The sequence below is a fragment of the Deinococcus cellulosilyticus NBRC 106333 = KACC 11606 genome, assembly GCF_007990775.1.
Classification (GTDB): Bacteria; Deinococcota; Deinococci; order Deinococcales; family Deinococcaceae; genus Deinococcus_C; species Deinococcus_C cellulosilyticus.
Genome location: NZ_BJXB01000023.1, coordinates 1 through 55,073 on the forward strand (window position 1 = coordinate 1; position 55,073 = coordinate 55,073).

Sequence of the window (55,073 nt, forward strand, 5' to 3'; positions counted from 1 at the left end):
TGGATGTGATGCTGGAGCAGTTGCAGCTCATGGAGCACCTGCCCATGCTGGTGGCCCTGCGTGCCGGTGGGGATTGCCCTTACCCTTTGATCTGGGACATGTACGGGATCACCCAGAACGGGTCCATCACCCGAAAAGGCTTGAAGGTGCTGGAGTACCTGGAAGCCCTCGCGCAAGTGCTGGACGTGCCGGTATGATTTTGATTGTTGAAGCATATGACCCGGGGCCTGAGAAGACTGCTTTTGCAGTGCTGGCTGCTGGGGCCAGGGATGCCCTGGAGTTGGTGGACACCGGGGTGCTTCCATCCTGGGGCAGTGAACTGCAGGGCCGGATCCTGGGCAAAGAAGGTGGCTTGATTGCCATTGAGGGGGTGGCAAACTACCTGGCTTCCAAAGCCCGGGCCAGCACCCTGTTCAAAACCTGTGAGGTGGTGGGGCGCCTCAAGGCCCTGGCGGAAGTGGCCGGGTTTGAGCCGTATGTGCTGCCTGCAAATGCCCCGTTTGGCAAACCCCATTGGCGCTACAACCTCACTGGGCGGGAGGGTGCGGGTGACGCGGCAGTGAAAACCGCTTTGAAGCTGCTGTTTGGCAAAGCTGCCTTGGTCGGCAGGACCAACCATGAATTGGATGCTTTGGGGCTGGCTGTGGTGGCCGCCCGTGTGAACTGGAGGAAATTCCATGCAATTGAGAAAAGGTGAAGAGTTCGTGTTTTGCCCTCAAGAGAATCAAGAGTATGTGGTGAAGTCAGGGGTGTTGGTGCGTCCTCACCTGGTTTCAGACCGCATGCGAGTACATGTGCAGTATTTGCTTCCTGGGGACGTGTTTGGTCGGGATGTGCTGGCATCAGGCCGCATGGATCAGGTGGTGTATGAGGCTTTGACGCCTGCTGAGGTGCTTTCCAGTGGGCCGGATGGGGAGAGCGTTGCCCGACAGCTGGACCGGTCCATGATGATTGCTGGTTTGCTATCGGTGCCGGTTGCCATCACGCGGGTCGCTGCGTTTTTGCTCTGGGCCTCTGGAACGCCCCTGTTTTCCAAGGTGGATGGGGCATTGGTGTGTAACCTGTCCCATGAAGTGCTCTCAGAGTGCGTGCGCTTGGGCCGTGAGCACACCACCAAGGTGCTCAATGAGGTGCAGGGTTGTGGAGGTGTGAAGCTGGGCTACCGGCGTTTGGAGCTCACTGACTTCCGTGCTTTGGAAGACCTGGTTCACCAGCACAATTGAAGTTGTAAAGTTAACCCTTCTGTCCTATACTACGGACAAAGCAAAAAGGGGTGACTGATAATGGCAATTATCACCGTGACAAAACAGCAAGCAACCACCCCCGCAACCTGCGGCATGTGCGGCGCCCCCCGTCCAGCCTTCACCGGATTCTGGAGTTGCCCCACCTGCAAACAGCAGCACTCCGTTGCGGGGGTTCGTCCAGCCGACCCCACCCCCCATGTGGCACCCAAGGGGCAAGCATGAATGCCGGATACATCAGCGGCCTCCTCAAAGGGGATGTGGACCTGCGGTACACCCCCAATGGGGTAGCCATTGCCTCCCTACAACTGGTGGGGGAGAGGACCAACAACGAAGGCCGCACCGTCTTCAGCAGCATCAAAGTCCAGTTCTTCGACAAGCAAGCAGAACGCTACGCTGAAACCCTCAGGGACGGCGATCCCCTCATGGCCTACGCAGACGTGCGCTACCGGTCCTGGGAGACCAGTGAAGGGGAAAAAGCCCACACCATCAACGTCAACGGCAAAAAAATCCTGCGCGTGCTGGAACCCGAAACCCGAGACACCGAATTCGGGCCGGTGCTGTGCAACTGCATCAACCACTTCACCTTCATCGGCAACACCACCCTGGCCCCTGAACTGAAGTACACCCCTGCAGGGGACGCTTACTGCAGCACCTCAGTTGCTTACAGCATCTGGGACTTCAAGCAGAAAGAAGAAACCTCCCACTACATCAAAGTCAAAGCCTGGCGCGAGCAGGCAAATGCCCTCGTCAAAGCACGCAAAGGACAACCCCTCCTGGTGGAAGGCCCACTGGCCTGGGCATCCTGGACGGCACCCAACGGAGACCCCCGCGGTGAACTGCAACTCGTTGCAGAAGACTTCACCCTGCTCGACTTCATCAGGACAGATGCAGCCAGCACCAGCAGACCCACCCTCAAACCCAAACTGGACATTGATGACAACACAGGCCAGGATGACCTTCTCCCTGAAGAAGACTTGCCCTTTTGAAACGAGGACCCCATGACTCACATCACACAGCTCGACCCCAACACGTCAGAGCCTAAGGACTTCCTGCACACCTACCAGGTCCTCAAGCAATTGAGCGCCACGCCCACCACAGTGGGACAACTCATGTTCAGACGAGGCATCAAGAAATCCTACGAAGGCAGTGCCACAGTGCGCCACATCCTGCACTGGGCTGCACAGCACGGCTTGGTTACTCAAGCCCTCGGCATCATCAAAGGCAAGGAATACGAAGTGTTCAGTCTCACCATCCGGGGAGAGACATGGCTCGACAACAACTGGGTCCGTTACAACAGCCAGCTCAACCCTACCGTGTACGCCCGCTGGCAGGCCCTCAACAGCTTTCGTACCTGCAAAGAGGCAATGGACATGAAGTTCCTCCGGCGCTTGGTAAAGCTCGGTTTTGTTTGGGAAAACCCAGATCTTCGAGGCCAGTTCCACATCACCCATGCAGGTTTGGACTGGCTTAGAGCTCATGACCATCTATTTGCTCTATCTGAAGAAGCAGCATGAAGCAGACCCAAAGAGGCAACTTCAGTCCTACTAAGGAGCCTGCTTACTGTGAAATTTCTCTTATGTAAAGCATTATTGCCAAGACAATTAGTAATGAGGATACATCTTATTTTAATAACTAAAAGAAAATTTGAGCTTTTAGATTAAGAAATACTCCTTAAAGCATTTCCTAATCTTCCAAGTCAAAAAGACTATTTTGCCGAGTTCCCAGTGCACGCTCAAGTTTCATATTTTCAAGCATGCGAATAGCTTCAGCTTCATTCGCCGCTGATGGTATTGCAGGCCTTAAAGAAGCAGAGGTCTTTTTAGCAGGTCGTCCACGGCGTTTGATGGGTAATGCAGAAAGACTTTCCAAATGCAAGGATTCAAATTCAGACTGAGGTAATGCGCTTCCTTCTAACGAATCATGTGCTTTTGGTAATTTTGCTGATCTTATTGGTGCTCGTTGTAACGAAGGAACGCTAGATGGAATCAGGGTTGACATAAGGGCATTCAAAATCTCAGACTGCTTACTGGTCTGAGCTTTCAAAACCTTATCAAGTTTATTGCATAGAGATATAAGATGGTTAAGCCTGGAGATGATACGGTGCTGTTCAAGCAAAGGTGGTAATGCAATGGGACAGTTTTGAAGTTGAGTCATATTTATTGAGGCCAAGTTAGTGGTCTGCTTTGAGGCTCCAGCAAAATAAATACGACAAAATTGCGAATTTAGAAATTTTTCAAGCCATAATTCATTCTGAGTAGCTAAAATTTTTCTAGCTTTGAAAACATGATTTTGATGCACGCAGGTATCAATTTCGCCCTGCCAAATCGCAGTTCTTCCTACTTTATCCCAATCGCCACCTTCAGTAATTAAAAGATCACCTTTTCGTAAAATATATTTTTCAATCTCATCAACGGGTAATTCAATATTTTTCATTTCACTTAGCACTAAATAGCCGCGTTGAACATTAGCAACTCTCAAGTAGGGAAGTTCTACTATTTTTCTGTTTGTAAGATTTCTCCCCTTTGTTATACCACCACTTATTGCAGTAATAGTATTGAGCCGCACCCACTCCCAGCCCTGAGGAATCTGGAAAGGCATTTCTTCAACAGAAACGTTAGGTAGTGGTTTATATGATTTGATTTTACCTAAGGATATAAGTCGCTGTCTTTCGTTATTTATATCATCTATTAGAATTCTTGCAGGTGGATCACTGGGATCTTGAGGGACCAGTTTTCCCATTACGGCAAGCTGTATTACAGCTTGCCGTAATTCCTCTATATCTTTGGGTGTTTGATGAAGATCACCAAAGTGAGCACGCAGAAACCCCCAAGCTTGAGCAAACGTCTCTGGTTCGGTGGCACTCAACAGAGCATTCAAAGCAGAACCATGAACGCTCTGACGCTTATGCTCCCGTGAGATACGCAGTGCTTCGATTTCATTACAACGTGCCATGAGTTGATCGATCTTGGTCACGATACGGCGCTGTTCAGGGAGAGGAGGGAGAGGGAAAAGTGTTTGAGTAAAGTACTCAGTGGGCACACGCCTCTGACCTGCCGTTCCTGTCATAAATGGAATAGCATCAGCAATATATTTAGGATTTTTCAGGAAATTAAGTAAATATAACGGCTCTACAGCTCCGAATGAATTTCGAAACACATGAAGCTCTGTTGTCCCGGCCCCAATTCCATTGGGAAGATTTTTAAATACACATGATTTTGCATTTTCAAAGCATGGTGTTATTTTTGCAAGAGCAATATCGCCATTAGCAATGTGAGTGAATCCTGTTTTGATATCTTTCCACTTTCTTGTTTCAAAGCTATGATCTACCCCTATATCGGAAGAAATCATTGACATTGACACAAAACCTACATCTAAATCATCTTCAGCGTTGTTACGAGGATTAATAACACCTAATTCACCTAATCGAATCCACTCCCAGCCAGGAGGCAAATCGAAGGGAACTTCACTAATATCGATAGGAGGCAATTTTCTAGGAAGCTTTATTTTTTTTGATTCTACCAATTTACGCTTCTTAGTCTCTATCTCTTTCAGCAATTCACTTGCTGGTGGATCACTTGGATCTTGCTCTACTAGTTTTCCCTGCATCCCTAGAGTCAGAATTAATTCCCTGAGCTTTCTTATTCCATCAGGTGCATTAAAGGCAGCGTCAAAATGTTCTTCGAGCAGTTGCATCAGCGACCGCCCCCTAGAGCAGCCATTAATTCCTCTTTAAGAGCTTGTTGTGCATCCTGCACCTGACGAGTCAATTCGAGGTATTCTGCCATCAGTTCAGTGGGATCACCATGCGTAACCTCAACTTCATGCGGATTTTTAATGTCAAGGTTATAATTGCGTGCTACAATGTCATCGACACTAACTTTCCATGCGTATTCGTTTTCCTGCCGGTCTACCCGGGCTGCTCCACCCCACCATTCTATTTCCCGATCAAACTCAGCCCTAGTCAGAGGACGTGTGCGGGAGTAAGACTTGTAGCCTTCTGGATATGGGTGCTCGAAGAACCACACATCCTGGGTAGGGGTCCCTTTTTCGAAGAACAAAATGTTGGTTTTAATATTGGTATATGGGCTGAATACCCCTTTGGGCAGACGGATGATGGTATGCAGGTTGAAGGAATGCAGCAACTCTTTCTTGATGTGGGTTTTAACCCCTTCGCCGAACAGGAAGCCATCAGGGAGTACCACACCAGCCCGTCCTCCATCTTTGAGCAGGTGCATAATCAGCGCCATAAAAAGGTCGGCTGTCTCCCTGGTTTGGTAATTGCTGGGGAAGTTGAATTCGATGCCATTTTCCTCAATACCACCAAAAGGAGGGTTAGCCAGCACAACATCCACTCTTTCACTTGCCCTGTAATCCCGCAGGGGCCTGGCCAATGTATTGTCATGCCGGATCTGTGTAGGCACATCAATACCGTGTAGCATCATGTTGGTCATGGCCAACTGGTGTGGCAAAGGCTTTTTCTCAACACCCCGCACATTTTCTTGAATCTTCAAGTTATCGGCTGGGGTTTTGGCTTGCTTTTTGAGGTGGTCCACCACCCCGGTCAGAAAGCCACCTGTACCGCAAGCTGGATCAAGGATGATTTCACCCAGTTTTGGGTCGATGATGTCTACCATGAATTGCGTGACGGCTCGGGGTGTGTAGTACTCCCCTGCATTCCCGGCAGATTGCAGGTCCCCAAGAATCTTTTCGTAAATGTCATTGAAGAGGTGTCGATCTTGCATAGAGTTGAAATCAAGGTCCTCTTCAATGACGTTGATGACTTGCCGCAAGAGCGTGCCAGACTTCATGTAGTTGTAGGCATCTTCAAAAATCAGCCCGACCACATGACCTTGCGGTACAGAGTGGCCTTTGAGCTTTTTAAGGGCAGGAAAGAGATCGTTATTGACGAAATCAATCAGTTCTTCCCCTGTGATGCCCTCAGGGTTGCTCGCCCAGGCCGACCAGCGGTGTTGGGGCTGCAAGGGGGAGGTGTAATTTTCGATGGTCAGTTCCCATTCTTGTTCTTTGTCATCAAAGATCTTCAGGAACAAAAGCCATACCAGCTGGCTGATGCGTTGGGCGTCACCGTCCACACCGGTGTCTTTGCGCATGATGTCTTGCACGGATTTTACGAGGGTATTGATGGACATGATGCTTCCTTCTGTGATCTGAGATGGGGGTTCAGCGGGGTTCAGGCGCTATCGGTGTACTTATACAACTGATCTTCCAGTTCACGCAAGGCCTTTTCGTAGGCCTCTTTGTCTCCAAAGGCTTTCACGATCTCCAGCGGGGTTCCAAGATCACGGAATGGGTCGAGCTGGAGCACTTTGACATCTTCAATGGTTGTGATGCCTTGGTCTGCGTATTTCTCCAAGAGGGCTTCAAGCACACGTCTCGCCTTAGCACCATACTTAGTGAATGGATCACGTTTCTTGACCTTGGCTGCCCTTTCCTGCCTTGTCAGAGGGGGTTGATCCCATGCCAGGTGGCAGATCAGGTCGAACGGATCGAGGTTCAGGTGCAGTTCGGCATTCAAGGCTTCAAAGAATACACCCTCACCTTCCAACTCTTCAATGATGGTCTTTTTGCGATCCGCTGCATTCCAACGCCGCAAAAAGTCATCCAGGGAAGCAAATTCCCTGTTGAGGGTTTTCAAGGTGTAATCCTTGAGGGATTCGGTAATGGGCTGGTTGTTGGCGTCATAATACATGACGCGCTCAGCCGCGACCTCTATCGTTACATTCCGAACAACGTACTTTCGGACGGCTTTGGGATCACCTTCAGGTTCTGGTTTGGAGATATCCCCTTCGGGTTCTGGAGGATTGGGCGGATCTCCAACCCCCGGTTCGTAGACCTGTACTGGCTTCCCATCGAATGCTGGGTCCGCGAACAATGCGGTGGCCCGTTTAAAATCCAGAATCGTGAAGTAGAACTTGTTGTGGTCTTCATTGATGCGGGTTCCGCGTCCGATGATCTGCTTGAATTCGGTCATGGACTGGATGCGTTGATCCAGCACGATAACTTTGCAGGTTTGTGCGTCCACCCCTGTGGTCATCAATTTGGAAGTTACGGCAATGACGGGGTACTTGCTCTCTGGAAAAATAAAGTTGTCGAGCTCTGCTTTGCCTTCTTTTGAATCACCTGTGATGCGCATAATGTAGCGGGGGTCTTCGCGCACCAGATCAGCATTTTCATTCACGAGAGCTTGACGCATGCGTTCAGCGTGTTCAATGTCTTCGCAGAAAACGATGGTCTTGTCGTAAGGGTTGGTGGCCCTGAGGTACTCTGTGATTTTCTTGGCCACCAACTGGGTGCGGGGCTCCAACACCAGTGTTTTGTCGTAGTCCTTCTGGTTGTAGTCGCGCTCTTCGATCAAGTTGCCGTACTTGTCGCGCATCCCTGCTTCTGGCCGCCATCCCGTGAGGTCTTTGTCGAAATCGAAACGCACAACCCTGTAAGGGGCCAAGAAACCGTCGTCGATGCCCTGCTTGAGCGAGTACGTGTAAATGGGCTCTCCAAAGTAGTCAATGTTCGACACCTCTTTGGTTTCTTTGGGTGTGGCTGTCAGCCCAATCTGGGTGGCAGAGGAAAAGTACTCAAGAATTTCCCGCCAGTTGGAGTCTTCCGCTGCACTGCCACGGTGACATTCATCAACAACAATCAAGTCAAAAAAGTCGCGGCTGAACTGCTTGTAAATGTCTTTAGACTCATCTTCACCTGTGATGGCCTGATAGAGCGACAGGTAGATTTCATAGGATTTGTCCGTTTGCCTTTTGCTGATCTTGGTCATGGCCGACCCAAAAGGTTTGAAGTCGTTGGTCATGGTCTGGTCGATCAGGATGTTTCGGTCTGCCAGAAACAGGATGCGCTTCTTGGCTTTGGCACGCCAGAGCCTCCAGATGATCTGAAAGGCCGTCATGGTCTTTCCGGTGCCGGTGGCCATGACCAGAAGGATACGGTTTTGCCCGCGGGCAATGGCTTCGGTGGTTTTGTTGATGGCCAGCATCTGGTAGTAGCGTGGCACTTTGCCACTGCCGTCCCGGTAGTAATCTTCAGTCACCAGGTTGTTTTGTGTTGCGGTCAATCCGCGCTCATCGTTCCACCAAGTCCACAACTGCTCGGGCCTGGGAAACTCATCCAAAGACAGTTCCGTTTCCATCTGCGCCGCGGACGCCAAGGTGTTTCGGAAGAGGAACCCATCACCATTTGAGCTGAAGACAAAGGGGACTTCCAGGGCCTCTGCATACCCAACGGCTTGTTGCATGCCGTGCCCCACCGTGTGGGTGTTGTCTTTGGCTTCAATCACAGCAATGGGAATACCTGGCTTGTAGAACAGCACGTAATCGGCGCGTTTGGCAGATCCCCGGGCATGCAGCTGCCCACGCACCGTCACCCGGCCTTTGGTGATCTGGTATTCAGCAAAGATCTGTTCTTGCAGGTCCCATCCAGCCTTCTGCAGGGCTGGGGTGATGAATTTGTTGCAGATGTCCTGCTCAGAAAGGTTTTTCTTATCAATCATGCTGAACGCACTCCTGGGTGAAATTGGATGAGCCTTTCAGGAGCTGCCTAACGCATAGTGACTGCATGTCCGGCAACGCCATGATGTGGTGGCTTGGTACAGGCAATAGTGCGCACACTCTGTTCTCGGAAGTGAGAAAATCCCATCATTGTGCACATCGCTACACATGATCGCATGAAGTGTGCGTATATGCAACGTAAACCGTTCAGGGGCCTGGCCCAGATCTTTTGCGGCAAAAAGCCAGTACCATGAAGAGGACTGCATAGGAGTGTGCCGTTGATATTGCCCCCGAGTGAATTGCTCGGGGGTTTTGCATTCCCCACTTTTACCAATCTCTCCCCTGGGAACCCCCACCTTTCTCCTGGGAGACTCCCACCAGTCCCACCTTTCCCCTCCACAGCCACTGCCTGAGAGAAAGCTGGCAGAAAACGGCACTGAGAGAAAGAAAAAGCCTCATGAGGTCCCACCGTGTTACGGCGTGGGGCAGTACGGTTCTCCCACAATGCCCCACCTGGGAAAAGAAACCCCATGAGCCACAATGACCGCGATAAAACCCACTTTGAAGAGACCATCACCCTGGGGAATGGCAGGACTGCCCGGAGGTGTCAAGCATTCAAGAAGGGCACCGATCAACAGTGCTCACAACCATGCGTTGAGGGCTACAACGTCTGTCGGGTTCACGGGGCTGGCACCAAAAAGCGCCTGGCGCCTGAGACCAGCAAGCCGGTGGATTCCACCCCTGTGGAGTTGCGGGGGGCGGCGGCGGCTGGGCTGGTGCCTGAGCCTTCAAAGCCTGCGCAACCCGAGGGCCAGAAGAGACCTCCAGGCAGGCCTCCCACGCACGGGCTGTACAGCAAGCAGGGGCGGACCAACATCCAGCAGCTCATGCAGCAGATCATGGAGATGGATGCGGACCTGGACAACACAGACCGTGAGCTTGCCACCCTGAAAGCGACCCTTTGGCACCTGCTGGAGCAGCAAGACCAGCAGAGCGAGTATGCAGATCAGTTGTCTGACGCTATGGGGGTGTTGCGGGACGCGATTGGTGAGCAGGAAGACCCCGGCCAGGTCAAAGCCATCATGAGGGCCATCCAGGACGCTTTGAAGCTGCAAGCCCTGCTGTCTTCGTGGCTGGACAATGTGACCAGCACTGCGGCCCTCATCATCAAGGCCAGCAAAGAGAGGGCAGAGACCCGGGCGAAGATGGCCGAGGCCAAAGCTTTAGAGCACTTTGGCAAGCTGGTGTTGTTGGTGCGGCACATCGTCTGGGAGATCCTGCCGGAGGAAGACATCGACGCTTTTGAGGACCGCCTGAGGCGTGAAGTGCTGGGCCCCAACCGCCTGGATGTGCCTGCAGGCCCACGGGGGAAAGCATGAGTTTGTGGCTTCCCCCTGAGTACCAGCAGCAGCTGGAAAGCAAGCTGTTCCGGCCCAGGCCGGTGTTTGATGCACAGCAACTGGAGAGTTTTGCGGACTGGATTCCGATTTCTGGGATTCGCCCTGAGGGGCCTGGTGGGGCCCGGTTTGATTTGAGCACCCGGCCTTACTTGCGGGACCTGTACACCGAACAAAGAAGCAACCCCAGACGGCGCATTGTCATCATGAAAGCGGCACAGACAGGCTTGACGGTGCGCATGCTGTACCGCTCGGCCTGGTGGTGCGCGGACGCCCGGAAACGGGTGAACACCGCCTTGCTCTTTCCCACCAAGGACGCGGTTTCGGACCTGCACAGCTCACGCTTCCGCCCCATGATGCTGGGCTCCAGCAAGATGATGCAGCTGATTGGTGATGGTGGGGTGGACCAGGTGGGCCTGGTGCGCATGGGTGTGTCGAACATGCGCTTTCGCGGCATGCGCTCCGGGGTGGGCCTGGACTCCTTTCCCGCGGACGTGCTGGAGTTCGATGAGGTGCGCCTCATGGATGAGAGGGCCATCCCTCGGGCTTTTGTGCGTGTCTCAGAAAGCAAAATTGTCAGTCCTGAGGGTTTGCGGGGCATCATCGAGCTGAATTCAACTGCAGGGTTCCCCAAGCGCACCATTGACATGTGGTTCCAGCGGTCCACCATGAATTACTGGCGGACCCCCTGCCCTTCCCCACACTGCAAGAACCATGAACTGGGCATCATCATGCCGTTGCGCTGGCCGGACTGTGTGGGGAGGGAAGGCAAACGGGTGTATTACTGCTGCCCGGATTGCGGCACTGAAATCCCGGACAGTTGGCTGCTCATGCAGGGCTGGTATCAGCCAGAAAACCCCGGGGCCTTGTGGGAAGGCTACCAGTTCAGCCAGATCCTCAAGGGGAATGGTTTTCTGCAAGAGCTCTGGGCGGAATACCTGTCCGGCGACAACCTGCAAGAGTTCTACAACAGTCGATTGGGCATCCCCTGGATGGACCCAGACGCGGTGCCCGTCACCAAACAGGTGCTGGAAAGCTGCATTGATGACTCGGGCGGCTATTACTACCCTGAGCCTCAGCAGGTGCAAGGGGAATGGGTCTCGATGGGCATTGACCAGCGTGCAGGCGAAAAGCATGTGTCCATCTGGAAGCTGGGCGAAGGGCGCACCTTCGACCTGGTACACCTGGAAGTGGTGGAGAAGTCCGGGCATGCCGCGGTGATGGCCTGCAAAGAGCTGGCCCTGAGGTTCCACGCCAAAATTGTGGTCACAGACGGTGAGCCGTCTTATGACTTTGCAATTGACCTGTCCAGGGAACTGGAGGGCATCGTGTGGCTGGCAGACTACACCAACGAGCGGCCCCAACGCATCGAGTTCCTGGATGAACGCAAGAAAACCACCACCAAGAAGGTGTCCGGGGAAGTCAAAACCAACCTGCGGGTGCTGCTGGAACGGTACACCTTCACCGACTGGGCCCTGAAGCAATTCCAGGCGAAACGGGTGCGCTTGCCGCTGGACTTCTATGCCCTGCACCAGGAACGCACCCTGGGCGGCGTGCCTCAAAACTGGAATGTGGCAGAAGAGTACCAGCTGCACATGGAGAATTACGCCCGGGCCAGTGAGCCGAAATACATCCGGCTCAAGGATGAAGCCCCGATCTTCTCCGGCCAGTACAGGCGCGTTTACCGCATGGTGGGGCTGGATCCCCACTTTGCCCACAGCACCGTGTTTGCTTTTGCAGGCCTGGTGTATGGCGGTGGTGATCCCACCACCTTCTTCCTGAGTGGAGGTGACACGGGTCCTGGCGTGGACAGCAACGGCATTCCAGATGCCATGAACATTGAGGCCTTGGAGAAGCAGGCTGAATCCCTCTTGGCGAACACATGCGGGATGTGCAAGCACTGGCAGCACCTGCAGGGCACCAAGGGGCGCTGCAACAACAAGCACGGTGAATTCTTCCGGGCCATCACCCAACAGGATGCACCGAAATGCAAATACTGGAGCAAGAAAAGCTGATTTTGGCCCTGGCCCATGCTGCAGATGCTTGATACGTGTCAAGTACTCTTGTTTTGGGGTGCTGGCTGGCCCTTGCTGGGTTTTCTTCCAATATACGCAAGGATGGTGTACCATGCTGGAGTATGGTGGATGCCCGCGTAGGGCATTCTTCAAGAGGGGAATACGGTGAGGGCCCACTGGCCCAAGTCCGTAACTGACGCGCAACGGTGACTGTCCTTAGTAGGCAGAAGTCCGAACACCTCCCATATCACTTCTCTAGCTGCATTGCAGTTTTGAAAGGAGGTGTGATTGGTGCGTCAGAACAAACCCCAGTCACCCCAAAAGAAAAAAGTCGAGAAGCACAGAGACAGCCTGGCCGTGATGGTCCTCAGGGGCGCATTCGCAAGCATCATTGCTGCGCTGATCGCCTCCTGTTTTACGGACCCGGCCACCCGAACGGGCATCATCAACGGGGTGTTTGAGCTTGCCAAAGGCGCCATTTTCGTGGTGCTGGGCTTTTACTTTGCCAGCAAGTCATCCCCGGGCGATCCCGGCGCCTGAGCCCTGCTGCACCTACAGCAACATCCCCATAGGTGTAAGCCTGTGGGGTGTTTTGTTGGAGTGCAAAGAGTCCTGCGCTAAAGGCCCATCAGACACTGGTTTTCAATCGGGCTGCAGAGAGCGTTTCGTTCAGGTCTGCCAGCTTTTTGTTGGGAACAAGCAGCACAAAACCTTGCACGATGTTCCCGGAGAGCTGCAGCATGAACCACTGATGGGAGTCTTGTTCGGCAGCCTTTTGCATGATGCAATCCACCAGTTCTTCATCTTCCTGGGGCTCCTGGCCCTGTGTGATGCAATCAAAAACATCCCGGGCCACCCGAAGCAGTTCAGGGCGAGAAAAGCTTTGAAAACGGGGCCCAAAAGGTTGGTAAAGATCCGCTAGGGCGCAACAGGACCGTGCGATTTCGGGGGGAACGTCATAAACATGGTGGGTGGGTAGACGACTCATGGTGCTCCATTCAGGCACTGTTGTAAGACCTGATTCTATTGTTGCTTATCTGATCTGACAAGACCTGTACAGGATGTGCGAAATACACTTAACCATACCTTTGCCTAACCAGATGCGTTGGATGGGGCTGAATGGAGCTGCCTCACACACGGTGGCGCAGCAAGCAAAATGCCTTACCAGCGGCTTCATGATACCTGGGCGGCAAGTTTGGTCTCAGAAGGGGAAAATTGTCCTCTCACACACAATCCTCCCTTTGACTTCAGGACATGAACCCAAAATAAGGACATGATAAGTGCTTCATGTGGCAAGTCAAGACCAAAAACACGATTGAAATGAACAACCCTCATGTCCTGGATTTGCAGTACCTTCACGCAACATATGGCAGTAAGGTGTTGACTCTGGCAACCCTGCTGGTGGGTGACAAACAGGTCGCAGAAGAACTGATGGTGAACACCTTTGTGGAGGTCCATCAGAAGTGGCACACCTTTGATCCACAGCAACAAGACATTCAGACGTTCATTCTGCAAGTGACACACCGGCTTTGCTTAAAGTACCTGTCCCAGCAACGGGAACGCCCCACCCTGCAGGTGAAATGGGATGCGAAACAAGGGCGGTTTGTTAAGAACCCTTCTTAAGCACCCTCACAATGAATCTTTCAGGGAACAGGGTGAGCCACAAACCCTGTTGGCACAGCTCAACAAGATGCCTCATCATTGCTGTTTTGCTGCCGTGGTCTTTCAAATCTGAGGCAACTGGTGGGGTTTCAGATGGGACCGAAGGCTGTCATAGGCGGCCCATGCTTCTTCTTCAGTGCCGGTGAACAGCACCTCATGCCCTTGGGTGGGACGCTGGGCCCTCACTTCAAAGACGCCGGTGCTTACGGTTTGCTCTTTTGTGGTGGTCCAGGTCCACCACAAAAATCTGTGTGTGGTTTCCACGGTCTTGAGGGCCTGCACTTGGTACACGGCAATTCGGGTGAACTGCTCCAGGTTCAAAAGGACATTATTGTTGCGCTGGACCCACATGTGTCATGACCTCCAGGTGTGTTCGGTGATCCCTGAGCATTCCAGGTCCTCAGGGCGGTATGCTTGCTGACCGGTGATGGGGTTGGTGTGCTGGGTGACCCCATCTCGGGGTTGCAGCTGGCACACCACGTACTTTTCAATGGTGTGTTTGCCCCGGGTCCGCTGGACTTTCAGCAGGATGCCAGCGTTGGACTGCGCAAGGATTTGCATGTCAAAACCTCACGAATCCTTTGCGCTTCCACCTGCGCATGGGCCTGCTGGCCTCCAGTGCTTTGGCGGCCAGGCGCTGGGCCCGGTGGCGGGGTTTGAGGGGGCGGCCCCTGGTTTTGGGTGTCAGTCGGGGGATAGGCTCAAATGTCATCAAGGGAATGGGAGACATGAAGCCACAAATGAACCGTGTCAGACGGCAAAGCAGGCCTTTCATGACTCAGTGTGTCACAGGGACTGCCGTAAGAGACAACTTTATAACTTTATAGTTGTACAACAATATAGGCACACAGCTGTGCTGTTGCAAAAAAACACCCCGACACCTGCAAGGCATTGGGGTTCAGGGCCAGCCTCATCACTTCCAGGCGTCCAGCACATCCTGGTACATGTCCTCGCCGTACTTTGCATAAACCCGGCTGGTCTCAATGTTGCTGTGCCTGAGCACCCGTGCAACCATGTCCAGGTTCTTGGTTTGCCGGTACAGGTAGGTGCCGGCGTAATGCCTGAGGGAATGCACCCCGCGGTACTTCACCTTGGCCCTTTTGCACACCGCTTTGATGTGGTCCCGGATGGTGTTCGGGCGTTCCCATGCCACAACGCGCACACCCTCACCTTGGCCTTTGGGGGCGGCTTCCAGGAGGGCCCGGAGGCCTGCGGGGATGGGGACCCGGGCCACTTTGCCGCCTTTGCCGTCCACCCGGATTTGCTTGCGGTCCAGGTCCACATCTCCCCATGTGAGCTTTGCAATTTCGTGGATCCGCAAGCCTGCATATGCCCCGAGACCAATGATGATCTTTTCCTCTTCGGTGGCAGCGTCCAGCATCTTTTTCACGTCTTCATCCGTGTAAGGCTGTCGTTTTTCGTGCTTGGGGGTGTTGTCCTTGACGGCTGGCACATCCAGGAAGGGGTTTGCTTCGCTGGCCCCGGCCCACTTGAGGGCCCGGTAGAAAGCAGTTGCAGATGCCCGGCGTGCATTCACCGTGCTGGGGCTGCTCCCTGATCGTTCCAGGTGCCTGAGGTATTCCGCTCCCAAGTCCTCACTGGGAGACAACAGCACCTCCAGCAAGTCTTCACCTTCCAGGCCAGTGCGGGTGAGGTAATCCAGGAACATGTTCAGGCCCGTCCTGTACGTTCTGAGGGTGTTGGTGCTGGTGTGGGCACCGGCTTTTCCCCATGTGGTGAGGTGATGCTTCAGCAGGGCCCACAAACCATCGTGGTCTGCGGCCAGTACCATCTCACGCACCTTTTCTTTGCGGCGCTCTGGCTTCACGGCGCCCCAAGGGAAACTTTCTGCTCTGTAACCGCCTCTGCTCATGCCTTCACCGTATCCACTGTATCAGGTAGAAATCCAGAACTCTGGTCTTGTCTTTTGCCCCTTGTCATGTGACTTCCAAAAGTTTGCCCCGAGTGTAGGCCTCGGGGCGGTAGCAAGGGAAAGTGCTGCACCGCTTGTTGTTATGCCTGCTGGCGGTTGTATTCTGCATAGGCCTTCAGCAGCTGGTGGGCTTCTTCCATTGCAGTGCTGGCCGTGCAGGTGCGGCTGGCATAAATGTCCTTGGCGATCAGCAGGGGAATGGGCAGCCCGTTGGCGGTGCTGTTGCAAAGGGTCTGGTAGAGAGCCTGGGCTTCGTCCTGGCGGTCTTCTCCTGTCTCTTCATCGGGGCCTTCCAGGTCGGTGTTTTCCAGCTGGCTGATGAAGATTTTCAGGGTGTCTTCGTGGGCCCGGGTGGTGTAGTAAAACTGGTCATCGTCCCGGGTGTAGGAGATGATGTCTGCAGGGTGAACAATGCGGTCTCCCTTTTCGCCGGCAAGACGGGCCAGGTGCTCCAGGTCGTTGAGCTTCACCACCTGAAAAGGGATGGGGGTGGGCCAGTCTTTGTCGGAGTGGCGGGGATCCAGGTAAACGTACATGCCTTGGATTTCAGGGGGGTGGCGGTTCCAGCTCACCCGGAGTTCGATGGGCACCCCGTCCAGCTGGAACACAATGATTTTGTCCCGGTGCAGATCGGACATCACGTATTGCAGCTGGTAGTCCTGGGGCTGCAGTTGGGGCAGGCCTGGAAGGTGCTGGCCGAAAGGGTTGAAACCTTGTTTCAATTCTTGGATGAGAGACAGGAAGAAGTCTTCGCGGCGCTGCACTTCGGCTTGCTGCTGGGCGGCCTGGGCTTCAGCGTCTTTTTGGGTGATGGCTTGGTGGATGTGCTGCAGGCTGAATTTGGTGGGATTTTTCATGTTTGTGTCCTTTCTGGAAGGGGGAGGGGGCTTTAAGCCCCTCTCCTTGTGTTGCTTCCTGCAGCACCGCGGGGGGTGGGGATCAGGGCAATGCGCATGCCCTGGGGTTCTTTGGGCCGGGGTGGGTTGGTGAGGTGGCGTTCAAGGAAGCCCACTGCATGGGGCCAGTGGGTCCATTTGCGGCCCTCCCATTCCCAGTACCTGCCGTGGCTGTTGTAGGTGAGGGTGGTAGTGGTCTCTCCTACGGTCACGGTGATGTCCTTGTTGGGTTGATGCGTGATGTGAGTCATGCTTCGCTCCTGTTGTACAACTGCATTGTTGTATAGTTGTATTGTAGCACAAAGCCGCAAGATAATAGTATTTATCAACGGTGGTGCGCGGAGACATAGAATGGAACAGCAAAAAACCCTCAAACTCCTGTAAGCCCCCAAAAAGAGGCCGGAACCACAAACAGGTACCATTGCACCCCCCATCACTGACCTGGCCGGGCCAGCCAGATGTTTCTTTTGATAGGATATTACGCTATCAATTGTTAAGGTCTCACTGCATTCCTGACTAAGGTTTGAACATGGATCAACGCCTGTATGTGATCGCCAAACCAGCTGTTTTTGCAAAAGCAAGACGATCCCCCAAACACAACCCCAACACCACCAGGCGCCTGGTGGTGCGCAAAGATGGGGTGACTCAGGCATACTGGGTGGGTGTGGGGGAACATGTGGCCGACAAGTTGAAACGGGGCCTGAGGGTGTGGCAGGTTGCCATTTCTCTGCGGGCCTCCAGGATCATTCCCAGTGAAACACCCCGGCAACCGGTGCCCCTCCAAACAATGGAAGCTGCCCGGGAATATGCTGGGGAGGCCCACCGTGAGCTGGTGCCTTTGACTGAGCGCCTGGCAAAGGCCACTGGAGGCAAAGCGGAGCCGCGGGAGTCCCTGAAAAGCGAAGAACGCATTCAGCGCAAGCTGGACATGGAATACCAAGGGGACTTCACCCGTGTGGTGGACATTTCAGGCAGCAGGATCATCTACAAGACCCTGAACAAGCTCTATAAGGGTTTGGCGTACATGCTTGAAGCCCCTGAACTTCAGGGCCGGATTGTGCGTTTTAAGGACCGCTTTGCGCATCCCGCGCCATCAGGATACCGTGATATATTGATGAATTTGAAAATGAGCAATGGTGCCATTGTTGAAATGCGTCTGGAAATTGAAGCTTTCAACAAAGCTGCTAAAGAAGAACACAATTATTATAAAGAGTCTGAAATGCTTTTATATCAACTTGAAATTGAACATAGAGCACCCACGTTTGATGAAGCAAAGCGCCTGCGGTGGCTTTCTGCCAAAGCCAAGGAGATCTATGCAGAGGCCTGGAAAGATGTTATAATCAGAAATTATAAGGGGGTGCAAGATGCAGACAGCTGAATATTTCATCATCGACAACGAGATTCTATTCAAGCTGCGTCCGACTGCCGATGGAAGCTTCTCTCCCGAAGCCCTCAATCCAGCAACTGGACAGTTTGAACTGGCTCCCCGATTCCTCCCCTGTGTTTTCGGGCGTTCTGACCGAGACACTGTGGAGCTCACTGAGGCTCAATTCAATGCCGAAGTGAAACGCCGAACCCCGGCCCCCATCGCTTCCTGAGCCAAAAAAATCCAGCGGCCCTGAGAGGCCGCTTTCTTTTTGTACATAATTACAACAATACAACCATACAGTTATACAACTGTATCAATTGGGCAAGCTGCCTGAGGATGGGTTCACCACCTGCTCTGCCCTCACCCACCCGTGCAGGCGCATGTATTCGGTGTTCATCTGCCGGATGTCGTACTCCGGTGGAACCCTCACCGCGATCACGTTGCGGTGGGTGCGCTGCAGCCAGTGCCCAAGGCGGTACAGTTCTGCCATCTCCTCCTCGTCCAGTTTGCTGCCCCCCTGGATCAAGATGATGTCGCCGGCCCGGATGTTCAGCACCTGGGTCGCAAGCAGGAAAGCACGATGCCTGAGGTAATCCCGACTGAACATCACTGCTCCCACCAGCAGGCCCAGCACCAGCAAGCCCAACAGGTATTCAGGCCAGGGCACGGGGGGCCTCACCTTCTGCAGCTTCCTGCGCTGGCACCAGCTGGGGCCGGCTGGACATCACCGCAATGTTTTCCTGGAACTTCTCACCCACAGTGGTGCAGGTGTGTTCTGTGACCATCTGCCAGGCGCACAGCCGCCTGGTGGCCTTGTGCTGCAAGGCATAGAATTGCAGCAATTTCCTGCCAAGGGCCATTGGTTGCTCCACCGGTTCACTGGTGATGAGTTCATAATCCTGCAGCACTTCATCGGTGGGCTCCCGGGTTTCTCCAAGCACCCCCATAGCAGTGTAGACGCTCATTTCCAGTTGCACGCTGTATTCCTCGGCAATCTGGCGGGTGCTGTTCAGTAGGGCCTGTTCTGCCTTCGTCGCGTCATCCATCACCCGAACAGTGCCGGGTTGGGCAAGGCTGGGCAGGGTGTGGGCGGCAAACATGGAGGCTTGCATCATCATGGCTTCGCTCATTTTCATCACAGGACCTCAATTCCAAGGGTGTTCAAGATGGCATCTCCCTGGGCTTTCAATTCAGGGACAGTGTTGGCTTCAATCAGGTGATCCGGGATCACGGTGTCCACGCTGGCTTCGCTCTCGTGGGCTTGCTGCTCAGCGGTCAGTTGCTGCTGTTGCTCCAGCGCTGGCCGTTTGACTTTGATGACCAGGCCGGGGCTGGAAGGCAGGGCACCAAAACCGTATTGCTCGTGTTCTTCATCCCATGTGTGGCTCAGCTTCCAGTGGATGGCCTCTTGCAGGGCCTGGGTGTGCTTGCAGAAAGATCCTCCGGTGAACCGCCCGAGTGGGATTCCTTTGACGGCATCGGCTTCATTGGCAAACCGCACATCGGTGAACGCCACAGGATCCCCTTTTTGGACCCTCACCCGGGCTTCTTCCAGGGCCAGGCACACCCAAAAGCCCGGGTGGATCTTCTTGCGGATCAGGTCGGTGCCCAACCCTTGCAGCTCGGTGCGGACATGTTCACTCTTGCTGGACCCGAAGTAACTGTAGAAGTGGGTTTCGATCAGTTCTGCCAGTTGGGGAACCACAGGCCGGGTGAGGTTGAGCCCGTCGTCAAGGATGCTGTTCACCATTGCCAGGCCTTTCACTGGATCGGCCAGCGCAATGCGGTCAAATCCCCGTGGGGCAAGAACTGTCTTGTAGAACGTGTCTTTTCCGTGCCGTGCCTTACCAGAAATACCTATGAGCATGACTGCCTCCTCAAAAGGGCTTTTCGCGTTTTTGCCGGTAATCCAGGGGCAGGGCCCCAAGAAACCTGAGCAGGTGGGCCCAACTGCTGACGTTGATGTGGTGGGCTGGGCTCTCAACGTGCAGGTGAATGCCGTGCAGGTTCTGCAGGTCATCGGTGTGGTGGACCACCCACACCTGGGTGCGTGAAATGCGGCTGAGGTCGCTGGGGTTCTGCATTTCTGGGATGTGCAAGGTGGGAAACCCGTTGAGGTCCAACCAGTCCAGAATGCCGGGGTGCCTGGGCGCCAGCAGGCAGGTGAGCAGTTTGCGCCGGTCCAGCCAGGAAAGCACTTCTGCCGCTCCCATCCTGGGTGGGGTGGCGTTCCTGAGGGCTTTGTTCTGCAAGAAAGCCTGCAGGCCGTCTTCTTCCAGGACGTGGGTGTTCATGATGCTGGCAAGGGTGACTCCGATCATGCGGGTTGGCCCTCCAGCACCGGGGCGGTGAACACGGCCCGTGGGCCTTTTTCCTGGTCCAGCATGAAGGCTTGCATGGCCCTGCGTGCCAGGGTGTACCCTTTTTTGTCATGCCAGCGGTCCACCCCGGACAGGCTGGGGATTTGATACCACAGCACCCCACCAGGGTTGCCGCTCTTTTCTTCGTGCAGGTGCCCGGTGTACCAAACACGGTGAAGGGTGCGGCCCCATGCTTCCCGGGCTTCACCGGCCATGAGTGCTGGCAGTTCTTTGATCTTGGCCCCATCCCCGTGGGTGAACCCCATGAGGTTGAGACCGTACACCGTGTAAACCCGGTCTCGGTGGTGGGTTTGGAAGGTCACGCCTTTGGTGTTCCTGAACCACGCCCGGAGGTAAAGCAGGCCGCTGATGGTGCTGTTGTAATCGTGGTTCCCGCGCACCTCCAGGAATTCCACGTCCTTGCACACCTGCCGCACCAGGTCTGCAGTGTTGGCAAGCAGTTCACAGCCTTCGGTGAGGATGCGCACTGCGGTGCCGTCGTTGTCCTGGGGGGTGCCTTTGGTGGTGCCGCCGAAGTAATTGTCTGAGTTGAAAAAGTCACTTCCCACCGGGAAAATCACTTTGTCGGGGCGCCCGTGAACAGAAGCCAGGTCCAGCAGTTCACTGGTTTTCTCGGTGAGCAGCTTGGCGGCTTCATCCCGGGAGTAGTGGGTGCCGGTCTCATCAATCCAGGCCCCTTTGCCGAAGTGCAGGTCATACGGGGGGATCACCAGGCAGTAAGGTTTTCTGGCCGGCTTGAGGTTCAGGCGGGGCACCTCATACTTGGGCACACTGGAGCTGAGGTGGTCCAGCAGGGGTTGAATCACCATCGTTTCCAGCTGACGGTATTTGTTGGCGTCTTTGCGGTCCTGTTCGATGGATTGGGCCTGGAAGCGCTGGGCTATGGCAAGGCGTTTTTGCAGCAGGGCATCGTCCACCAGTCCATCCACGTCTTTGCTCAGCACCTCCTCGTTGGTGAAAGGGTCGCTGTCGTGGGTCCAGCCGTGCCGGGCTTTGTATTCGATGAACCAACTGCGGGGGATTTGGTAGAGCACACAAATTTGGTTGATGGTTTGCGGGGCCCCATCCCAGTTGCTGTAAGCGGCTTTCATGGCCCGGTGTTTTTCACCTGGGACTTTCAGGGTGCAGTTGGCGGACCTGAGGAAGGTGTAGTAGGTGTCGGTCTGGGCGTCATAGATGTACGGGGCATCGTGAATCCAGGCTTTGCCGTCTGCTTCTTTGACTTCCGAGAACCCTTCAGGGCGTTTCGGGTCGGGGTCTGGGGCTCTCACCGTGTTTCCGGGCTCTGCGGTGATCTGGGCTCCAGCTGGGGCAGCAGCATCGTCGAACTGCACCTGGCCGGACAGCCATTCCAGCACCACCCGGGCCTTGCGGTGGGAGATCCCAAGCCCCACAATCCGGTAACGTCCAAGGTTGGGGTGTTCGGCTTTGAGGGCCAGAATCTGCGCTTCCAGCTCGGGGGTGAGCCATTCGGGACGGGGAATGCGTTTCACAGTTGACCCCGATCAAACAATGCAACTTTATAACTATACTGCTGTACAGTTGTGCTCATGACCTTATTTTCCTTGTGGGTGCCGTAAGAAAAACCTCGCCCGAAAGCGAGGTTTGAGGGATTCCAGAAGTTCAGCAGCTGGCACAAGGAACTTGGGGCGTGCCGCCTCGGGCTTTGAAGACGCCGGCAGAGTTGGCAACATCCACCAGGCCTTCAATCACCAGTCCATAGATGGTGTCCGCATAAGGCCGCAAGACAAGGGGCAGCTTTTCCACCGGGAAAGAAGACTTGAGCAGCTTGAGGGCTTTCTCTTTCTTCTGGAGGCTGGTGCTCCCATCAGACTCCGAGAGCACTTCCACAAAGCTGATGGCGGTGAGGGCGGCGGCAAGAATCAGGCGAATCAGGGTCACGGTCTCTTTGAGTTTCTGAAGCATGGGGTTATTTCACTTCCTGCTGCCGTGACACTCCACAGACCAGTTGCTGTGGTCGAAATTGCCCGAACAAGGCAGCGGCTTGCCACAAGCCACAAGGACCAGAAGGAGACCCATCAACACGGCTTTTATCATTCCTGCGCCCACTTTCTCTGGTGGGAAATTCCGAAGTCTTTTTCCAGGTCAAACCGGTGGCCGTGTACAGCACCAAATTTGTCTGTGCCCCCAAGGGCCAGGGCCAGCTTTCTGGACAGCACATCCTCATACCACCGGGGGTTTGCACACCGGGCAACCGCATGGGCGAAAGCCTTGAGCTTCTGCCACTCCTGCAGCTCCCCTTTGGGCAGGAAACGGCGGTACATGTCCAGGTGGTCCACGCGGGGACCGGTCTTCAAAGCACCGTTTTGCACGGCCACATCAAAAGCCAGGGCGAAACCCCGTTCGGTTTCAAACCCAAGGGCCAGGCAGATGGCCCGGGCGTACACAAAGCGGATCTCCGCAAACTCTGTGAAACCCTGCTGGGCAGCAGCCGTCTTGTAGAGCTGGGCAAACTTGTAAGACCACTCCCGGGTGGGCTTCCCTCCTGGGCACACCACATTCAAAAAGAACCACTCGGGGGTGCCTTTCCTGCAGGCCTCCGCAAACTTCTCCCCAAGGATTTTGCTGGCGGTGGCCGGATCCAGCTGCACGATGCGCTTCAAAAGGGGCTGCAACGTCCGCTGGCCCAAATTCCATTGCAACGGGCCCCAACTGGCCCCCTGCCCATCGAAATCTCCAGCGAGGTATCCTCCTTCAAACAGGCCTGTCACCTGCAGCACTTTGGGCTTAAGCGCCGGGTTGATCTTGTTCATCGGTGTCCTGGGCACCTTTTTTGGTGCCGGTGTCTTTGGTGCCACTGCTGGCCTCCTTCAGTTCATCGAAAGCTTGCTGGGGGTTGGGGAACAAAACGACTTGCATTCCAAGCCTGCGTAGGTTCTCAACGATGGATTTCGCCTCGGTGAAAACCAGGTACAGCAGGAAGATGCCCACGGTGTAATCCGCACCGGCCTGGAAGGGCGTGGCCTTGATGGACACTTCCAGCTGGTAAGCCAGAATCAGGGCCACGGCATAACCACTGAGCTTGGTGATGCTTTTCACCTTCCCGGTGTGGCTGCTGTAAGTTCCTTCCTTTCGGGATGCCGCAATGCCAGTGATGAGGTCCAGGATCAGCAGAATCAGAAAGCTGACATGGATGGGGGTGATGGGACCAAAGACGGCCAGCAGGATGCCAGAAAGCACCGTCTTCCAGGTCCAGCCTTCGGTGACGTTGCCCACAAGGGCCACTGCTGCATCAAAAAAGGTCAGGGGTTTCATGCCCTGACCTTCTGGGTTGCTGCCGTAACAGTGGCTTATTGCAGTTTCACCTTGAAGTCATACACCACAGTTCCTCTGACGCTGCTGCCGCCGTCATCCTGAGGGTTTTTGATGTTGACGTACAGGTTGAAGTAGGCCTCTTCGCTGCCGGAGTTGGTGTAGATGTGCAGGCTGCTGCCGCTGGCCCCAGAAGTTTGCCCTGCCAGGCCGCTGCTGCCCAGCACCGTGGCGCGTCCAGCAATCATGTCGCCGGCATGGTCATAATCCATGTAAGCCACTTCAATGTCTGCTTGCCCAGTGCCGTCATTGTCGGGGGTGTACTTGAAGCTCCAGTCGGTGATGTACAGGGAAGCACCTGGAGGCACAATCAGCTGGCCTGCAACAAGGGCAACGGGCCTGTACCAACCTGGGGCTGCAGCAAGGGTGTTCTTGCTGGTGCCCTGGGCGGGAAGGTGGCCGGCGTCCCCGGGAATGAGCACCAGGTGCTCCCGGATGGGGGAGTGCCCGATGTTGCCGTCTGCGTCCGTGGCTTCCACCCGGAAGCGGTAGCGTCCGCTCTGGCCTGCTGTGATGCTCTTGCTGGTGCTGTAAGAGTGGCTGCCAGGGGATGGGTCGCCTCCCACACCTGTGAATTGCGTCCAGGTGCCGTTGTTGACGCTGTACCAGAAAGAAAGGCTGGTGACGCCCTCATTGTCGGAATACGTGGCCTCCAGGGGAATGCTGCCGTAAGCGGAAGTGCTCTCTGCAAAGTTGTTGTTCACAGCCAGGTCAACGGTGGGCTGGGTGCCAGTGCTGAACATGTTGTAGTTCACCACCACCGCATTGGAGGTGCCAGGGTTGTTGAACGTGTCATAAGCAACGGCGGTCCAGGTGTGGCTGCCGCTGGCAAAGGTACCAGAAACATACTCAAAGTCATACACAAACGGGAAGGTGGTGACGGTCCCTTGCAGCACCCCATCCCTGAGGAATTCCACTTTGGACACCCCATTCACGTCCTCGGCCACTGCAGTGAAACGGATGGTTTGGCTTCCACCCCGGGGGGTGGTGTCATCCACAGACAGGGTGGTGCTGGGCCCGGTGCCGCCGTTGGGGATGTTCACCGCAATCACCACGTTGTTGGATTGGCTGCTGTTGTCCTCGATGTCAAACGCTTTGGCATGGTAGGTGAATGTGCCGTTGTCGGTGGCGTCCTGGTAGGTTTCGGTGTAGGTGAAAGGCGGGGTGAGGTCCGTGGCAACAAGGCTGCCGTTCCGGTAAAACTCCACCTTGCTCACCGTTTCATTGTCTGAAGCGGTTGCCACCAGACTCAGGGTGCTGTTGGGGGTGTTGAAGCTGGATTTCCCGTTGCTTTCGGCCAGGGTCACGGTGGGTGGGGTGTTGTCGTGGGCCATGTTGTAAGTCACCACAATGGTGTTGCTCCAGGCCTCGTTGTTGTTCATGTCGATGGCCTTGGCCCGGTACGATTGGGTGCCTGAACCCACCAGGCCGGTGTAAGACTGCTGGTTGGTGTAAGGTGCCGAGTTGTCCGCCCCCAAATAAACATTGTTGTTGTCTTCGTAAACCCTCCAGAACTGCACTTGCTTGATGCCGCTGGCATCACTGGCGGTGGCCGTCAGCACCAGTTGATCGTTTTGATAGGTGATGTTGGTGGTGTTGGCCGTGAGGGTCACGGTGGGCGGGATGGTTTCGGTGCCGCCTCCTTCTTTCAGCTCATCAATGTCCGCCTGCATGGTTTCCATCTGCTGCTTGATGAGATCAATTTCTTTCTTCAAGTAGGCGTCATTGTCCAGAAAAATCTGCTTGTCGCTGTTCCAGATGGATGCGTGGGCATCGGTGTCACTGGTGAAAGCTGGGCTGCTGGTCTTGAACACCGGTGAGTTGCTGGCGGTAATGTCTGCCATCAGTTGCCTCCTGGGAAGATGGTGTACTTGAACGTGTGGGTCATGGGTGCCTCAATGGTCCTGGGGTGAAAAGACTCCAGGATGACGGCTTGACCGTTCTGCAAAAAAACCCCGGCTTCGGTGATGGTGAGGGGGGTGGATGTGCCTGCAACGGTGGCGTGCAGAACAAAAGAATTCCCGGTGCGGACCACAGTCACTGGAATGCCTGAAAGGATGGGGTTTCCCAAGTTGGTGTGTGAGGGTTGCGGTTTCACGGGGGCACCGTTCTGGTAACGTCCGTTCCCCACCCTCAGGGTGGCCCCTGAGAGCAGGGATTCTACGGCGTCTGCAACCGCATCACGCAAATGGTTGGTGGGAACGGCTTTCATGCTTTCAGGGTATGGACCACAGCCGTAACATCACTCCAGAGAGTGCTCTGAGAGAACCCAACCGCCTCCCAAATTCCAGCTGCCATCCAGCTTCTTGCTTCCATCCAACACTGGGCCTTCCACCGGCATCACTTCGTTGTGCTGCTCGATGGTGTGCAGGTTCACCCCCAAAAGGGCAGGGAACACCGGCACCGTCTGCTGGTGTTCCAGCACCAACCTGGGGGAGGTCCCTGCCAGGCGGATCCGGTTCAATTCCTTCACGATCCAGTGGATTGGCACCCGGGGCTGGCCTTCAAAGACCACCAGAAATTCTCCCCGGGCAGATCCAGGCTGGGTGCTTCCAAGTTTCCAGCTGCCGTCCAGCTTGCGGCTGCCATCCAGCTTCACCACCGGCTGGCTGGCACTGAGGGTCATGCGGTCCTCGATGCGCACCGGGACTTTGGCGACTTTTGACAGGTGTTGCTGCATGCCCTGAGGGGACACAAAATGCCCCCTGGGGATTGCCAGAATGCGGTGGCGGTAGTCCTCATCGGTCTCCCCATCGAACCTGCGGATCTGCTGCATGTTGCCGTACAACTCCAGGTAATCCCCAGTGGCCTGGGTGGGGTCCAGTTGCCGGGTGGTGCTGCTGGGATCGCTGAACACCTGCGCCAGGGCGTCCAGCAGCATTTTGTTGCCTCCGGTTTGCGGGATCCATTTGGGCAAAAGCCACTTGGGGCTGTACGGTGCTTCAGTGCCTTCCAGTGGCACATTGAGGGTCTGGGCCCCCTGGTTTCCGTCTTCGTCAAGCACCGTCAGCAAGAGGGTGGTGGTGTGCTCAGGCAAAGTGAAAATGAATGCAGGGCTCTGGTCAATGGGGTCCCTGAGCCCGTCCCAGTCTTCCACGGCGGTGGCTTCTGCATGGGCTGCGGTGGCCTGCACCACCCCTTCCGGGCAACCAAAAACGTACACGATCACCGCGCCAGCGGTGCGCCTGGCGGTGGCCTGGAAGTGCAGAGAGCTGGCGGTGACTGCCTGCCACTGGTGCTCCACTTGCCATGTGCCTTTGGGGGTGACTTTCAGCAGGTACACCTGATGCCTGCCTTGCTGCGGCAAGTCCTGGGCATGCAAAGCCAGGCTCACCGATGCCCCTGCAGGAACAGGGGTGTGGCCCATCAAGGGGACAGGCACCCCATTCACCTGTAGGTGGGATCCGTGCGAGTCATCCAGGAAAGCCCCGGTGAGTTCCAGGGTGGGCCCACTGGTGAGCTTCCAGCTGCCGTCCAGCTTGCGGCTGCCATCCAGCTTGCGGGGTGGGGTGAACAGGCTGGAGGTCCGCACAATGACCATGTGCCCCTGAAAGCCTGTGGTGGTGTACCCGGGCAGTTGCACCAACCCATAGCCCACGAGCGTCATGCTGGACCGCCCGACTGGTAGGAGAGGGTCACGGTGCCAAGCACCGCTTTGGTGTACCTGGGGATGGTGATGTTGCTGCTGGGGCTGGACACATGCACCGAATACACCCCTTCAGCACTTCCAAGGGCGGCAATCAACCGGTCCAAAATGAAATCCTCCCCCACCCGGTGTGCATCAAAGAACGTCCGGGCGGCGGCCTCCACCATTGAGAGGGCGCTGCTGCTGGGGGCCCTCACCAACGCTGTGAGGTCCACAGTCACTTCCGGCACGGCAATGACTTCCAGCAGGATTCCGGCACCCCGCTGCTGGTTGGCATTCATGTGCTGCAGAATGCCGGTTTTCAGGGCCTCAGACACCCCGCCTGGCCTGTACACGTACAGCTTCACGGTGAACCCAGGCACATCCGGGTCCAGGAAGTGGTCAACGGCCAGCACCTGTGTGGCCCGTTCACCGCTGGGCAAGCTGAAATCCAGGGCGGTGGCTTCGATGGCCTGCAGGGTGCCCCGGGCAAGTTTGGCAAAACCCCGGGAGATTTTTGCCAGCCGTTCTTCTTCGGCCTCGGCGTCCCTGCCGCCCTCCGCTGGGGTGGGGTTCGTGACAGTCTCAATCCCGAGAATCAAAGAGTTCATCAGGGTGATGGTGTCCGGGGCGGTGTTCCCTGCACTGCCTGGCAGGGTGGCAACCGCTGGGGCATCCACATACAAAGCCCCCACCGGCAAAATGACTTCCTGGGTGGTTTCATAACTCATGCCACTGGGGGTGCTGGCTGTGGTTCCAGCGGGAATCAAATATCCCTCGTCTGCCAGGGCAGACCGGCCAAACCTCAGGGTGGTGAGGGCAGCCCGTTCCTTTTCTTCCTCAAGGCCAAGCAGCTGGGCCCCGATTCGGGTGATGGCATTGCGAATGGCAGAATCCACCTCATAGGATTGCTGTTCAATCTCAAAACCCACCGCTTGCATCAGGGTTTTCTCAATGCCGCCGTTCTCCGTGTCAATCTCGATGCCAGAAGCTGCAATGAAATACTGCAGCATGGTTGCGGTGGCTTCCTCTTGCGTCTTAAAAACGGACACCTTGACCTCCTACGCGCAAATTCAGCGCAAATGACTCAGCGGGTGGAATGGGCTCCACCAGGGCGGCGGCAAACAATTCCCCTTCAGGCAGGTAGGTTGCCATTGCAAAAGCGGTCTTCACCCGGGGGTCCTGGTACAGGGTTTCCACCACATCCAAAGCGGCCAGCTCTGCCCTCCAAACGGTGGCCGACTCCCCAAGGTGATCTGCGATCCTGCAGCCGTAATTTGGGTCCGCTGGCAGCTCTCCCGGGTAGGTGATGAGGCGCCTGAGCAAGGCCTTGCGCAAGTTGTTGATGCCCCGGTCCAGGGTCACAGGCATGCCTGGGCGAATGATTTGAAAGGTGTCCTCATCCCAAAACCAGTCCTGGCCGTAAGTGGCAACCTCAGCAGAGAGGGGGGTGAGGGGCTGGGTGGGGGGATCCTCGGGGATCAAAATGGCGTCACCGTACCCAAGCACCTTGCGGTCTGGGTACTCCTGGGGGTTGCTGACAATAAACGGCAAGCGCAACCCGTTGGCTTCCACAATGTCGGTCCAGCGCTCCGGGTTCTGGTAGTGCCTGAGGGCCAGGGTGACAGGGTTATCTCCCTGCTGGATGGTGGTAATCATTTGATTTCCTTTGCCACAAAATCCAGCAGCATGCCGATGCCGCGGTTCAGCACCACCTCTTTGGGGTTCTGGGCCTTGATGAACGACTTGATGAAGGCAAACAGGGCCGCTTTGAAGGTGTTCTGGGTGGTGGCCGCATTCAGCAGCAGCTGCAGGTACTTCACGGCCTCACCTCCCTTTGAGGTGCTGGCGAGGCGCGTAATCATCTTGCCCAAGGTCTTCTTGATGGTCTGCAGGTCCTTCTCCTGAAAACCGTCCAGCAAGGCCCCTTGAATCACCATCACGTCCTGCACGTTTTTGTCTTGCACCTGCGTTCTGGCGGCTTTGAGTGCGCTTTGCATCACCGTCAGCACCGTTTGGCTTTCCGGGTCTTTGAGGACATTGCTGGCAACACCCAAAGCCACAACACCCAAATCCAGTTGCTTCACGGTGCCTTTCTTGAGGTCACTGGCAACTTTGTTTTTCAGAAGCTGCGCCACTTTTTTTTGCAGCACAGGGTTGTTGCTCTGGTGAGCCTGGTGGATCTCTTCAATCTCTGAAGGGGTCATGCGCTCACCTGCCCGGCGTGGCTGGAGTGGGGGCACAGGGCGTCTAGTTTCTCAGCTGCGTTTTGCTTGAGGGCTTTGCGGGATGTGCTCTTTTTGCCTTGAGGCAAGGGAATGGCGTCCACCCGCTTGAGGCCCTTGAGCCGGATGGTGTAGCGCTCGGTGAGTGGGCTGTCGCTGGAACGCACCCCAAGCGGAATCATGGTGGGCACCACAGCCCAATGCTGGCCTTCATAGAAGGCGTGGTAACGCAATTCCAGCAGGCTTTTTCCTGTCCGGGCCCGGCGCTGGCATTCCTCCAGAAAGTACTGCAGGTAGTGCTCCAGCTCGTGTTGCCAGGCATAAGCGCTGAGGGTCACGCCGTTTGCAGTGGTGGGCGTGATGGGCATTTGGCCGGCAATTTCCCACTCAGGGGGTGAAATGCCTTGCACATCGGCAATGGCTCCAGCCAGGGTCTCCATGTAGCCGATCCGTGCCACTTGACGGGGGTTGATGTTCTGGGGTGGGATGGGAAGCTGGAACACTCCATTTTTGCCTGCAACCTGATTTTTGGGCACCTTGTGGGGCTTGCCGTCTTCCAGAATGCGCAAAATGAAGATGTTTTTTGCGAGTTGGGCGCGGTGGTTTTGCGTTGGTGCTGCCATGCCTCAGGCTATAAACCCAAGCCGTCACACAATAAAAAAGCCACTCGGGACTTAGATAACGTATTACTCTATCAACATTACAGGTAGAACTGGTGCCTGCAGAAGGTGAACAGCAAGGGCTTCTTGTCTGAGCGTTCTTTCCTGGGAAGGTTCTCCAACACTGGGTTTTGCAGGCCCCGAACCACCACCGCCCCCACCTTCACATCTTTGTGCTGCACCCCAGCCTCAGACACCGCATACAGGCTGTATGAGCCGCCACTCTCCCAACGCACCGTGACCGGATGCCGGAAGGTGCATTGCAAAACAGGATACACGTCACCCTCCAGCTCTTTGTGCTCAATCTCCAGGGTTTTCACCCTGAGTTCTGCAGGCATCTCCTGCAGCTTCGTCTGCCACTGGGCCAGCTGGGTGGACCAGTCACCCACCGGCACCCTCGGCAGCGCCAGGCGCACCACACCATCATGAAAACGCTTTGCCCGGAAAGCCTGGGTGAGGGTCACGGTGGCATGGCTCCACACCTCATCAAAGAAGGTGGGCACCCAACGCACGCTCATCTGTCTCTCCTGCAGCTCCTGCTGCAGCTCTGCCGCCTGCCCCTGGTACAGCTGGAACTTCTGAGCATCTTCAATCACAGCCACAAAACGAGGGTGGCGCCGGCGTTCTGCATCTCCACCTTCATCACCAAAGCGCCACACGGCATAAATCCTCAGGGTGTCTTGCAGGGCAAACAGGGATTCCATCGGGTGCATGTCTGATTTTATAGGGTAATACGTTATCTAGTCCATAAAGCTGCCATAAAAATAGCAATGGCCTACAAGTCAGAAAACCTGCAGACCATCCAGGTGTCAGAAGGATCAGCCGTCCAGGGCCTCGCCATCTAGGTCTTTTTGGCATTCCAGCAACATAAATCCGCTGCTTCCCCAGTGCTTTTCCAACAACGAAGCCATTTGAGGGGTAAAAGGGCTTTTTCCATTCAACACATCTTGCAGCTGGTGTTCAGGAATTTTTAGCACAGCAGCGAGATCCTGGAGGGTTTCATTGCGGCTGTCCATTTCCAGCTTCAGGTACTCGCCGGGATGGACATTCATCTGTGATTTTGGGGTGTGGGTCATGGTGTTTAAGGGCCTGGAAAGTGCTGTCCAGGTCAAAAACCATTTTACTGAAGCCATGCTGAAGTTCGGTAAGGAAAATCACCAGGTTGGCATTAAGAATCTTCATCTATCAGCATGGAGAGCCTTCCTGACCAGCCTGCACAATGGCCATAAAAACCTCATGACATCCCAGTGACAAGACCCCCAAAAAGGTTTCACGTTCTCGGGGGAGTTGGTGCAACGGAACAGATTTTAACGGTGGATTTAAAAGAATCTCGACCAGAATGGCATTCCTCCAATTCAAAATGGTCTCTCTGCTGTTCAGAGGCAGAACCTGTTCCCTAACCTGTTCCCGATCAAACATTACTGAACTTGAGGGGAAAAGCCGACAGAAGCAGGGGGCTGTTGTTCAGCCCCCTGCTTTCAGAACCTAATTCAATCCTGCAGGGTGACGACAAGCTTGCCGCCTGCTCCACCGGTGGCGAGGCGTCCCAGGCCTTCAGCTGCACGCTCCAGGGAGAGCACTTCAGACACCGCCACTTTCAGTTTTCCAGAAGCGGCCTGCTCTGCCAGTGGGGCCAGCACTTCCCGGAGGGGCATGGCCATCACAGAACCACCAGTCAGCCCAGCGGCACTCAGGGTGGCCTCGTCAGGCACAGCGGCCACACCGGAAACCTTGCCCCCCTGACGGACAGCGCCCAGGGGAACAGCGGAGGGGTCCATGCCGTGCAGGTTGATCAGGGCGTCCACCCCGTCCGGATAGAGGGCACGTACCTGGTCGGCCACCGGGCCAGCGGTGTGGTCCACCACCTGGGTTGCCCCCAGGTCTTTCAGGCGGGCGTTGTCGGCAGCTTTGCCGGTGGCGACCACTTTGACACCACGGGCGGCCAGCAGCTGGACGACGAAGGATCCCACCCCACCGGAAGCCCCGTTGACCAGCACGGTCTGGTCTGGTTGGGGATCGATCTTGTCAATCACCTGGACCGCAGACGCACCAGCAAGGGGAAGGGCAGCGGCGGTGGTGAAGTCCAGTCCAGCAGGCTTAAGGGTGACGGCTGCAGCGGGGAGCAAGGCGTACTCGGCGAGGGTGCCAGCAGAGATGGGGGGTGCCAGCAGCACATGGCCCAGCACTTCATCACCCACCTTGACGTGGTCTACCCCTTCACCGACGGCCTCAACGATTCCGGCAGCGTCCCGACCAATCACCACGGGGTACGCGTAAGGAAGGCCCCAGTGGGCAAGCATGCCAGCAGCGACAGCGTTGTCGATGGGGTTCAGACCAGCGGCTTTGACGCGGATCAAGACGGTGCCTGCAGTGGGAACGGGGGTGGGGAGGTCAGAGAGTTGGGGTTGTTCGCCAGCAGCTGAAACTTGGTATGCACGCATGTGGGGCTCCTTGTTTGGGGTGCTCCGATCGGAGCAGCAGGGTGTGGTGGTGGAGGGGCCTGAATCAGGCCCGGGTTAACTGTCATCACTTTAGGTGTCATGACACGTAAAGTCAACTCCCCTCCCGGCTTCATGAAGACCAGGGGGACAACTGGCAGTCCAGAAATAGGTGGTATGCAGCTCATCCTGCTGTTGTCATCTGTCTATCACACGCACTGTGATTTTAGAGTCTGATGCGTGATTTTGTGGAAGTTCTTTTCCAGGACTGCCATCTCAGTACCCCCGATTTGCACTGGATGTGGCGGTCAAAACCCACCCCTTGACATTAAGCGTGATAACACCTATACTCTGGTCATGGGTTTGAAAGAAGACCTCCAACAGCAGGGATTCAAAACCCTGGAAGAAGAAGCCATGCTCAACCTCGCCCGCACCATGGTCCTCCTTGAAGACCATTCCACCCAGGTGATTCACCAGTACGGCATCACCCCCACCCAGTACAACGTGCTCCGTATTTTGCGTGGAGCTGGCAGTGATGGCCTGTGCAGGAACCAGATCCGGGACCGGATGCTTGACCGCATGCCTGACATGACCCGCCTGCTCGACCGCATGGAAGACGCTGGCCTGGTTGAACGGGAACGCAGCACCAGTGACCGCCGTCAGGTGCCCACCCGCCTCACCGAAAAGGGCCTGGACATCGTCAACAAACTCGACGACCCGGTGCATCAGTCCCAGCAAGAAGCTTTCGGGCACCTTTCCAGGGGACAGCTGATCACATTGATTGAGACGCTGACACAGATTCGGGAGAAGTTGCCCGTGAAAACCCCACTGTCACACCCTTAAGTGGGTTTTCTTTTGAAACAAAGGTGTTTAAACACCAGAAGTTAGAACAACAAGCAGCATTCAGTCACCCGCCCCCTCAACCCACCCAGGAGAAACACCATGACCACCCAGAACATCAGCCGCCCCCAGACCTCCAAAGCCCTCCATATTACCCTGTGGGTCCTGCAAATCCTCCTCGCCGCAATGTTCGTGATGACCGGCCTGATGAAACTCGCCATGCCCGTCAGCCAGCTTGCCGGACAGCTCCCCTGGGTCACCAGCGTTCCTGAATTCCTGGTCCGTTTCATTGGCCTCGCTGAACTCGCCGGAGGGCTCGGCCTGATCCTGCCCGCAGCAAGTCGCATCCAGCCCCGCCTGACCGGGTTTGCTGCACTGGGCCTCGTGCTGGTGATGGTGCTGGCCAGTGGCTTCCACCTCACCCGCGGTGAAGGCATGATGGTCCCCATGAACCTGATCATCGCTGCAATCGCTGCTGTGATCGCCTGGGGCCGCCTTGTGAAAGCCCCCATCCAGGCCCGCTGAAATGGGAAAAGGAGACCTGAACATGCCCAGTCCTATTGATCCCAAACTGACTCTCGGCGAAGTGGCTCTCACCGTCCGCAACCTCGACACCCAGATGGGCTTCTACCAGCAGGTGATCGGCCTGACCCTGCTGGCCCGTGAAGACGGCAAAGCCGTGCTGGGCACCCAGGATGGCCACCCCCTGGTCTCCCTGTTCCACAACCCCGGTGCCAAACCCGCCCCTTCGAACGCCACCGGACTGTACCACCTGGCCATCGCCTTCCCCACCCGCCCTGACCTCGCCCGCTGGCTGAAACACGTCAGCCCCCTGGGTTTGCGGCTGGGACAGTCGGACCACAAAACCCACGAGGCCTTCTACCTGAACGACCCCGAAGGCAACGGCATTGAGATCTACCAGGACTGGCCTGCCGAGCAGTGGCCGATGAAAGACGGCATGATGACCGCCCCGGACACCACTGCCATTGACATCCCTGGCCTGCTCAGGACCCTGGCCCCCGGTGATGCTGGATGGAAAGGGGCCCCTACAGGGACCCGTATGGGACACGTGCACCTGAAGATGAACGACGGGGCCCGCACCCGGCAGTTCTTTGAAGGTGTGCTGGGGTTCTTCATCACCGCCGACCTGATGGGAGCCGTGTTCGCTGGAGCAGGAGGCTACCACCACCACATCGGCACCAACGCCTGGCACAGCAAAGGTGGACCTGCCCAGCCCGAAGGCACCCTGGGACTCAGGCACTACACCATCGAACTCTCCAGCACCCAGGAACTGGAACGGGTCACACAGCAACTCCAGGATGCCGGAGTCAAAGTGGTGAAACACGAAGCCGGACTTTTTGTGAAAGACCCCGCAGGCCTCCCCCTGCTGATCCGTCCCCAGCCCTCCACCGCTGAAAGTGCCCTTTCTGCCCTGAACCCTGCTTTCAGTCCTGTTCACTGAGGCCCCATCATCTCAATCCATCCAGGGGGTGCAACTGCACCCCCTTTTTGCACCCCCAGGAGTTCCCATGTTTGAAGGCGAAAAGATCCCTTATCCCGAGAGTCCCACCATCGGCATTCCACCCCGTCACCAGTTGGCCCCCGCAGACACCAGCCTCGGCAAAGTGACCTTGCAGATCGCAGACTTGCAGAGAAGCCTGGACTTTTACACCCACATCCTGGGCCTGCACGTGCTTTCCCAGCAAGACAACCACGCCACGCTGGGCACCAAATCAGGACACGAACTCTTGGTGCTCAGGGAGAAGAAAGGGGTCAAGAAAGCCCCACACCGGGGCAGGCTTGGCATCTACCACTTCGCCCTGCTGCTCCCCACCGAAGGGGACCTGGGGAGGTTCGTGGCCCACGTCCAGGGGGCCGGATGGCACATCGGCATGTCGGACCATTTCTACAGCCAGGCCACCTACCTGCAGGACCCGGATGGGATCAGCATTGAGGTCTATCGGGACCGGCCCCGTGACCAGTGGGTGGTCACCACCCACGGAGAGATTGTGGGTTCAGCCGATGCCCTGGACCTGGACAGCCTCAAGAAGGCTGCGGGTGAAGGCCCATGGACCGGAATTCCAGAGGGCACGGTGATGGGTCACCTGCACTTTTACATCGATGACCTGAAGGAAGGGGAACGGTTCTACCACCAGGGGCTGGGACTGTCCAAAGTGGGCTGGGGTTTCCCTCAAGGCCTGTTCGTCTCGGCTGGAGGGTACCACCACCACATCGGCATGAACACCTGGGCGAAAGGCTCAAATCCTTCCTCCGATGACGATGCGAGGCTCCTCCACTGGGAATTGGTCTTGCCCGATGCTGTTGCCCTGGAGGCCACTGTGCAAGGTCTGGAGGCCGAGGGAGTCACGGTCACCCGCAGCCCGGAAGGCACGTTTGCCAGTGACCCGTGGGGCATCACCGTCCAGATGCTTGTGAAGTGAAAATCCAGCAAAGAAGCGGCCCACTGGGTCGCTTCTTTCTGTTACAACCCTGCTGGACAATCTGCATGGGCTTGAGCACCGTGCCATGTTCAAGTTCGGTGCACAGGGCTAGAGTTCAGCAGTGATGCTGTGGGATGGGTGCGGGTTGCTAACACTGGTGTAAAGCTGACAATGGGGTGCACCCCTTCTGTACCCGTTCATTTGAATTGAAATGGAGTTGTCCTGAAGAGGGATTTTTCTGGTCTACCGTTAAAATCTGTTCCTTTGCACCAATTCCCCCTTCTCCTCTGCCCCAGAACAGCTTGAAGGGCCATCATGACTTGAAGGGAGATCCCACATGCCCAAGTCTGACACCGAACACAACACGCATACCTTTGAACACTTGGTGCGACTCAAACTGCAGAACCTTGCCCTGGACACCGGAGACATCCACCTGGGCGAAGCCACCCGCGAAATCAGTGCAGTGTTCCTGAAACTCCATGAAGTCTTGAACGAGGCCCACGGTGAAGAAGCCACACAGAAGCTGCTGCAAGAAGCCCTGAGGCGGGTTCAGCGGGAATCTGGCATCCGAAATCGGGACTGAGTTCAAAGGCCTTTTGACCCAGAAGCAAAAAAGTTGCAGTACACTGAAAAATCCAAGTGTTGAGGGCCGCACCAGCGGCCCCTTTCCTTTTCCCACAACAAAAAAGGGACCCCGCTTCAGGAGGCCCAGTTGCTGCTTTTCAGGGTTGGTGGGTCAAGACCAATGGGACGAACCCATCAAGCACCTCAGGGCCCCTCAGAAGCGGGGTTTGCCTTTAGTCACCAGTCACGCGGAAAAATGCGAAGACTGAAGGTTATCACCTGTTCCCCAATGCCTGCATCAAACCAACTTTTCACTTCAATGTCCGGGTCGTGTTGAAACACTCCATTCAAATAGTCTTGCTGGAAGGACTTAAACATGGGGTCACGGCTGGTTATACGAAAAATTTCAATCATTTTGAGCTCCTTTTAAATAATAGGGTTGTACACCAGCCAGCCCATTCCTGGCTGCACAAGCATTATAGGAGACAGGAGCTCTCAGCGTTTTACTGGATGAACACCGTGGCGTTGGTGGCGAAAGTGGCATCACCGCGGCTGTCAACATCGTTGTTGCCCACCACAGGGCGCATGGCGGCTTCAGAACCAAGCTTGACGATCCCTTTCAGGACAATGGTGACGGCCTGCAGGATCATGGTGCCGGTGGTGTCATCAATCAAGAACTTGTGCCCCGCGGCGCTGGTGAGGGACAGCTGTTTGGTGGGGGCATCTTGCAAGAGGACCTGGTGCCCTGCAGCAGAATTCACTTTCACCTGCTGGCTGTTGCCGGGCTTGTCTTGCATCAAGAATTCATGCCCAAGGGCGGTTTTCACCCTCACAAACTGGTTGTTGTCCGGTTTGTCACGCATGAAGAATTCATGCCCCAAGTTGCTTTTGATCTGGATGAACTGGTCATTGTCGGGCTTGTCCTTCATGCGGATCTCGTGCCCGAGGGCTGTTTTCACGCTGACATAACGGTTGATTTCGGCTTCCTGGGGGTCATCGTGCAGGGTGATCTTGTGGCCCACTTCGGTTTCAATGGTGAGCTCTGACGCAACACGCTGGGCATCCTCATCCGGGGTGCTTTGAACACTGCCGTCTTCTGGGTTCCGGGCTTTCTCGGTGGCATCGTACATCCTGATCTTGTGGCCTCTGGCCGTCTGGACCTGGATGCTGCCGTCCCCAGTGATCCACACTTCGGCACCCGACTGGTGGTGAAACACCACATCCACTGGTGGTCGCCGCTGGCCCTGGAATGCTTTGCGCTCAGGTTTCTGGCCCATGCGCCCGAGGGTCCTGAAGCGGTCCAGCAGTTTGCGGATCAATCCCGTGTTGCTTTTGGTGCCGTCTTTGCGGGTCATGACGGTGAGGAAGCTGCCGTCCGGCCAGCGGTGTTCTTCGCTGCCGTCCCCAAAGTGGATGGCGGTGCGGTCACTGGGCAGGTGTTGCACCCGGGCGTGCTTGTCTTCCTTGAACAATTCGGTGGGGATGATGTGCCGCACTTCATCGGACAGGCTTTTGAGCCAGATGCCGCATTTGGGGTGGTTGGCGTAAAACGCAACCACGCCGTAATCGAATTTTTCAGGCAGCTCGAAGTCTCCTGCAACGGGGTGCTGGCGGTTGCCTCCCAGCCTCACCCGGATGCCTTCACTTCGGGCCAGGTGGGGCAGGAGCACGCTCACCTGGTAGTCTTCGGGGTGAACGTCCAGCACCTGGGCCAAGTGGATTCCACGCAAATCAGAACGCATGTTTTCACCTTCTGCGCTGTCACGGTAACAGCACTGAAGGTGGGGGCATGCGACGCACCGACATTGCCATTCCAGCGGTTTATTCGTCCTGGGTTGCGGAAGTGGACCAAGCCAAGATTTCCCGGGTGGGCAGCGTGGCTCCAGACCCGTCTGCGCCCCCTCCGCCTCCCCCCTCCTGCCCCAAAACATTTGTGGTGTGTCCCACGCACACCCTTGAAATTGACCTGGCGGCCACACCCTCCAGGCTGGTCGATGAGTACGGGGGGGCCCCGCACCTCAGCCACACTTTCACCGCCTTGCGGTCCTGCACTGTGCGCGGCATGAATTACTTGCTCACCCGGGGCATCGGCAAGCTGCTGCTGATGCTGGTGAAAGCTGAGGATGGGGTGTTCATTCAAGACGTTCATGCCCTGCCAGTCACGCATTCCAGCGTGGTGGCACACACTTTGTTTGATGCCCAAGACATTTCACCGGTGGGGCCCACTTTCATTCCTTTTGGCACACCAGTGACCTTGCAGCCTGAGCACTACTTTTTTGTGTTGATGGACGCCAAGGCCAAGGAACTGCATCCCACTGCCCTGGTGGGTGTGCAACTGGCCGTGAAAGAAAAAGACATGGGAGGGTTGCCCGCCTGATGGTTGTCCTTGCCTCAAACCACATTTTGGAAGAACCTGTCGCCAGTGACAGCCCCATTTTGCAGGCCGTCACCACCGACAGCAAATACACTTACTACAGGCCAGATGGGGATGAAGATGGTGGAGAATACAGCCTGGTGGGCCCTGACTTCTACATGGGTGCCAGCGTCCACCTGATTCCCCGGGCGTCTTTGTGCGTGGAGTCGTATGACAACAGCCCCAATTTTTACTTCTCACATGTGGTGCCACCAAATGCAGTTGATCCAGAAGGCAACAGCTACTTCTACACGGGGATGCTGCTGCAGGCCTGGAGCACGCAGTATGCCAACCTCACCTTGAAGGCCCTCAGCATCCATGTGCGGTACGGGCACCCTGGAAACCCCATGTATTATGAGCTGCTGGCTGTTCGGGAATATGGCGAAAAAGAACTGGTGGCTGTGCTGCACCACATGATTCCCGAATACCACCTGGACGAGAACGACAACTGGGTTGTGGATGGCATGCTTCCCCTGGAGGGCTTTTCCGAAAAAGGCATCATGCTGCACAAGTTCAACAACAGGCGTCATTTTGAATTGCGGGTGTCACGGCGCACAGACTATGGGGTTTCCCCAAGGGACCATGACCTGGCGGATCGCTTGGAAGTCCGCGACCTTCCCAAAAACACCTTCCTGCCTACCCCATCAGATTCCAACATGGTGTTACACCGCATTGAGGGAACACTGGATCCACTGGTGATCCCTGATGAAACGGTGCTGCTGCCCCTCACCAACACAGCCCCCACCCGACACGAAAGCCTGGCTTACCAGACCAATCTCTTCCGCAAGGTTTATCTGGTTTTTGATGTGCTGAGTGCTGTGGGCCTCAAGGCCATCAAGGTGAAGGTGGACCGGGCCAGCACCTCCGACACCGGCCAGCTGGTGTTGTCTTTGTGGTTGACGGATTTGAGCTTGTCTGGGCCTCAGGTGGACACGTTCAGCTACGAAGATCACCTGGTGGATGTTGCAGACACCACCCCGGATGGTTACATCGTTCACACTTTCTCTGAGTATTACAGCAACTTTTTCAACAGCAGGGTGGACACCCGTCACCAGTTGCACATCTCCATCCGGGATGCTGCTGCAGGCAGCTACATGCACAACCCCAACCATGACCTGTACCTGTTTTCTGGTGATCCTGCAAATGCTGTGAAGCCGGGTGTGAAGTTGCCCATGTGGGATTACAATGACACCGGCAAGCCTGTGCATGGGCTGACGGCTCCCAGTGGGGTGGCTCCGATTCTGGGCCTCACACACGGTTCCATCAAGGAATACACGCCTGTGGAGCCAGGATTTCTGGCGAGCCACACGGAGGTGCCTGCTGGCTCTTTGATGCTCTCGAACACCATCACCAATGTGGTGCCGGATGTGCGTTTCGTCACCCATCCTTACCAGATTGGAGATGACCTGGCCCGTTACCTGGGCAGTGTGGAGTTGTTTGGCCGCACTGAGGTGGGTCCTGCAGGTGGGCCTGTGGTGTTCACCGCCCGGTTGGAGCGCATGCCGTTCACATACCTGTATGACTTGAAACTCATGGGGGTGAATGCCAGCGCGGACCCTTCGGCTGAGCCGTTGGAACTTGCCTATGATGTGTTTGCAGTGCCAGGCCATGTGGACCCGGCCACATATGATTTCACTGACACCACCCACCGCATCGCGGTCTTCCGGCAAACCATTTACTACAATGGCACCGAAAGCACAGGGCTGCTGGAAGCGTACCAGGGGGACCCGGCACATGGAGGCCTTCTGCCTGTCGGGGGCGAAGTGACCTTGATGGTGCGGCTTGAGAACCCACCTGCTGACTTGCGTCATGTGGTGACGGAGTTGGATCCGCGGTTCATTCCGCGTTCCCACCCCACCTTGCGCATCGAGCCGGACACCAGTTACGGCACAGGGTTTTTCCCTTTGATGGAATTCACGTTCCTGGTGGCCCCTCAACCCGAAGCCATCACATGAAGTCTTTCTTGACTGTTATGACCCTTCAAAAGCCCATCTGACCCCTGAGCTTATTCAGGGGTTTTTGCCTTTCTGGGCATCAACACCACTGGCAAAAACATGTCTGAGGGGCCAGCAGCGGAATCTTGCAGTGCATAAGGGATGTATTCTTGACCTTGATATCTGATGACGGTAGGTTGCTTCCCATCAGGTGCAGCATGCCAGTAATTCTGCTCAATGCTGATGATGTCCAGGGCTATCAAGAAATCGCCCTTCCTGTACTTTTCAGCGTTGAGGACTTCTTGAGGGGTTAAAGTTCCCATGTCAAATTTGAGGTGGGTCTCAGGTTGGGTGGCCTCCTGAAGTTCTTGAGCGATGACAACCATTTTCTGGATGGAAACCCATCCTGTAGGCAATTTCCCATTCTGAAGTTCGATCATGAGGCCATTTTACCTGCCTGGAATGTCCTGATCGTGCAACCGGGGGTATATCTCTTTGTTCCAGGTGATCTTGGTAGGAGTGAGGCCTTCCACCCAATACGAGGGGTCCCGGTAGTGCTGGTCCAGGTGGCCGCGGTCCAGGGTGAGGTACGTGCGCCCTCCAGCGGTGGGGCTCCAGGTGAGGGCCCGGCTTTGGATGTGAAACTGGTACTGGTCCGGGCCTCCCCAAGGGTAATCCGTCAAGATCCGCTCCCCTGGCCGGATGTGGGTGGAAAAAGGCAGTTGCACCTGCGCATAGTAAGCTTTGTCCAGCTGATTGAACTGGGCTGCAACCCTCCAAGAAAGCTTTCTGGAGAAAGCTTCCACGCTGGGCTCGTCAGCAGTCTGAATCAAATGGGTGCCCCACTTGGCTGCACTGTACCCAAAGCGCCGGATGGATTCAGGGTTGGCAATGGCCCATCCCATCGTGAAAAGCATCTGTTCATTGACGTAATTTATCATCGGGTACAGCATGGTGAAGTTCTTCACCCGGCTGCTGTCCCGGTAGGCCACGGTCTCACCAATGGGCTCCAGCAACCCATCCAGGCGGTGCAAAGTGAGGGCATTCCACTCTCCAAGCTGGCCCTTGCCGTTTTCATCTGCATAAGGGTACGGTGCTCTGCGCATGATGACGGTGGTGGCCGCCTTGTCCTCTCCCACCGTTTTGGGGGCTGCCCGGGTGAGCTCTCCAGAGAGTTTCGCTTGAGGCAAGGTCTGCACGTACATTTCATGCAAAGGGGCGTCCTCAACCGACTTGATGATGGACCAAAACGTGCCTTCCATCGTGCTGAAAGACATTGCCATTGGTGCCACTGCATCCAGACCGCTGAGGCTGAGCCCCAAGTAATCCCCAAGGGGCCGCCCTGCCATGCCCCAATTCGACACCAGGTTCAGCATCTTGGACATGTAATTGAACACAATCTGGTGTGGCTTGGTGTTCAGTTCTTCCGCTGCGAACACCGCCCGGGTGCGCTGCACCCCGAAAGCTGTCCCAAGCCACATCCACCATGCCAGAGCGTCTTTTTGCAGCACATGCCCAAAACACTGGGCCTGCAGGGTGGTGGTGAAAGAAGACTTCTCACCCTGAATGGATTGCTTCACACTGGGATTCACCACGATGCCGTGCAGCACCGTTTCCCATCCTCGGTTGATGCCTCCGAACACAGCCAGGCCTTCAATCAAAATTTCATCCCCATCCCGAATCAAATCGGTGTAGGCCTTGCGCACCCCGGGCCGGATGGTGCGGTACCTGGGCAGGGTCAAGGTGGCCTGGGGCATGGCCCCCAGACCGTCTTGAAAGTTGAAATCCATGATCTGCTCGTAGAGGCTCATGGGGCCATCTGCAGTGAGGATGGTGGCTCTGATTTCCGAGTAAACGTAGCTCATGATCCGATGTGTCCTGTGGGTTGTGGCAAAACGGCTTGCAAGATGGTGGACACCCCGCGTTTGATGGCTGTGGACCTGGAGGTGTCTTCCATCCCTTTGACGTGAATTTCATCAAGCCCGATCACCTGCACCAAGATCCGCTGTTCTTGTGGCCTATTGGATTGGGTGCCGGACAGTCCAGGGGGCAACAGCAGGTCGCCTGGCTTGGGCAGCAAAGGGGTCAGCAAAGGGGTGCCTCCTGGGATTGGGGCGCCAGTGGGTTTCACGGTGGGTGTGACAGGCGGCGTTTTGGATGGTTTGGGCTGAGGTGTCTTGCTGGGCTTGGGGGTGGTTTTCGGAGATGCCGGCTTGGGGGTGAAGACCTCTGAGGGTTTGGGGATCACTGGTGGAAGCAGGGGGGTGGTCTTCTTGGGGGTGGTTTGCTTCTGAGGGGGCCCATACACCGGCTTCTGGGTGTTTTTTTTCGGGGTGGTTTTGGGGGGTGCAGGTTTGGGGGCTTTCAGGTTGGTGGTGGCCTCCAGGAATGCACTCCACCACGCCGTTTCATCGGTGATGGCTTTGCCCTCTTTCAAGAGCTCCATGTGCAGGTGGATGCCATCTGCTGCACCTGAATTGCCCTCGATGCCCAACAGGTCCCCTTCTTTCAGCACCTGTCCGGCTTTGACTTTGATGGCGTCCAGGTGGGCCAGCCTTGCAACCATGCCGTTTTTGAGCTTCAATTCCAGCATGTTGCCGTACCCATCGTTTTGGTTGTTGTCTTTGGTGCCCGGAAGGGCCCTGAGCACCTGGGCACCAATGAACGGGTTTTTGATGGGGTCTTTGGTGCTTTTGTTGCCGATGCGGAAATCAACCCCCTGGTGGGTGGCTGGCAGGCCGGGGTACTGCTTGCGGATCTGCTGGCTGTAAGGGGTGCCCACTTCCAGGTTGATCTTTGTGGCCCCGAGGGTGGTGAGGGCCGTGGTGATGTTGGTGCTGCTCTTGAGGGCGGTGGGGTTCAACTGGCTCAAGTCATGATCCGGGGTTTCTTTGCCTGGTTGGGGGACCGTGCGGGATGCTGGCTGGGCATCAAACTGGGTGGCTTGGCCCACCAGTGCATTGAAGATCTTCAGGCCATAGTGGTAGTCGCTGATCCCGTCTGCATGGGGCTTTTGGCTGAACTGCTTGGGCAACAGCAGTTTGCCGTCTTTCATCATGCCGTTCCAGTTGCCGCCGTTGTGCCACAAGGCACCCACGGCTGCAGCAACCATGATGTCCCGCTCGGCTTCGCTGCCGAACTTGGTGCCTTGCTTTTCATACTTGGCCCGGACCTGTTTGGTGTAATCATTGATGAAACCCCGGGCAATCTTTTCGGCTTCTTCTGGGTGGTCGGTGATCCACTGGCGTGCCTCTTGCAGGTTGGTGAGGGGCTTGCCATCGGCGCCTTTGATTTCATAGCCCAAGTACTTCTTGTCGTAATCCCCTGCAGGATTGGGGTTTTTCGGATCCCACCCAATCAAATTTTGGGCCTGCAGCTGGTAAACGCCCCGGGCTGAGCCTTTGTCCATGTTGGGGTTTCTGCCGCCTGTGCTCTCCACCATCCCGAGGGCCCAAAGGGTGCGGTCCTGGGGCACTTGGGCGGTGGACTTCACCATCCATTGCTGGCTGTTGCCGCCTGGATTCCCATTGAGTTTTCCTTCTTGCAGGATGGAGTTGGTGTCCAGCACCCCTGCGGCAAGCTTGGCAAGGTCGGACCTGAATTTTGCCAGCTGGTTTTCGAGGGTGCCGGTGAGTTTCAGGCTGGTGGCTGAGTTCAGCCATTCGGTTTCCTTCACGCTGGCATCTTTGTACCGGGTGGAGTAGTCCAGGTAATTGCGGCCTTGCGGGTCTTCCATTGGGCCGGCTTTTGAGAAGTTCCCGGTCTGCTTCTGGGCTTCTTTGAAGGTGCCCACGAAGCTGCCTTTTTGCCCGAGGAACTGCAGCTGCTGGTCTCCTTCAAGTCCCCAATCGGACAACATGCCGGACAGGATGGCTGCGTTGCCGCCCGAAGCGTCATACATGGCCTGGGCCAGTTTGGTTTTGCTGGCCCCGCTGCCCCGTCCAGCCCGAATCAAATTCAGGGCTTGCTGGAAGGCCATGAATGGGCTGCTTTTCTGCAGGGACTCATACCCTTTGGCTTCATCCCCAGTGAGCCCCAGTTCCTTGGCGGAAAAGCCTCCTGTGCTCTGGAACAGGTAGGCTTGCTGGGCGTAATTGTCCTTGCCGGTGATGCCTCCCATGAGGCTGTCCATTGCTTTGGCCCCTGCCTCGCCCTGCAGGGCCCGGTTGCCGGTGCCGGCCAGGGCTTGCTGCAAACCGGCCATGTATTGCAGGCTTTGCTGGTTGCTGGTGATGCCGTTTTTGTAGTTGGCTTCGGCGTAATTCACCAGTTGCCGGATGGTGTCACTTCCAGCCACCCCCACCTTGATGCCTTCAGAGATCGCCATTTTCAGGGTCTCCAGACCTTTGAGGTTGTCGCCCCTGCCGAGGGCCCCGGTGAGGCTGAGGGTCCGTCCAGCTTGGGCGGTGACGCCTTCATCCATGCCCGTCACCCGGCTAAATTTCAGCAGGTTGGTGACATCCCCACGCATTCCACCTGGGAGGTTGTAGGTGGCGGCAACCTGTCCGGCATCGGCTGCGGTGTAACCCAGTTTTGCCAGTTCAGGCAAGGTGAGCAGGTCTTTGCCGCGGAACAGGGTGAGGGGTTCTTTCTCGTAACCGTATTGGCGTGCCAGGTCTGCATCTGCCTGCACGGTGCGGCGTGCCACGTCATTGGAGCGGGTGATGCTCCTGTCCAGGTAATTGACGGCGCCCATCGTTCCACCGATCACCAGACCGGGGATGCCAAGCCTTCCAAGCACACTGCCCATCAGTCCACCGGTGCGGAACATGCTGAGGGCCTGCAAAGCCATGTTTGCCGCACCGCCACCTTCACTGCCAGCGTCTGCAGGGGGTGGGCCGCCAGGTGCCCCGGGCCCACCTCCACCTGCAGGGCCAGGTCCTGGATTTGGGTTGGTGTTGCGGTAAGCTTCTTTGGCGTCCTGCAGGGCCTTGGTGAGTTCGTTGATGCGGTTGGTGAGTTCCTGAACGCGCTGCTGGTCGGCTCCACCCTGCGCGGCTTGCCCAAGCAGGCTTTGTGCAATCCCCAAGCGGCGCTGGATGCTCACAAAGTCGCTGGGCCTGCTGGCTGCATTCAGGTAAGCATCTGTGGTAATCAGGTTGCCTTGCACGCGCTGCAGCAACCCATCAGGGCTGTTGTCTTTCAGGGGGTTGGTCCTGCTGGGGCTTCCAGCTGGGCCTGGGTGGTTTTTGAGGTCCTGAAGCTGCTTGAGGATTTCGGGCAGGATGGTGTGGTTCTGGCCGGCTTGCAGGGCTTTGATTTCTTTGACCACATCTCCAAGGCCTGTTCCTGCAGCACCCTGAACGGCAGCAATGTCCTGAAAGCCTTTGATGATGTCTGGAAGCATGTTTTTGACTTCCCTGAGGGTGTCTGCTGCATGCTTGAAAGCTTCGTCCATGACTTTGGCGGCTTCTCCTCCAGATTCAGCCATGCGTTTTTGGGCGGAATCCACCTCTCCAGCCTGACGCTTGATGTCTTCCAGGCCGTCTGCGTGGGCATTCACGCCTACATCAATGGTGACTTTTGCGTTACTCACTGCTCCGGCGCTCCTTTGGCATGTACGTGCCGCGAGGACCTGTGAAACCAGTGCCGCCTGGCAGGGATGCTTTCACAGCTTTCTCGTGTGCAAATTTTTCTCGGATGGTTTGCAGGGTTTTGTGGTCTTTGATGGCCTGGTGGTACTCGGGGTCCTCCATTGCCAGCACGAACACCGCCAATTCTGGCGTCAGGGTGTCACTGCCCGGGATTCCCAGACTCTTGAGGGGATCACGGTTCAGTGCTTTGGCTGCCCTCCAGATCAGTTGGGTTGCTGTTTGGTCCACCGTTTCCAGCAGATCGCTGTGCGCCTGGTCGAAATCGTTCGCGGTTCACAATGAAATCCGCATACACCTCCCACAGCACATGCTCTTGGTGCTCTGCCAGGGTGCCGATTTCCAGCAGGCGCTCTCCGCCTTCGGTGGTCCACCATCCTTCAGGGGCCGTGTCGATGATGAATTCCAGGGTGCAGAGCGCTTCTGTGAGGCTGCGCTCCGTCTGGGGCATGTCTTCCCACTTGTAAGGGGCACACAGCTGGGTTTTGCGTTTCCCGATTTGGATGCGTTCATACAGGGTGGGAATGTGGTAGGTCACGGGGCCGTTGAGCTTGGGGTCCGTTGAGGACTGGACATTGAAAGTAAACTGCATGTTTCCAGTGTCCAGCGCAACTGCCGTAACAATGCTACAATTTTTCTCTGAACGGCTGTTTTGAGGTGTGTCAAGTAGCAGAGATTCTTTGGGTTGTTAAATTTTTACAGTTTGTACTTGATATTCTTATGCACTCAAGAATCCATGATATGAATATCACGATTCTTATATAATTTGTACGGGAAATCCCTGATCTTCTCATGCTTCAATACAATGCAGCATTAGGTATTTTTTACTAACATGAAAACAATTAAAATCATGATGCTAAGATTAAGCTTCTCACACAATTTGATTTTTTTGCATGTTATACTTTCCTTCGCCTGTTCCAAATACAGGAAATTCAATTAATGGAGTTTACAATGACTAAAAAGACCGCCCTGCTCCTATCTGTCTTTGCTGCCCTTTTAGCCTCTTGCGGCAACAATAAAATTGATGCCAGCTTTGAAAAGGCACAAATTATTAAAGATTCTGAGACAGGAGAAGTTTTGTATTTCTCAGGTGGTGGAAAGGAAGCTGAGGATTTTCAGAACACGATGATTCAACAGGAAATCCAGAGGCAGACCCCTGAAGATGCCAAATACTATCAAGCCATTCAGCAAGCTGGTGGTTTCGGACCCTTCCACCTCAAAATCATGAACGGTGACTCCAGAGAACTCAACGATTTCTTTGAGAAAAGCCACCTGAACTTCGTGGATGAAACCAGCAGCCTGGAAAAACAGGCCATCACCGACTGTCCACGGCTTTTCCCACCCGAGGACCGAGGCTTGCGCAAAGTCGGGCGTCAACTGTCCATGATTGACAGCATTGGTCGCCCACAGAACGCTCAAATCTGGTACCCACCGAAACCCCAAAGCCTTTACAGCAGGGTCGCCTGCCAACAGCAGGTTGGTGCCATGGGACAAACAGGAGACCAGGGTGGTCACTTGATCGGCTACACCCTGAGTGGTTACAACAAACGGGCCAACATGGTGCCTCAAAATGGCAATTTCAACACAGGTTATTGGCGGGTGATTGAAGGCTACATCAGAGAATGCATGAACAGCAAATCTGCGACCAGCGTTCACCCTGTCTTGTACCGGGTGGGTGTGGCTTACCCCAACAATACCACTGTGCGTCCTGACCGCTTCACCCTTACACTCCACAAATACAAGATTGTTCTGGGCATCACCACGCCCGTTCCTGAATACACCATCCTGGCTGTTTTCCAAAATCAGCCTCAGGGTGGACCCAATGGTCCTGTCTTCGCCGCCAACCTGCGGGCAGACTTGAGATCCAAAAACTTCTGTCTTTGATATGCAAACTTCACTGGGGGTTAGGCTTGAAGCCTAACCCTTTTGCCATTGATCGAGCGCCATGAAAAGGTTGGGGGCCAATTCACCATCGACCCTGGCTTTCAAGGATTTGGACTCTTCTCCATCCACGTCCACCCCTTCAAATCCCCACTCCCCCTGCTGGTACTTGCTAAGCAACCAGCCTAAAAAGCCTTCAAATGAGGAGGCAAGCACATGCACATGGTCTTCATCTGACCCAAAACTGATCACCTGTCCTGGTGTGCCCTGCTTGTCGGGATCAAAATCAAAGCCCAGGTAATTCCCACACCAATCTGTGGCAAAAGGGAGACGCAACGGACTGATGGGGATGGGCTTGGCGTACCCCGCCGGAAAAGCCCGCTGCCACTCAAAGGTGGGTTCTTCCGGCAATTGCCTTTTGATGTCCTCAAACATCAGCCAGGCCTCTTTGATCTCCTCGAATCCCATCCAAGAGAGGCCCAGAAAAATGCCTTCGATGGTATAAGGAACCTGACCATTGTGTGTGTGGTAGATGCTGGTGAAATCTTCTGGCACCGCCAATCCCGTGCGTTTCTGCAGGTCCTCCCAATCCAGTGGACAGGCCAGCGGCATCAAGGTTGGGAGTGCTTCTGGGTATTGGTTTTGCAGCCACTCCATCAGCTGTTCCCATAAATTTAAGGTGGAATTGGTCATCTGCCCAGCTTAAATCGAAACCATGAAAGTGGCATTTGATGGATTTTTCCCTCTTCCAGCCGGGAACGCACGGCTTCTGTCGAGATGACAGGTCCACTGGAGCAATCCTCACAGCGCTTGCTCCAACAAAAACAAAACGCCCCAGACGGGGCGTTTCATGTCACCTGGGGTTTACCTGGTGCGGGTGACGCGCTTGTTGGTCAGGGCATCATTGAGTTTGCTTCTGGCGCTGGCGGTGGTGGTGTTCTGGGGGGTGGCGTTGGTGCCCACACCGCCGCCGTTGCCGTCCTCAATTCGGATGGCCTGGCCTTGCACGTTGCTTTCCAGAGGGTTGTTGGCGGCAATGCTCAGGTCCCGTCCACCAATGGTGCAGTCGCGGATCACAAAGATGGTGGTGTTGTCGCTGTCGTCCAGGGCTTCCAGGTCAAAGGTGGAAAGCTGGGTGATGCCGTTGCCAATGCGCAGTTCCTCGATGGCAGAGTCTTTCCACAGCAGGTTGCTGATGGAGAAGGTCACGGCCAGCTGGGTGTGAACGTGTTCTTTGGCTTCTTCCCCACCGATGGTGTAAATGCCCCGGGGGGAGGTGTTCTCGCTGGCGCGGACGCTGGTGCCTTCGGCAATGGTTTGCCCTGCCAGGTTGATGCGGCACCGGTTGGCCGTGCGGGTGTTGCTGTCATTGATGGCTGCCATGTTTCAGGTCTCCTTATGCAGAGGCAATGATGCGAATGGGGGTGAGGTAGGCGGTGACGGTGATGAACGCCACTTCTCCAACCGGGTGGGCTTCGTAGGTGACCCCCACCACATCCAGGCCTCCAGCGCCGTAGATCACTTTGACGTTCTTGTAGGCCGGCTCCGGTTCGCCTTTTTCATTCACTCCAGGGGTGATGAGGCCATCTGGGTTGGTGATGGTGGACACCTGCTCGTTGAGGACACCCACCACCTTGTTGAGGATGGTGTTCACGGTGGCCTGGTTGCCCCGCTCTCCGATTTCGGAGTCCAGGCGGTAACGCACCAGTTTGCTGAGGGTGAAAGCCACATCCACCCCTTGCTGCTTGGTGAGCACGGCATTGTTGCTGGCGGTGTAGGTGGTGATGGCCTGGGTGCAAACCCAGTTGCCGGAGATCTCATTGAAGTGGGCGGGGCATGCTCCCATCGAAAGCAGGTCTTCGAGCTCGTCAATGTCGAAGCTGTAGTTGAAGTCAAACACGTCCAGCTGCTTGTTGGTGGGGGAAATTTCCGGGCGGTTCCCGGCTTTCATGCCTGCAAGCATGGCGGCGTAGTAGTAAGCGGGGTACACTTCGCGCTTGCCGGTGTCGCGGCTGACCAGGGCGGGTTCGTTGGCAACCACCACCACGTTTTCTTTGCCGAGGGTTTTGCAGAGTTCTTGCACGCTGGCCCGGAACCCGGTTTTGGTGGTGCTTTTGGTGGGTCCGGCGTACAAGAAGCGTTCTTTGCGGTGGCGTGCATCGGACTGGGAGATGACGTGATCTTTTGCGGCGGCCAGCACCAGGGGGTTGCCGGTGCCGCACACGATGCTGTGGGTCTCGAAGCGTTTTGCCACTTCAATGGCGGCCAGCCAGTCGCTGAGGGTGGGGGTGGCACCTTCGGATCCACCGGTCATGAATTTCCAGCTGTTGACGGCAGTGGGGGTGCCTCCAGTGAACTGGAATTCCAGCAGGCCACTGTCTTCCAGGGCATACTGCAGGGCTTTGCCGCCAATGGTGAGTTTGGTTTTGTTGCCACTGAGGGTGTAGGTCTGGGCCAGCAGGTCATTGAGGGGGACGTTTCTCAGGAGGCCCACCGCCCGGGCGGACCATTCTGCGGTGCTGTTGATGGCAGCAATCAGGTCCTCGGTGCGGTTCACCATGTCGGCGGTGAACACGTTGGTGTCATCACCGACCAGGGTGAGGGTTTTGTCACCTCCGTCATCGGTGATGGTCACAGAGGGGATGCTGTTGCTGCCCACGTAAGTGAGGTCAATCACGGGCCCGAGGCCCCTGAGGTCTTCACCTTTGACGTTCAGGAAAGTGTTTTCGCTGTAAAAGTCAATGCTGCCGTCCGTGTTGATGATCTGCTTGAACCGGTTGGCGTTGCCGGGTTTGCCATACAGTTTGCTTTTCAAGATGCCGTGCCCGAGGTCTGCGGTGGCCTGGGTGGGGTTGCCGACACGGATGAAGTTCACTTCGCTGGCGCCGGCCAGCTGCTGTGAGGGGTTCATGGTGATTTCCACCAGTTTCGCCCCTTCACCACCAATCAGTTTGGTGCGAATCTCATCGAGGGCCCGAATGACGGTGACATCTTGTGGTTTGCCTCCAAGGGCAGTGGCAATGACGGTCACGCTGCGGCTGGGGCCAAGGGTGGGCTGCTCCATTGCGTCCACATTGACGGTGGACACCACGCCTGGCACGGAAATGCGGCGGTTGGCAAAGAAAATGCTGCTCATCACTTGACCTCACTTTTCAGCAGGTTGTGAACCCGGTTTTGCCAGTCTTTGAGGGTGTGTTTTTCGCTTTTGGCGGCATGCCGGAGGGCGCTGGCAACAATGCTGGGCACGTTGTTTTCAGCAATGTAGTCTTCGAGGGAAAGAATTCGCTCCTGTTCCTGTTTTTGGGTCTCGTCTGCCATGCTTTCAACGTATGGACCACTGCCGTAAGAGTCCTACGGCTGGTGGATTTTGACGCGCCTCACGTAATCCACAAGGCCATCAATGGTGATCGACTCACCCAACTGCAACCTGCCGTCTGGGGTCACACCGCTCATCATGCTGAGTTGGGGTTCCACGCCCTGCCATCCGGTGTCGGTGAACAGGGTGAAGTCGTTCAGCAGGCACTGGTGCAGGTGTTTTGCCAGGGCGTTGCGTTCACTGGGGCTTTCGGAGAGCACCAGCAAATCCACCCGGCTGCGGCCCCGGTGGGTGTATTCCTCGTAGGTGGCGCCGGTGGCGTCCGTGCCACGTCCGCGGTACTTGCCGATGCCTGAGGGCATGGGGCTGATGGTTTCATTCAGCAAGATGCAGGGCAGCGGGTCGTCTTTGGCAAGGGAATTTTGCTGCAAGACGGGTATTTTCTCGGTGGGCACCTTGAACATTCCGGCGTCAATGGCCCGGCCAAGGTGGTATTCCAATCGTTGCCGGACCAGCGTGCGCATGTGGGACACATGGGTTTCACTGCTGGGTGCAGTGGCGTCCACCCTGGTGGTGATAGGCTGGGCGAGGGGGTCATTGAGGTTGAACAGGTGGTAGTGCTGGGCGGCCAGGCCCACGCTCTCATGCAGGTCCAGGGCCATGAACTGCACTTCTGAGGTTTCCAGCATCACCCCTTCGGGTTGCACAGGGCGGAGGTTGAACCCCGGCTCGGCCACTTTCCGGGCCCCGTCCAGCTGGCTCCAAGTGATCGGGGTGGGGGTTTCGGTGGCAACCAACAGGGGCAGTTCGGTGGGTTGCACGGCCAGGCGAAGGCTGACGGCACCACCACTGGGGTGGCTGATGGCTCGAATGATTTGCATGGTTCATCCTCCTTGCATGCGCTGGATGTCGGCGTTCAAGGCTTCATTGATGAGTTTGGGGTACTGTTGCTGCACCCACTCGTGGACGTGCTGGCTGATGCGGTACGGCTGCATGCCCGGGTGTTGCCATCCCTCGGAGTCCTCGGTGATGACCCGGAAAGTGAAGTACTGGCTTCCAAGGCTGGAGCTCTGCGGGTTTTGCATTTTGACCATGCCATTCAGCTGGGCCCCAATGCCGGTTTCAGGGTCAAGGCCCAGGTCTGCAATGTCATGGTGGGTGAGGCGGTCTCCCCACCGGTACACGTTGCGCTGCACGTTCACGGATGGGTCATGCACGCTTGGGGTGTCCCGGGTGCCCACAATCATGCTGGGGGTGGTGTGGGAAAGCATGAAGCTGTGTACAGCCTCCGGCATTTCCCGGCCAGCGTAAGCCCCCACCGCCAAGCTGCTGGGGGTGCCCCAACGGAAAGGAACAATCATGTACAGCTTGCCGTCTTGGTTGCGCCGGGCCTTGTGGGAATGCCGCAGCACCTCACGCATGTCCCATGCCTGGGTCCCGTTTTCAATCCAGTCGGCTTTGGGGTCATTGCTGCCGATGATGTACCGCACCAGCACCCCTCCACCCGGGTGCTCCACAGTGAGGGTGATGCTGGAAGCATACTGACCGGTCCAGCGTTTCATTTTGCGTCCGTCCGGCAAGGCCAGCTCTCCACTGGCATACGCAACCCACCGGGCGTGTGCGGCGTGGGCCAGGGCTTTGAGCATGTGCATGGTGTTGGGCAGCAGGTCAATGGGGTCTTGCAGGGTCCTGGCCAAGAGGGCTTCCAGCTCTCCTGGGAAGCCCAGCTGGATTTGCACGTCATAACTCATTTGCCCCTCCCGGGGAAGAGTTCATAAAGCCTCAGCAGCAAGGTGCGGACCTGGTTTTCCCCTCCCATGTGCCGGGCCTGGGCCAGCTCGTTGAACACGTAATATTCTGGGTGGCACAGGTATTCGAGGGTGTACCGGCTGCCGCTGGGGGGGGCGGTGCCCACCCACTTCACTTCACCGTTGACCACCTGGAAATCACTGCCAGGTTGGTACAGCACAATGTTGCCGTTCACTTTGGCTCGGGCGGCCAGGGGCTCAACCTGTTTGTAGGTGAGCAGTTCCTTGCCACGGCGCTCCATGCGCTGCTGGTAACGCTTGGTCACGTCCAGAAGCACGAAACGGTCATGGGTGGATGCAAACCACAGGGGGTTGGGGCTGTTGAGGTCTTCCAGGAAAGCGGGAACGGTGGCCTGCAAGTCACTGGTTTCCACTTCGCCACGGTCCATCCACATGCGTTGCGCCTTGATGCCCTGGGCAAACAGGCGGTACTGCAGGGGGTGGGTGTACTCCACGGTGAATTCGGCTCCGAACTCCGGTTCTGGTCCTGTGAATTCCACCCGGTTTTCACTGTTCAGGGTGGCGGTGTATTCGGTGCCGTGCTCATCCACCACCCGGGTGATGGTGGCATTGGAGTGGGGCAAGATGGCCGGTTTGCTTTCACTGCCAAAATAAAAGGTGGCTGTGGCCTCCTGCTCGGCGGCAAAGTTCACCCAGTAGTATCCATTGCCTTGGCACACCTGGCAGTTGTGTTCCGGGCCACTGCTGTCTTTGTCGTAGCAGGGGCACAAGAAGGCTTGCTTGTAGGCCACACGGTAAGCGGCTGGACCCTGCAGCAACCGATCAAAGTCGGCATTCTCAAAGCCCACAGTGGGCAAGGTTGACTTGCGGTTCACGTCACACCCCGATCATTCGGATGGGACTGGACCGGGCCCAATAGGTTTTTTCCCACTCGGTCAGCTCCTGCTGGTACTGGTTGATGATGGCTCCAAACTTGAGGGCCTGGGCATTGCCAACCAGCCCGACGCTTTGAGAAAGGCCGTCTGCGGACAGGCTTTTGTTGGTGATGCCGGCCAGCACGTTGCCATCCAGGGACCCTTTCACGAACAGGGCAATGGCGGCATATTTTGCCAGGGCGTCCAACACATCAAAGTCCTGACCCAACAGGGCGTCTTCGGTGTACCCACAGGTGTAGGTGAGGTGCCAGGCGCCTGGGATGGGGCTGCCTTGTGAGGTGAGGGGCATCAGGCCGCTGAGAAATTGCAGGTGCAAAAGGGTGGTGAGGCTGCGCCCGGGGGCAATCCTGAGCTGGCGGGTTCTGGAGTCGGGTGGGTTGGGGTGAAGCCAGTCCAGGGAAAATTCGGTGGGCCGCTCCATCCCAGGCAACCACAAACCCAATTTGTGGAACTGCAATGCTGGGGCCACAGGCAGGAGCATGCTGTAACGCTTGTTGTCTTTGGCGTCATCGGGGTGCAAGTCAATGCCCACCACGCGCTCTTGTGCTTCAGGCTCTCCTGGTATGGGATAAGAGCCCATTTTGATGACGGTGGGTTCCAGGCGCACGGCATACTTGCGTTCAAAAGCCCTGCGCACCGCCAGAATGCGGCCTTGAATGAATTCGTTGGTAAAAGGCCGTCCCCCTGGAGATTCC

General features: G+C 56.2%; 62 protein-coding genes (1 of these 62 running past the window's edge). 19 read left to right on the top strand and 43 right to left on the bottom strand.

Annotated elements, in window-relative coordinates:
* The 5 genes from DC3_RS29295 to DC3_RS21025 all read left to right on the top strand — a co-directional run.
* Positions 1–197, top strand: a 197-nt coding sequence (locus DC3_RS29295) for a hypothetical protein (RefSeq protein WP_186816168.1), incomplete at its 5' end; no start/stop codon positions are given.
* Positions 194–697: a hypothetical protein gene (locus DC3_RS21010; RefSeq protein WP_146887883.1), complete on the top strand. Its 504-nt coding sequence runs from the start codon at positions 194–196 to the stop codon at positions 695–697. The genes DC3_RS29295 and DC3_RS21010, both read left to right, overlap by 4 nt.
* A complete protein-coding gene (locus tag DC3_RS21015) occupies positions 678–1,223 on the top strand; it encodes a Crp/Fnr family transcriptional regulator (protein ID WP_146887884.1) in 546 nt (181 codons plus the stop codon). Before DC3_RS21010 ends, DC3_RS21015 begins: the two co-directional genes overlap by 20 nt.
* Positions 1,224–1,462: 239 nt before the next feature.
* A complete protein-coding gene (locus tag DC3_RS21020) occupies positions 1,463–2,230 on the top strand; it encodes a single-stranded DNA-binding protein (protein ID WP_146887886.1) in 768 nt (255 codons plus the stop codon).
* A 12-nt stretch (positions 2,231–2,242) separates the two neighbouring features.
* Positions 2,243–2,758: a hypothetical protein gene (locus tag DC3_RS21025; protein ID WP_146887888.1), complete on the top strand. Its 516-nt coding sequence runs from the start codon at positions 2,243–2,245 to the stop codon at positions 2,756–2,758.
* 169 nt (positions 2,759–2,927) lie between these two features.
* Here the strand turns inward: DC3_RS21025 and DC3_RS21030 are convergent, their stop codons facing one another.
* From DC3_RS21030 to hsdR, 3 genes are read right to left on the bottom strand one after another with little or no spacing between them, the layout of a single operon-like run.
* Complete coding sequence (locus DC3_RS21030) at positions 2,928–4,937, bottom strand: restriction endonuclease subunit S (RefSeq protein ID WP_146887890.1); 2,010 nt, start codon at positions 4,935–4,937, stop codon at positions 2,928–2,930.
* On the bottom strand, positions 4,937–6,394 hold the full coding sequence (locus tag DC3_RS21035; protein WP_146887892.1) for a type I restriction-modification system subunit M: 1,458 nt from the start codon (positions 6,392–6,394) through the stop codon (positions 4,937–4,939). The genes DC3_RS21030 and DC3_RS21035 overlap by 1 nt, the downstream gene beginning before the upstream one ends.
* 41 nt (positions 6,395–6,435) lie before the next feature.
* Complete coding sequence (gene hsdR, locus DC3_RS21040; protein WP_246130762.1) at positions 6,436–8,763, bottom strand: EcoAI/FtnUII family type I restriction enzme subunit R; 2,328 nt, start codon at positions 8,761–8,763, stop codon at positions 6,436–6,438.
* A 528-nt stretch (positions 8,764–9,291) separates the two neighbouring features.
* Here hsdR and DC3_RS21045 point away from each other — a divergent pair.
* From DC3_RS21045 to DC3_RS21055, 3 genes are all read left to right on the top strand, one after another.
* Complete coding sequence (locus DC3_RS21045; protein WP_146887894.1) at positions 9,292–10,140, top strand: hypothetical protein; 849 nt, start codon at positions 9,292–9,294, stop codon at positions 10,138–10,140.
* Complete coding sequence (locus DC3_RS21050) at positions 10,137–12,173, top strand: phage terminase large subunit family protein (protein ID WP_146887896.1); 2,037 nt, start codon at positions 10,137–10,139, stop codon at positions 12,171–12,173. The genes DC3_RS21045 and DC3_RS21050 overlap by 4 nt, the downstream gene beginning before the upstream one ends.
* A gap of 291 nt (positions 12,174–12,464) precedes the next feature.
* On the top strand, positions 12,465–12,713 hold the full coding sequence (locus tag DC3_RS21055; RefSeq protein WP_146887898.1) for a hypothetical protein: 249 nt from the start codon (positions 12,465–12,467) through the stop codon (positions 12,711–12,713).
* An 88-nt stretch (positions 12,714–12,801) separates the two neighbouring features.
* On the opposite strand, the gene DC3_RS21060 is transcribed toward DC3_RS21055, so the two are convergent.
* Entirely contained in the window at positions 12,802–13,161 is a 360-nt protein-coding gene (locus DC3_RS21060; protein ID WP_146887900.1) for a hypothetical protein, read from the bottom strand.
* 332 nt (positions 13,162–13,493) lie between these two features.
* On the opposite strand from DC3_RS21060, the gene DC3_RS21065 reads away from it, so the two are divergent.
* Positions 13,494–13,796: an RNA polymerase sigma factor gene (locus DC3_RS21065; protein ID WP_222594810.1), complete on the top strand. Its 303-nt coding sequence runs from the start codon at positions 13,494–13,496 to the stop codon at positions 13,794–13,796.
* A 102-nt stretch (positions 13,797–13,898) separates the two neighbouring features.
* Here the strand turns inward: DC3_RS21065 and DC3_RS21070 are convergent, their stop codons facing one another.
* From DC3_RS21070 to DC3_RS21090, 6 genes are all read right to left on the bottom strand, one after another.
* Positions 13,899–14,186 (bottom strand): hypothetical protein, encoded by a 288-nt coding sequence (locus DC3_RS21070; RefSeq protein WP_146887904.1) that lies wholly within the window; start codon positions 14,184–14,186, stop codon positions 13,899–13,901.
* A gap of 3 nt (positions 14,187–14,189) precedes the next feature.
* On the bottom strand, positions 14,190–14,396 hold the full coding sequence (locus tag DC3_RS21075) for a hypothetical protein (protein WP_146887906.1): 207 nt from the start codon (positions 14,394–14,396) through the stop codon (positions 14,190–14,192).
* Between the two features lies 1 nt (position 14,397).
* Positions 14,398–14,547 carry a hypothetical protein gene (locus DC3_RS29300; RefSeq protein ID WP_186816169.1) on the bottom strand — a complete coding sequence of 50 codons (150 nt, stop codon included), beginning with the start codon at positions 14,545–14,547 and terminating at the stop codon, positions 14,398–14,400.
* A 201-nt stretch (positions 14,548–14,748) separates the two neighbouring features.
* A complete protein-coding gene (locus DC3_RS21080) occupies positions 14,749–15,708 on the bottom strand; it encodes a tyrosine-type recombinase/integrase (protein ID WP_146887908.1) in 960 nt (319 codons plus the stop codon).
* 140 nt (positions 15,709–15,848) lie between these two features.
* Positions 15,849–16,625, bottom strand: a complete 777-nt coding sequence (locus DC3_RS21085) for a hypothetical protein (RefSeq protein ID WP_146887909.1) — start codon at positions 16,623–16,625, stop codon at positions 15,849–15,851.
* 32 nt (positions 16,626–16,657) lie between these two features.
* The gene (locus DC3_RS21090) at positions 16,658–16,915 is read right to left on the bottom strand and encodes a hypothetical protein (RefSeq protein WP_146887911.1); all 258 of its coding nucleotides are present in this window, start codon (positions 16,913–16,915) and stop codon (positions 16,658–16,660) included.
* Between the two features lie 536 nt (positions 16,916–17,451).
* On the opposite strand from DC3_RS21090, the gene DC3_RS21095 reads away from it, so the two are divergent.
* On the top strand, positions 17,452–18,042 hold the full coding sequence (locus DC3_RS21095; RefSeq protein ID WP_186816170.1) for a RelA/SpoT-related domain-containing protein: 591 nt from the start codon (positions 17,452–17,454) through the stop codon (positions 18,040–18,042).
* Positions 18,029–18,262: a hypothetical protein gene (locus DC3_RS21100; RefSeq protein WP_146887915.1), complete on the top strand. Its 234-nt coding sequence runs from the start codon at positions 18,029–18,031 to the stop codon at positions 18,260–18,262. The genes DC3_RS21095 and DC3_RS21100 overlap by 14 nt, the downstream gene beginning before the upstream one ends.
* An 84-nt stretch (positions 18,263–18,346) precedes the next feature.
* Here DC3_RS21100 and DC3_RS21105 read toward each other — a convergent pair whose 3' ends face one another.
* The 18 genes from DC3_RS21105 to DC3_RS21190 form a co-directional block, all read right to left on the bottom strand.
* Positions 18,347–18,700 carry a hypothetical protein gene (locus DC3_RS21105; RefSeq protein WP_146887917.1) on the bottom strand — a complete coding sequence of 118 codons (354 nt, stop codon included), beginning with the start codon at positions 18,698–18,700 and terminating at the stop codon, positions 18,347–18,349.
* Positions 18,687–19,169 (bottom strand): hypothetical protein, encoded by a 483-nt coding sequence (locus tag DC3_RS21110; RefSeq protein ID WP_146887919.1) that lies wholly within the window; start codon positions 19,167–19,169, stop codon positions 18,687–18,689. Before DC3_RS21110 ends, DC3_RS21105 begins: the two co-directional genes overlap by 14 nt.
* Positions 19,169–19,900: a nucleoside/nucleotide kinase family protein gene (locus tag DC3_RS21115; protein WP_146887921.1), complete on the bottom strand. Its 732-nt coding sequence runs from the start codon at positions 19,898–19,900 to the stop codon at positions 19,169–19,171. Before DC3_RS21115 ends, DC3_RS21110 begins: the two co-directional genes overlap by 1 nt.
* Positions 19,901–19,910: 10 nt before the next feature.
* Positions 19,911–20,354, bottom strand: coding sequence for a hypothetical protein (locus tag DC3_RS21120; protein WP_146887923.1), 444 nt, complete (start codon positions 20,352–20,354; stop codon positions 19,911–19,913).
* A complete protein-coding gene (locus DC3_RS21125; protein WP_146887925.1) occupies positions 20,351–21,907 on the bottom strand; it encodes a hypothetical protein in 1,557 nt (518 codons plus the stop codon). The genes DC3_RS21120 and DC3_RS21125 overlap by 4 nt, the downstream gene beginning before the upstream one ends.
* A 130-nt stretch (positions 21,908–22,037) precedes the next feature.
* Complete coding sequence (locus DC3_RS21130; protein ID WP_146887926.1) at positions 22,038–22,340, bottom strand: hypothetical protein; 303 nt, start codon at positions 22,338–22,340, stop codon at positions 22,038–22,040.
* Between the two features lie 128 nt (positions 22,341–22,468).
* Positions 22,469–23,188 carry a hypothetical protein gene (locus tag DC3_RS21135; protein ID WP_146887928.1) on the bottom strand — a complete coding sequence of 240 codons (720 nt, stop codon included), beginning with the start codon at positions 23,186–23,188 and terminating at the stop codon, positions 22,469–22,471.
* Positions 23,163–23,690: a phage holin family protein gene (locus tag DC3_RS21140; RefSeq protein WP_146887930.1), complete on the bottom strand. Its 528-nt coding sequence runs from the start codon at positions 23,688–23,690 to the stop codon at positions 23,163–23,165. Before DC3_RS21140 ends, DC3_RS21135 begins: the two co-directional genes overlap by 26 nt.
* 35 nt (positions 23,691–23,725) lie before the next feature.
* The gene (locus DC3_RS21145) at positions 23,726–25,591 is read right to left on the bottom strand and encodes an Ig-like domain-containing protein (RefSeq protein ID WP_146887932.1); all 1,866 of its coding nucleotides are present in this window, start codon (positions 25,589–25,591) and stop codon (positions 23,726–23,728) included.
* A complete protein-coding gene (locus DC3_RS21150; RefSeq protein ID WP_146887934.1) occupies positions 25,591–25,959 on the bottom strand; it encodes a hypothetical protein in 369 nt (122 codons plus the stop codon). The genes DC3_RS21145 and DC3_RS21150 overlap by 1 nt, the downstream gene beginning before the upstream one ends.
* A gap of 30 nt (positions 25,960–25,989) precedes the next feature.
* On the bottom strand, positions 25,990–27,354 hold the full coding sequence (locus DC3_RS21155; protein ID WP_146887936.1) for a hypothetical protein: 1,365 nt from the start codon (positions 27,352–27,354) through the stop codon (positions 25,990–25,992).
* Entirely contained in the window at positions 27,351–28,424 is a 1,074-nt protein-coding gene (locus DC3_RS21160) for a baseplate J/gp47 family protein (protein WP_146887938.1), read from the bottom strand. The genes DC3_RS21155 and DC3_RS21160 overlap by 4 nt, the downstream gene beginning before the upstream one ends.
* Positions 28,411–29,031 carry a GPW/gp25 family protein gene (locus DC3_RS21165; RefSeq protein ID WP_146887940.1) on the bottom strand — a complete coding sequence of 207 codons (621 nt, stop codon included), beginning with the start codon at positions 29,029–29,031 and terminating at the stop codon, positions 28,411–28,413. The genes DC3_RS21160 and DC3_RS21165 overlap by 14 nt, the downstream gene beginning before the upstream one ends.
* Entirely contained in the window at positions 29,028–29,579 is a 552-nt protein-coding gene (locus DC3_RS21170; RefSeq protein ID WP_146887942.1) for a hypothetical protein, read from the bottom strand. The genes DC3_RS21165 and DC3_RS21170 overlap by 4 nt, the downstream gene beginning before the upstream one ends.
* On the bottom strand, positions 29,576–30,220 hold the full coding sequence (locus DC3_RS21175; protein WP_146887944.1) for a hypothetical protein: 645 nt from the start codon (positions 30,218–30,220) through the stop codon (positions 29,576–29,578). The genes DC3_RS21170 and DC3_RS21175 overlap by 4 nt, the downstream gene beginning before the upstream one ends.
* 77 nt (positions 30,221–30,297) lie before the next feature.
* Positions 30,298–30,969: a hypothetical protein gene (locus DC3_RS21180; RefSeq protein WP_146887945.1), complete on the bottom strand. Its 672-nt coding sequence runs from the start codon at positions 30,967–30,969 to the stop codon at positions 30,298–30,300.
* A gap of 105 nt (positions 30,970–31,074) precedes the next feature.
* Positions 31,075–31,308 (bottom strand): helix-turn-helix transcriptional regulator, encoded by a 234-nt coding sequence (locus DC3_RS21185; protein WP_186816171.1) that lies wholly within the window; start codon positions 31,306–31,308, stop codon positions 31,075–31,077.
* A 438-nt stretch (positions 31,309–31,746) separates the two neighbouring features.
* Entirely contained in the window at positions 31,747–32,697 is a 951-nt protein-coding gene (locus tag DC3_RS21190) for an NADP-dependent oxidoreductase (RefSeq protein ID WP_146887949.1), read from the bottom strand.
* 354 nt (positions 32,698–33,051) lie between these two features.
* Between DC3_RS21190 and DC3_RS21195 the strand changes: the two genes are divergently transcribed.
* The 5 genes from DC3_RS21195 (at position 33,052) to DC3_RS21215 (ending at position 36,558) form a co-directional block, all read left to right on the top strand.
* Complete coding sequence (locus DC3_RS21195) at positions 33,052–33,537, top strand: MarR family winged helix-turn-helix transcriptional regulator (protein ID WP_146887951.1); 486 nt, start codon at positions 33,052–33,054, stop codon at positions 33,535–33,537.
* A gap of 99 nt (positions 33,538–33,636) precedes the next feature.
* Positions 33,637–34,059, top strand: a complete 423-nt coding sequence (locus tag DC3_RS21200; RefSeq protein WP_146887953.1) for a DoxX family protein — start codon at positions 33,637–33,639, stop codon at positions 34,057–34,059.
* A 22-nt stretch (positions 34,060–34,081) separates the two neighbouring features.
* The gene (locus DC3_RS21205) at positions 34,082–34,996 is read left to right on the top strand and encodes a VOC family protein (RefSeq protein WP_186816172.1); all 915 of its coding nucleotides are present in this window, start codon (positions 34,082–34,084) and stop codon (positions 34,994–34,996) included.
* A gap of 67 nt (positions 34,997–35,063) precedes the next feature.
* Positions 35,064–35,975, top strand: coding sequence for a VOC family protein (locus DC3_RS21210; protein ID WP_146887956.1), 912 nt, complete (start codon positions 35,064–35,066; stop codon positions 35,973–35,975).
* A gap of 337 nt (positions 35,976–36,312) precedes the next feature.
* On the top strand, positions 36,313–36,558 hold the full coding sequence (locus DC3_RS21215; protein WP_146887958.1) for a hypothetical protein: 246 nt from the start codon (positions 36,313–36,315) through the stop codon (positions 36,556–36,558).
* Positions 36,559–36,776: 218 nt separating this feature from the next.
* Here DC3_RS21215 and DC3_RS29305 read toward each other — a convergent pair whose 3' ends face one another.
* On the bottom strand, positions 36,777–36,953 hold the full coding sequence (locus DC3_RS29305; RefSeq protein WP_186816173.1) for a hypothetical protein: 177 nt from the start codon (positions 36,951–36,953) through the stop codon (positions 36,777–36,779).
* Between the two features lie 89 nt (positions 36,954–37,042).
* Positions 37,043–38,281 carry a hypothetical protein gene (locus DC3_RS21220; RefSeq protein ID WP_146887960.1) on the bottom strand — a complete coding sequence of 413 codons (1,239 nt, stop codon included), beginning with the start codon at positions 38,279–38,281 and terminating at the stop codon, positions 37,043–37,045.
* A 47-nt stretch (positions 38,282–38,328) separates the two neighbouring features.
* On the opposite strand from DC3_RS21220, the gene DC3_RS21225 reads away from it, so the two are divergent.
* Together DC3_RS21225 and DC3_RS21230 are read left to right on the top strand one after the other, a co-directional pair.
* Entirely contained in the window at positions 38,329–38,916 is a 588-nt protein-coding gene (locus DC3_RS21225) for a hypothetical protein (protein ID WP_146887962.1), read from the top strand.
* Positions 38,916–40,907, top strand: coding sequence for a hypothetical protein (locus DC3_RS21230; protein WP_146887964.1), 1,992 nt, complete (start codon positions 38,916–38,918; stop codon positions 40,905–40,907). The genes DC3_RS21225 and DC3_RS21230 overlap by 1 nt, the downstream gene beginning before the upstream one ends.
* A 50-nt stretch (positions 40,908–40,957) precedes the next feature.
* Here the strand turns inward: DC3_RS21230 and DC3_RS21235 are convergent, their stop codons facing one another.
* The 5 genes from DC3_RS21235 to DC3_RS21255 are packed head-to-tail and all read right to left on the bottom strand — an operon-like array spanning position 40,958 to position 47,069.
* Positions 40,958–41,326 (bottom strand): hypothetical protein, encoded by a 369-nt coding sequence (locus DC3_RS21235; RefSeq protein ID WP_146887966.1) that lies wholly within the window; start codon positions 41,324–41,326, stop codon positions 40,958–40,960.
* Between the two features lie 9 nt (positions 41,327–41,335).
* Positions 41,336–42,751, bottom strand: coding sequence for a hypothetical protein (locus DC3_RS21240; RefSeq protein ID WP_146887968.1), 1,416 nt, complete (start codon positions 42,749–42,751; stop codon positions 41,336–41,338).
* Positions 42,748–46,422: a peptidoglycan DD-metalloendopeptidase family protein gene (locus DC3_RS21245; protein WP_146887970.1), complete on the bottom strand. Its 3,675-nt coding sequence runs from the start codon at positions 46,420–46,422 to the stop codon at positions 42,748–42,750. The genes DC3_RS21240 and DC3_RS21245 overlap by 4 nt, the downstream gene beginning before the upstream one ends.
* A complete protein-coding gene (locus DC3_RS21250; RefSeq protein WP_146887972.1) occupies positions 46,415–46,708 on the bottom strand; it encodes a hypothetical protein in 294 nt (97 codons plus the stop codon). Before DC3_RS21250 ends, DC3_RS21245 begins: the two co-directional genes overlap by 8 nt.
* Positions 46,653–47,069, bottom strand: coding sequence for a hypothetical protein (locus DC3_RS21255; protein ID WP_146887974.1), 417 nt, complete (start codon positions 47,067–47,069; stop codon positions 46,653–46,655). The genes DC3_RS21250 and DC3_RS21255 overlap by 56 nt, the downstream gene beginning before the upstream one ends.
* 533 nt (positions 47,070–47,602) lie before the next feature.
* Here DC3_RS21255 and DC3_RS21260 point away from each other — a divergent pair.
* Complete coding sequence (locus DC3_RS21260; protein WP_186816174.1) at positions 47,603–48,361, top strand: DNA/RNA non-specific endonuclease; 759 nt, start codon at positions 47,603–47,605, stop codon at positions 48,359–48,361.
* Positions 48,362–48,394: 33 nt separating this feature from the next.
* On the opposite strand, the gene DC3_RS21265 is transcribed toward DC3_RS21260, so the two are convergent.
* The 8 genes from DC3_RS21265 to DC3_RS21300 form a co-directional block, all read right to left on the bottom strand.
* Positions 48,395–49,051, bottom strand: a complete 657-nt coding sequence (locus tag DC3_RS21265) for an SMI1/KNR4 family protein (protein ID WP_146887978.1) — start codon at positions 49,049–49,051, stop codon at positions 48,395–48,397.
* A 171-nt stretch (positions 49,052–49,222) separates the two neighbouring features.
* Positions 49,223–49,741 carry a hypothetical protein gene (locus DC3_RS21270; RefSeq protein ID WP_146887980.1) on the bottom strand — a complete coding sequence of 173 codons (519 nt, stop codon included), beginning with the start codon at positions 49,739–49,741 and terminating at the stop codon, positions 49,223–49,225.
* A gap of 13 nt (positions 49,742–49,754) precedes the next feature.
* A complete protein-coding gene (locus DC3_RS21275; RefSeq protein WP_146887982.1) occupies positions 49,755–51,494 on the bottom strand; it encodes a hypothetical protein in 1,740 nt (579 codons plus the stop codon).
* Positions 51,494–51,676, bottom strand: coding sequence for a hypothetical protein (locus DC3_RS21280; protein ID WP_146887983.1), 183 nt, complete (start codon positions 51,674–51,676; stop codon positions 51,494–51,496). The genes DC3_RS21275 and DC3_RS21280 overlap by 1 nt, the downstream gene beginning before the upstream one ends.
* A 33-nt stretch (positions 51,677–51,709) precedes the next feature.
* Positions 51,710–52,555: a hypothetical protein gene (locus DC3_RS21285; protein WP_146887985.1), complete on the bottom strand. Its 846-nt coding sequence runs from the start codon at positions 52,553–52,555 to the stop codon at positions 51,710–51,712.
* A 3-nt stretch (positions 52,556–52,558) separates the two neighbouring features.
* A complete protein-coding gene (locus DC3_RS21290; protein ID WP_146887987.1) occupies positions 52,559–53,425 on the bottom strand; it encodes a hypothetical protein in 867 nt (288 codons plus the stop codon).
* A complete protein-coding gene (locus DC3_RS21295; protein ID WP_146887989.1) occupies positions 53,422–54,318 on the bottom strand; it encodes a hypothetical protein in 897 nt (298 codons plus the stop codon). The genes DC3_RS21290 and DC3_RS21295 overlap by 4 nt, the downstream gene beginning before the upstream one ends.
* Before the next feature lies 1 nt (position 54,319).
* Positions 54,320–55,073: the 3' portion of a hypothetical protein gene (locus DC3_RS21300; protein ID WP_146887990.1), read on the bottom strand. It continues 56 nt past the right edge of the window; the window shows 754 of its 810 coding nt (coding positions 57–810); the start codon falls outside the window, past its right edge; it ends in the stop codon at positions 54,320–54,322.

Excerpts from the sequence above, each read along its gene's own strand:
- DC3_RS21190 (WP_146887949.1), bottom strand. The coding sequence starts at position 32,697 with ATGCGTGCATACCAAGTTTCAGCTGCTGGCGAACAACCCCAACTCTCT.
- DC3_RS21240 (WP_146887968.1), bottom strand. The coding sequence starts at position 42,751 with ATGAGCTACGTTTACTCGGAAATCAGAGCCACCATCCTCACTGCAGAT.
- DC3_RS21035 (WP_146887892.1), bottom strand. The coding sequence starts at position 6,394 with ATGTCCATCAATACCCTCGTAAAATCCGTGCAAGACATCATGCGCAAA.
- DC3_RS21085 (WP_146887909.1), bottom strand. The coding sequence starts at position 16,625 with ATGAAAAATCCCACCAAATTCAGCCTGCAGCACATCCACCAAGCCATC.
- DC3_RS21045 (WP_146887894.1), top strand. The coding sequence starts at position 9,292 with ATGAGCCACAATGACCGCGATAAAACCCACTTTGAAGAGACCATCACC.
- DC3_RS21225 (WP_146887962.1), top strand. The coding sequence starts at position 38,329 with ATGCGACGCACCGACATTGCCATTCCAGCGGTTTATTCGTCCTGGGTT.
- DC3_RS21090 (WP_146887911.1), bottom strand. The coding sequence starts at position 16,915 with ATGACTCACATCACGCATCAACCCAACAAGGACATCACCGTGACCGTA.
- DC3_RS29300 (WP_186816169.1), bottom strand. The coding sequence starts at position 14,547 with ATGACATTTGAGCCTATCCCCCGACTGACACCCAAAACCAGGGGCCGC.
- DC3_RS21230 (WP_146887964.1), top strand. The coding sequence starts at position 38,916 with ATGGTTGTCCTTGCCTCAAACCACATTTTGGAAGAACCTGTCGCCAGT.
- DC3_RS21280 (WP_146887983.1), bottom strand. The coding sequence starts at position 51,676 with ATGGCAGACGAGACCCAAAAACAGGAACAGGAGCGAATTCTTTCCCTC.
- DC3_RS21260 (WP_186816174.1), top strand. The coding sequence starts at position 47,603 with ATGATTCAACAGGAAATCCAGAGGCAGACCCCTGAAGATGCCAAATAC.
- DC3_RS21115 (WP_146887921.1), bottom strand. The coding sequence starts at position 19,900 with ATGCTCATAGGTATTTCTGGTAAGGCACGGCACGGAAAAGACACGTTC.
- DC3_RS21255 (WP_146887974.1), bottom strand. The coding sequence starts at position 47,069 with ATGCAGTTTACTTTCAATGTCCAGTCCTCAACGGACCCCAAGCTCAAC.
- DC3_RS21290 (WP_146887987.1), bottom strand. The coding sequence starts at position 53,425 with ATGAGTTATGACGTGCAAATCCAGCTGGGCTTCCCAGGAGAGCTGGAA.
- DC3_RS21180 (WP_146887945.1), bottom strand. The coding sequence starts at position 30,969 with ATGCACCCGATGGAATCCCTGTTTGCCCTGCAAGACACCCTGAGGATT.
- DC3_RS21205 (WP_186816172.1), top strand. The coding sequence starts at position 34,082 with ATGCCCAGTCCTATTGATCCCAAACTGACTCTCGGCGAAGTGGCTCTC.
- DC3_RS21025 (WP_146887888.1), top strand. The coding sequence starts at position 2,243 with ATGACTCACATCACACAGCTCGACCCCAACACGTCAGAGCCTAAGGAC.
- DC3_RS21270 (WP_146887980.1), bottom strand. The coding sequence starts at position 49,741 with ATGGCAGCCATCAATGACAGCAACACCCGCACGGCCAACCGGTGCCGC.
- DC3_RS21195 (WP_146887951.1), top strand. The coding sequence starts at position 33,052 with ATGGGTTTGAAAGAAGACCTCCAACAGCAGGGATTCAAAACCCTGGAA.
- DC3_RS21015 (WP_146887884.1), top strand. The coding sequence starts at position 678 with ATGCAATTGAGAAAAGGTGAAGAGTTCGTGTTTTGCCCTCAAGAGAAT.
- DC3_RS21170 (WP_146887942.1), bottom strand. The coding sequence starts at position 29,579 with ATGACCCCTTCAGAGATTGAAGAGATCCACCAGGCTCACCAGAGCAAC.
- DC3_RS21075 (WP_146887906.1), bottom strand. The coding sequence starts at position 14,396 with ATGCAAATCCTTGCGCAGTCCAACGCTGGCATCCTGCTGAAAGTCCAG.
- DC3_RS21100 (WP_146887915.1), top strand. The coding sequence starts at position 18,029 with ATGCAGACAGCTGAATATTTCATCATCGACAACGAGATTCTATTCAAG.
- DC3_RS21145 (WP_146887932.1), bottom strand. The coding sequence starts at position 25,591 with ATGGCAGACATTACCGCCAGCAACTCACCGGTGTTCAAGACCAGCAGC.
- DC3_RS21065 (WP_222594810.1), top strand. The coding sequence starts at position 13,494 with ATGAACAACCCTCATGTCCTGGATTTGCAGTACCTTCACGCAACATAT.
- DC3_RS21130 (WP_146887926.1), bottom strand. The coding sequence starts at position 22,340 with ATGCTTCAGAAACTCAAAGAGACCGTGACCCTGATTCGCCTGATTCTT.
- DC3_RS21120 (WP_146887923.1), bottom strand. The coding sequence starts at position 20,354 with ATGATCGGAGTCACCCTTGCCAGCATCATGAACACCCACGTCCTGGAA.
- hsdR (WP_246130762.1), bottom strand. The coding sequence starts at position 8,763 with ATGATTGATAAGAAAAACCTTTCTGAGCAGGACATCTGCAACAAATTC.
- DC3_RS21150 (WP_146887934.1), bottom strand. The coding sequence starts at position 25,959 with ATGAAAGCCGTTCCCACCAACCATTTGCGTGATGCGGTTGCAGACGCC.
- DC3_RS29305 (WP_186816173.1), bottom strand. The coding sequence starts at position 36,953 with ATGATTGAAATTTTTCGTATAACCAGCCGTGACCCCATGTTTAAGTCC.
- DC3_RS21095 (WP_186816170.1), top strand. The coding sequence starts at position 17,452 with ATGGAAGCTGCCCGGGAATATGCTGGGGAGGCCCACCGTGAGCTGGTG.
- DC3_RS21210 (WP_146887956.1), top strand. The coding sequence starts at position 35,064 with ATGTTTGAAGGCGAAAAGATCCCTTATCCCGAGAGTCCCACCATCGGC.
- DC3_RS21110 (WP_146887919.1), bottom strand. The coding sequence starts at position 19,169 with ATGAAAATGAGCGAAGCCATGATGATGCAAGCCTCCATGTTTGCCGCC.
- DC3_RS21285 (WP_146887985.1), bottom strand. The coding sequence starts at position 52,555 with ATGCAAATCATTCGAGCCATCAGCCACCCCAGTGGTGGTGCCGTCAGC.
- DC3_RS21200 (WP_146887953.1), top strand. The coding sequence starts at position 33,637 with ATGACCACCCAGAACATCAGCCGCCCCCAGACCTCCAAAGCCCTCCAT.
- DC3_RS21140 (WP_146887930.1), bottom strand. The coding sequence starts at position 23,690 with ATGAAACCCCTGACCTTTTTTGATGCAGCAGTGGCCCTTGTGGGCAAC.
- DC3_RS21235 (WP_146887966.1), bottom strand. The coding sequence starts at position 41,326 with ATGATCGAACTTCAGAATGGGAAATTGCCTACAGGATGGGTTTCCATC.
- DC3_RS21010 (WP_146887883.1), top strand. The coding sequence starts at position 194 with ATGATTTTGATTGTTGAAGCATATGACCCGGGGCCTGAGAAGACTGCT.
- DC3_RS21175 (WP_146887944.1), bottom strand. The coding sequence starts at position 30,220 with ATGGCAGCACCAACGCAAAACCACCGCGCCCAACTCGCAAAAAACATC.
- DC3_RS21220 (WP_146887960.1), bottom strand. The coding sequence starts at position 38,281 with ATGCGTTCTGATTTGCGTGGAATCCACTTGGCCCAGGTGCTGGACGTT.
- DC3_RS21215 (WP_146887958.1), top strand. The coding sequence starts at position 36,313 with ATGCCCAAGTCTGACACCGAACACAACACGCATACCTTTGAACACTTG.
- DC3_RS21275 (WP_146887982.1), bottom strand. The coding sequence starts at position 51,494 with ATGAGCAGCATTTTCTTTGCCAACCGCCGCATTTCCGTGCCAGGCGTG.
- DC3_RS21060 (WP_146887900.1), bottom strand. The coding sequence starts at position 13,161 with ATGAGTCGTCTACCCACCCACCATGTTTATGACGTTCCCCCCGAAATC.
- DC3_RS21020 (WP_146887886.1), top strand. The coding sequence starts at position 1,463 with ATGAATGCCGGATACATCAGCGGCCTCCTCAAAGGGGATGTGGACCTG.
- DC3_RS21265 (WP_146887978.1), bottom strand. The coding sequence starts at position 49,051 with ATGACCAATTCCACCTTAAATTTATGGGAACAGCTGATGGAGTGGCTG.
- DC3_RS21050 (WP_146887896.1), top strand. The coding sequence starts at position 10,137 with ATGAGTTTGTGGCTTCCCCCTGAGTACCAGCAGCAGCTGGAAAGCAAG.
- DC3_RS21185 (WP_186816171.1), bottom strand. The coding sequence starts at position 31,308 with ATGAATGTCCATCCCGGCGAGTACCTGAAGCTGGAAATGGACAGCCGC.
- DC3_RS21165 (WP_146887940.1), bottom strand. The coding sequence starts at position 29,031 with ATGATTACCACCATCCAGCAGGGAGATAACCCTGTCACCCTGGCCCTC.
- DC3_RS21080 (WP_146887908.1), bottom strand. The coding sequence starts at position 15,708 with ATGAGCAGAGGCGGTTACAGAGCAGAAAGTTTCCCTTGGGGCGCCGTG.
- DC3_RS21135 (WP_146887928.1), bottom strand. The coding sequence starts at position 23,188 with ATGAACAAGATCAACCCGGCGCTTAAGCCCAAAGTGCTGCAGGTGACA.
- DC3_RS21070 (WP_146887904.1), bottom strand. The coding sequence starts at position 14,186 with ATGTGGGTCCAGCGCAACAATAATGTCCTTTTGAACCTGGAGCAGTTC.
- DC3_RS21030 (WP_146887890.1), bottom strand. The coding sequence starts at position 4,937 with ATGCAACTGCTCGAAGAACATTTTGACGCTGCCTTTAATGCACCTGAT.
- DC3_RS21155 (WP_146887936.1), bottom strand. The coding sequence starts at position 27,354 with ATGACGCTCGTGGGCTATGGGTTGGTGCAACTGCCCGGGTACACCACC.